Source organism: Faecalibacterium gallinarum (genome assembly GCF_022180365.1).
In the GTDB taxonomy this organism is placed as follows: domain Bacteria; phylum Bacillota; class Clostridia; order Oscillospirales; family Ruminococcaceae; genus Faecalibacterium; species Faecalibacterium gallinarum.
Genome location: NZ_BQKV01000104.1, coordinates 1 through 42,111, shown reverse-complemented (window position 1 = coordinate 42,111; position 42,111 = coordinate 1). Strand labels below are relative to the sequence as shown.

47 protein-coding genes, 2 tRNA genes, 1 pseudogene and 1 riboswitch are annotated in these 42,111 nt (G+C 56.3%); of the genes and pseudogenes, 34 read left to right on the top strand and 16 right to left on the bottom strand.

All coding sequences use genetic code 11. The annotated features are described in order from the left end of the window. The 3 genes from JCM17207_RS12245 to JCM17207_RS12235 form a co-directional block, all read left to right on the top strand. A partial coding sequence (locus tag JCM17207_RS12245; protein ID WP_238317913.1) for an IS3 family transposase occupies positions 1-103 on the top strand: 103 nt, incomplete at its 5' end. 64 nt (positions 104-167) lie between these two features. Beyond that, positions 168-1,088, top strand: a complete 921-nt coding sequence (locus JCM17207_RS12240) for a DUF6731 family protein (protein ID WP_309295417.1) — start codon at positions 168-170, stop codon at positions 1,086-1,088. After that, positions 1,081-1,638: a hypothetical protein gene (locus JCM17207_RS12235; protein ID WP_238317910.1), complete on the top strand. Its 558-nt coding sequence runs from the start codon at positions 1,081-1,083 to the stop codon at positions 1,636-1,638. The genes JCM17207_RS12240 and JCM17207_RS12235 overlap by 8 nt, the downstream gene beginning before the upstream one ends. A gap of 258 nt (positions 1,639-1,896) precedes the next feature. Here JCM17207_RS12235 and JCM17207_RS12230 read toward each other — a convergent pair whose 3' ends face one another. The 6 genes from JCM17207_RS12230 to JCM17207_RS12205 all read right to left on the bottom strand — a co-directional run bounded on the left by JCM17207_RS12230 (position 1,897) and on the right by JCM17207_RS12205 (position 4,425). Continuing rightward, the gene (locus tag JCM17207_RS12230) at positions 1,897-2,073 is read right to left on the bottom strand and encodes a TIGR04076 family protein (protein ID WP_238317909.1); all 177 of its coding nucleotides are present in this window, start codon (positions 2,071-2,073) and stop codon (positions 1,897-1,899) included. Between the two features lie 424 nt (positions 2,074-2,497). Continuing rightward, positions 2,498-2,851, bottom strand: a complete 354-nt coding sequence (locus tag JCM17207_RS12225; RefSeq protein ID WP_238317908.1) for a DUF3795 domain-containing protein — start codon at positions 2,849-2,851, stop codon at positions 2,498-2,500. Beyond that, positions 2,848-3,225: a DUF1801 domain-containing protein gene (locus tag JCM17207_RS12220; RefSeq protein WP_238317907.1), complete on the bottom strand. Its 378-nt coding sequence runs from the start codon at positions 3,223-3,225 to the stop codon at positions 2,848-2,850. Before JCM17207_RS12220 ends, JCM17207_RS12225 begins: the two co-directional genes overlap by 4 nt. A 17-nt stretch (positions 3,226-3,242) precedes the next feature. Beyond that, positions 3,243-3,815 carry a GNAT family N-acetyltransferase gene (locus tag JCM17207_RS12215; RefSeq protein ID WP_238317906.1) on the bottom strand — a complete coding sequence of 191 codons (573 nt, stop codon included), beginning with the start codon at positions 3,813-3,815 and terminating at the stop codon, positions 3,243-3,245. Between the two features lie 63 nt (positions 3,816-3,878). Beyond that, positions 3,879-4,238, bottom strand: coding sequence for a hypothetical protein (locus JCM17207_RS12210; protein WP_238317905.1), 360 nt, complete (start codon positions 4,236-4,238; stop codon positions 3,879-3,881). 111 nt (positions 4,239-4,349) lie between these two features. Then, positions 4,350-4,425: transfer RNA gene (locus tag JCM17207_RS12205), tRNA-Pro, on the bottom strand. A gap of 537 nt (positions 4,426-4,962) precedes the next feature. Between JCM17207_RS12205 and JCM17207_RS12200 the strand changes: the two genes are divergently transcribed. The 5 genes from JCM17207_RS12200 to JCM17207_RS12180 all read left to right on the top strand — a co-directional run bounded on the left by JCM17207_RS12200 (position 4,963) and on the right by JCM17207_RS12180 (position 9,553). Next, the gene (locus JCM17207_RS12200) at positions 4,963-5,280 is read left to right on the top strand and encodes a tyrosine-type recombinase/integrase (protein ID WP_238317904.1); all 318 of its coding nucleotides are present in this window, start codon (positions 4,963-4,965) and stop codon (positions 5,278-5,280) included. A 135-nt stretch (positions 5,281-5,415) separates the two neighbouring features. Then, positions 5,416-5,625, top strand: a complete 210-nt coding sequence (locus JCM17207_RS12195; RefSeq protein WP_238317903.1) for a hypothetical protein — start codon at positions 5,416-5,418, stop codon at positions 5,623-5,625. 44 nt (positions 5,626-5,669) lie between these two features. Continuing rightward, positions 5,670-6,638 (top strand): tyrosine-type recombinase/integrase, encoded by a 969-nt coding sequence (locus JCM17207_RS12190; RefSeq protein ID WP_238317902.1) that lies wholly within the window; start codon positions 5,670-5,672, stop codon positions 6,636-6,638. A 48-nt stretch (positions 6,639-6,686) separates the two neighbouring features. Then, on the top strand, positions 6,687-7,010 hold the full coding sequence (locus JCM17207_RS12185) for a DUF6809 family protein (RefSeq protein ID WP_309295415.1): 324 nt from the start codon (positions 6,687-6,689) through the stop codon (positions 7,008-7,010). 500 nt (positions 7,011-7,510) lie between these two features. Then, on the top strand, positions 7,511-9,553 hold the full coding sequence (locus JCM17207_RS12180) for a hypothetical protein (RefSeq protein ID WP_238317900.1): 2,043 nt from the start codon (positions 7,511-7,513) through the stop codon (positions 9,551-9,553). Position 9,554: 1 nt separating this feature from the next. Here the strand turns inward: JCM17207_RS12180 and JCM17207_RS12175 are convergent, their stop codons facing one another. From JCM17207_RS12175 to JCM17207_RS12165, 3 genes are read right to left on the bottom strand one after another with little or no spacing between them, the layout of a single operon-like run. Next, entirely contained in the window at positions 9,555-10,358 is an 804-nt protein-coding gene (locus tag JCM17207_RS12175) for a Dam family site-specific DNA-(adenine-N6)-methyltransferase (protein ID WP_238317899.1), read from the bottom strand. Position 10,359: 1 nt separating this feature from the next. Next, complete coding sequence (locus JCM17207_RS12170) at positions 10,360-10,590, bottom strand: helix-turn-helix domain-containing protein (RefSeq protein ID WP_238317898.1); 231 nt, start codon at positions 10,588-10,590, stop codon at positions 10,360-10,362. Beyond that, positions 10,587-11,444, bottom strand: coding sequence for a DNA-methyltransferase (locus JCM17207_RS12165; protein WP_238317897.1), 858 nt, complete (start codon positions 11,442-11,444; stop codon positions 10,587-10,589). The genes JCM17207_RS12170 and JCM17207_RS12165 overlap by 4 nt, the downstream gene beginning before the upstream one ends. 365 nt (positions 11,445-11,809) lie before the next feature. Here JCM17207_RS12165 and JCM17207_RS12160 point away from each other — a divergent pair, with 365 nt between their 5' ends. The 7 genes from JCM17207_RS12160 (at position 11,810) to JCM17207_RS12125 (ending at position 17,554) form a co-directional block, all read left to right on the top strand. After that, positions 11,810-12,517 (top strand): hypothetical protein, encoded by a 708-nt coding sequence (locus JCM17207_RS12160; protein ID WP_238317896.1) that lies wholly within the window; start codon positions 11,810-11,812, stop codon positions 12,515-12,517. Positions 12,518-12,717: 200 nt separating this feature from the next. Next, the gene (locus JCM17207_RS12155; RefSeq protein WP_238317895.1) at positions 12,718-12,897 is read left to right on the top strand and encodes a MerR family transcriptional regulator; all 180 of its coding nucleotides are present in this window, start codon (positions 12,718-12,720) and stop codon (positions 12,895-12,897) included. A gap of 68 nt (positions 12,898-12,965) precedes the next feature. Further along, positions 12,966-13,439: a helix-turn-helix domain-containing protein gene (locus JCM17207_RS12145; RefSeq protein ID WP_309295416.1), complete on the top strand. Its 474-nt coding sequence runs from the start codon at positions 12,966-12,968 to the stop codon at positions 13,437-13,439. A gap of 187 nt (positions 13,440-13,626) precedes the next feature. Further along, on the top strand, positions 13,627-14,046 hold the full coding sequence (locus JCM17207_RS12140) for a hypothetical protein (protein WP_238317893.1): 420 nt from the start codon (positions 13,627-13,629) through the stop codon (positions 14,044-14,046). Further along, entirely contained in the window at positions 14,034-15,980 is a 1,947-nt protein-coding gene (mobP3, locus tag JCM17207_RS12135) for a MobP3 family relaxase (RefSeq protein WP_238317892.1), read from the top strand. Before JCM17207_RS12140 ends, mobP3 begins: the two co-directional genes overlap by 13 nt. Before the next feature lie 69 nt (positions 15,981-16,049). After that, complete coding sequence (locus tag JCM17207_RS12130) at positions 16,050-16,268, top strand: helix-turn-helix domain-containing protein (protein ID WP_087287484.1); 219 nt, start codon at positions 16,050-16,052, stop codon at positions 16,266-16,268. Positions 16,269-16,324: 56 nt separating this feature from the next. Next, positions 16,325-17,554, top strand: coding sequence for a tyrosine-type recombinase/integrase (locus JCM17207_RS12125; RefSeq protein WP_238317891.1), 1,230 nt, complete (start codon positions 16,325-16,327; stop codon positions 17,552-17,554). A 44-nt stretch (positions 17,555-17,598) separates the two neighbouring features. Here JCM17207_RS12125 and JCM17207_RS12120 read toward each other — a convergent pair whose 3' ends face one another. From JCM17207_RS12120 to JCM17207_RS12110, 3 genes are all read right to left on the bottom strand, one after another. Beyond that, positions 17,599-19,599, bottom strand: coding sequence for an ATP synthase subunit B family protein (locus JCM17207_RS12120; RefSeq protein WP_238317890.1), 2,001 nt, complete (start codon positions 19,597-19,599; stop codon positions 17,599-17,601). Beyond that, a complete protein-coding gene (locus JCM17207_RS12115; protein WP_238317889.1) occupies positions 19,562-19,714 on the bottom strand; it encodes a hypothetical protein in 153 nt (50 codons plus the stop codon). Before JCM17207_RS12115 ends, JCM17207_RS12120 begins: the two co-directional genes overlap by 38 nt. A gap of 372 nt (positions 19,715-20,086) precedes the next feature. After that, positions 20,087-20,162: transfer RNA gene (locus JCM17207_RS12110), tRNA-Pro, on the bottom strand. 388 nt (positions 20,163-20,550) lie between these two features. Between JCM17207_RS12110 and JCM17207_RS12105 the strand changes: the two genes are divergently transcribed. The 17 genes and pseudogenes from JCM17207_RS12105 to JCM17207_RS12025 all read left to right on the top strand — a co-directional run. After that, entirely contained in the window at positions 20,551-22,041 is a 1,491-nt protein-coding gene (locus JCM17207_RS12105) for a carboxypeptidase M32 (protein ID WP_238317888.1), read from the top strand. Positions 22,042-22,057: 16 nt separating this feature from the next. Next, entirely contained in the window at positions 22,058-22,936 is an 879-nt protein-coding gene (locus tag JCM17207_RS12100) for a nucleoside-triphosphatase (RefSeq protein WP_238317887.1), read from the top strand. Between the two features lie 35 nt (positions 22,937-22,971). Continuing rightward, positions 22,972-24,045 (top strand): ABC transporter substrate-binding protein, encoded by a 1,074-nt coding sequence (locus JCM17207_RS12095; protein WP_238317886.1) that lies wholly within the window; start codon positions 22,972-22,974, stop codon positions 24,043-24,045. A gap of 48 nt (positions 24,046-24,093) precedes the next feature. Next, positions 24,094-25,098, top strand: a complete 1,005-nt coding sequence (locus tag JCM17207_RS12090; protein WP_238317885.1) for a FecCD family ABC transporter permease — start codon at positions 24,094-24,096, stop codon at positions 25,096-25,098. After that, a complete protein-coding gene (locus tag JCM17207_RS12085; protein WP_238317884.1) occupies positions 25,088-25,885 on the top strand; it encodes an ABC transporter ATP-binding protein in 798 nt (265 codons plus the stop codon). The genes JCM17207_RS12090 and JCM17207_RS12085 overlap by 11 nt, the downstream gene beginning before the upstream one ends. Positions 25,886-26,077: 192 nt before the next feature. Then, a complete protein-coding gene (locus JCM17207_RS12080; protein ID WP_238317883.1) occupies positions 26,078-27,508 on the top strand; it encodes a uracil-xanthine permease family protein in 1,431 nt (476 codons plus the stop codon). Between the two features lie 112 nt (positions 27,509-27,620). Beyond that, a complete protein-coding gene (locus tag JCM17207_RS12075; RefSeq protein ID WP_238317882.1) occupies positions 27,621-28,412 on the top strand; it encodes an FAD binding domain-containing protein in 792 nt (263 codons plus the stop codon). Further along, positions 28,412-28,888, top strand: coding sequence for a (2Fe-2S)-binding protein (locus tag JCM17207_RS12070; protein ID WP_238317881.1), 477 nt, complete (start codon positions 28,412-28,414; stop codon positions 28,886-28,888). The genes JCM17207_RS12075 and JCM17207_RS12070 overlap by 1 nt, the downstream gene beginning before the upstream one ends. Then, positions 28,881-31,178 (top strand): xanthine dehydrogenase family protein molybdopterin-binding subunit, encoded by a 2,298-nt coding sequence (locus JCM17207_RS12065; RefSeq protein ID WP_238317880.1) that lies wholly within the window; start codon positions 28,881-28,883, stop codon positions 31,176-31,178. The genes JCM17207_RS12070 and JCM17207_RS12065 overlap by 8 nt, the downstream gene beginning before the upstream one ends. Next, the gene (locus tag JCM17207_RS12060) at positions 31,175-31,762 is read left to right on the top strand and encodes a nucleotidyltransferase family protein (RefSeq protein ID WP_238317879.1); all 588 of its coding nucleotides are present in this window, start codon (positions 31,175-31,177) and stop codon (positions 31,760-31,762) included. Before JCM17207_RS12065 ends, JCM17207_RS12060 begins: the two co-directional genes overlap by 4 nt. Before the next feature lie 124 nt (positions 31,763-31,886). Further along, a riboswitch (FMN riboswitch) is annotated at positions 31,887-32,009 on the top strand. 102 nt (positions 32,010-32,111) lie between these two features. Further along, positions 32,112-32,714 carry an ECF transporter S component gene (locus tag JCM17207_RS12055; RefSeq protein ID WP_238317878.1) on the top strand — a complete coding sequence of 201 codons (603 nt, stop codon included), beginning with the start codon at positions 32,112-32,114 and terminating at the stop codon, positions 32,712-32,714. A gap of 26 nt (positions 32,715-32,740) precedes the next feature. Continuing rightward, complete coding sequence (locus JCM17207_RS12050) at positions 32,741-33,226, top strand: pyridoxamine 5'-phosphate oxidase family protein (protein ID WP_238317877.1); 486 nt, start codon at positions 32,741-32,743, stop codon at positions 33,224-33,226. Between the two features lie 285 nt (positions 33,227-33,511). Continuing rightward, on the top strand, positions 33,512-34,309 hold the full coding sequence (locus tag JCM17207_RS12045) for a DeoR/GlpR family DNA-binding transcription regulator (protein WP_238317876.1): 798 nt from the start codon (positions 33,512-33,514) through the stop codon (positions 34,307-34,309). Beyond that, positions 34,306-35,211, top strand: coding sequence for a 1-phosphofructokinase (gene pfkB / locus JCM17207_RS12040; protein ID WP_238317875.1), 906 nt, complete (start codon positions 34,306-34,308; stop codon positions 35,209-35,211). Before JCM17207_RS12045 ends, pfkB begins: the two co-directional genes overlap by 4 nt. A 58-nt stretch (positions 35,212-35,269) precedes the next feature. After that, positions 35,270-37,186: a PTS fructose transporter subunit IIABC gene (locus JCM17207_RS12035; RefSeq protein WP_238317874.1), complete on the top strand. Its 1,917-nt coding sequence runs from the start codon at positions 35,270-35,272 to the stop codon at positions 37,184-37,186. 120 nt (positions 37,187-37,306) lie between these two features. Beyond that, a complete protein-coding gene (locus JCM17207_RS12030) occupies positions 37,307-37,729 on the top strand; it encodes an FMN-binding protein (RefSeq protein WP_238317873.1) in 423 nt (140 codons plus the stop codon). A gap of 126 nt (positions 37,730-37,855) precedes the next feature. Next, positions 37,856-38,086: pseudogene (locus JCM17207_RS12025) on the top strand (transposase); the annotation flags it as partial. A gap of 56 nt (positions 38,087-38,142) precedes the next feature. Here the strand turns inward: JCM17207_RS12025 and JCM17207_RS12020 are convergent. Genes JCM17207_RS12020 through JCM17207_RS12010 form a run of 3 tightly spaced genes read right to left on the bottom strand, consistent with a single transcriptional unit; the run spans position 38,143 to position 39,786 of the window. Next, positions 38,143-39,003 carry a 4Fe-4S binding protein gene (locus JCM17207_RS12020; RefSeq protein ID WP_238317872.1) on the bottom strand — a complete coding sequence of 287 codons (861 nt, stop codon included), beginning with the start codon at positions 39,001-39,003 and terminating at the stop codon, positions 38,143-38,145. Further along, positions 38,996-39,142, bottom strand: a complete 147-nt coding sequence (locus JCM17207_RS12015; protein WP_238317871.1) for a CD1871A family CXXC motif-containing protein — start codon at positions 39,140-39,142, stop codon at positions 38,996-38,998. The genes JCM17207_RS12020 and JCM17207_RS12015 overlap by 8 nt, the downstream gene beginning before the upstream one ends. Further along, entirely contained in the window at positions 39,139-39,786 is a 648-nt protein-coding gene (locus tag JCM17207_RS12010; protein WP_238317870.1) for a TlpA family protein disulfide reductase, read from the bottom strand. The genes JCM17207_RS12015 and JCM17207_RS12010 overlap by 4 nt, the downstream gene beginning before the upstream one ends. 217 nt (positions 39,787-40,003) lie before the next feature. Between JCM17207_RS12010 and JCM17207_RS12005 the strand changes: the two genes are divergently transcribed. Both JCM17207_RS12005 and JCM17207_RS12000 read left to right on the top strand, forming a co-directional pair. Continuing rightward, positions 40,004-41,296 carry an L-cysteine desulfidase family protein gene (locus JCM17207_RS12005; protein WP_373871969.1) on the top strand — a complete coding sequence of 431 codons (1,293 nt, stop codon included), beginning with the start codon at positions 40,004-40,006 and terminating at the stop codon, positions 41,294-41,296. Positions 41,297-41,305: 9 nt separating this feature from the next. Further along, a complete protein-coding gene (locus JCM17207_RS12000) occupies positions 41,306-41,929 on the top strand; it encodes a GntR family transcriptional regulator (RefSeq protein WP_238317868.1) in 624 nt (207 codons plus the stop codon). An 81-nt stretch (positions 41,930-42,010) separates the two neighbouring features. On the opposite strand, the gene JCM17207_RS11995 is transcribed toward JCM17207_RS12000, so the two are convergent. Continuing rightward, on the bottom strand, positions 42,011-42,111 hold a 101-nt coding region (locus tag JCM17207_RS11995; RefSeq protein WP_238317912.1), incomplete at its 5' end, for an IS3 family transposase.

Genomic DNA, 42,111 nt, shown 5'->3' with positions numbered 1-42,111 from the left:
ACTCATTGACTATCTGGATTACTACAATAACCGGCGTATTAAGGCAAAGCTAAAGGGCCTGCCGCCTGCAATTCACAGACAACAAGCCCTTTCGGCTGTTTGAACTATTTTTATTTCAAATTATTGTCTAACTTTTTGGGGTCACTTCACAAGTAGCATCCCGTGCCATTATTCCTTTTTTTAAAAAAATTCAAGAAATTCTGAAGGATTCTCCCCAAAATGTCATTCGGCGAATTAACGGGAAAATCATGCGTGTTCATGCGTATGAATGGAATCATATGAATGAGGATTATTTGGTTGTTCCAATTGGTAAACTCAAAGAAAAAAATAAACCATTTGGAAGTGATCCCACGACGCAAAAACTGATCGACATTCCGCAGGAAATGTTCGATGTTAATTCTGTTGCATACCATAAGCGATATCGTGTCGCCCTGTTGTCATCAAATCTTGCAGGACCTAATGATAATGACATTGAAGATTATCTTAATTCATATCTTCCCACTGATGCAGAGTATAAAATTCGTCTTCGCCCTATAATGCGCAATATAGCACTTGAGAAAATTCGTGATGCCCAGGAAGCACGGAGCGTGACAATTTCTTTAAATATAGGTCGACCACTGAACGATTTTCTTTCCGGTCAAGTGCACGGCGAAAGAAATGCTCTGGGGCATCTTAAAGCATTGATGGAATTTTCTAAAACAACATTAGAGTCTAATACTTTTACGCTAACACTTGGGCTGGGTAAAAAGAAAAAAGCAACACTTGATATAGGAGCACTTATTGAACTTTTAGAATCTATCAACTTGGATGCAAACTGTATTGACGAGATAGCTGTTAATTATCGCAATAAACCGGACGAGAAAATTGATATTGCAAAACTAAAAGACAGCACTGCGGTTTTGAAGATATTCTTTCCCATCAAGGGAACACAGTTAGGAACCGAGTATATTTTGAATAATATGGACGAAATCTTGAGGAACGAACGACAAAAATATTACTCGCAGGTGAAAGAACACTTTTTGAACGCAACTGACATTGGTGATGATTATGAAATTAACAAAGTCTGGGAAGAGATGCCTGTTGTCTAAACTTACCGCTATAATCTCTTTAGTATTGAAAAATTGCAAATTAGAATTGCTGATAATTGTGCTTGGAATCCTATGCATTAATTTGCCTTGGGATTTGTCTGGAATAGCAAAAATATTATCGGGTTATTTTGAAGAATCCCGGTGTTCTGGAATAGCTGGTGTTGCATCGGTTATTATTGGAATATATGTGACAGTATGGTCGATTTTCGCAACATCTGCGTCAAAAATAAATGCAGAACTACTAAAAAATAGAGTAGAGGGCCAACTGTTTTTCTTGATTGCAATAGGCTTAGGCGAAGCATTTATAACGACAGTACTGTGTGTGTTTATTCCACAGGAAATCCCACACTATCCCGAATTGATAGCATTACTTACCACACTTACGTCCGCTTCGTTTCTTAAGTTTGTAATACTTATAATGATGATTACAAAACTTAATATAAAGTATATTGTTCAGGAGATTGATATACAAAATGCAATCTGTACAGAGACACAAATCAAGCTGGATGAAATTTACCAACGAACAGTAGATGGAAAAAGTAAATTTTAAGTATTGTGCTATCAGGATGGTCAAGCATAACACTTTCTGAACCCAACAGATTTCAAAAGGCGATTCTTCGGCTTATTCTGCAATTTGATACTTGATGTGATTTCCGTATTTTACCGACCGTAGTAGCCACAGCTTCTCGAACTTGAGTACAAATCCGCAAGTGGTTGCGTAGGCCGCGTTGCCAAAAGCTTTCTCCAACTGTTGGGTGGAAAATTGGTTATTCCCATAAGCGGTGAAGACAAGTTGCCGCAGAGCCTGCTAATGGACATGTTCGTTTCTCAGCCGTGTTCGTGAAATTCTGCTTTGCCAGCCATTCCCTTTCCTTTCCTCTTCGGTTTCGGGAATGTCTATCCGCTCGATCTTGAAGATCACTGGCCGGGTCCCGTCGTCGCAGCAGGTGATCATCATCTGCTTATCATTGGTCCATTTGTGCATGATGGACCTGCCCTGGAGGGCTGTGAGACATACCGGCTGATAGCGTCCCACGTTTCCCCGTAGAATTGCCCGTTTATCAGGTGGTAAAAATCGTCCCGCGCTGGGGTTCGCTTGAGCAAAAGGTATCTCCCTTCCCAAAGCAGGGGCAGGGACCTGACTCGGAATCCGCAAGATACTTCTCCTGGTACTCCGGGAACACCTTGGTCTCCTTCTGCATTCGTGCTGCATGGTTTCACCCTCCCTGGTATTTTACATTCCGTCCGGCAGGATGTGGCAGACTATCTTTTGATCCCGTTGTATCTGGGGAAGACTCTGCTGACAAAGAAGATCAGATTGGGACATTAGGCGTATCAGTATTTAACAAGCTATAGACAAAGAATAGCGCCCGCTGAAATCTGTGGATGTTCAGCGGGCGGTGTTTCGTTCAGGGGTCCTGTTCGGGGTACCTGCCATAGGCGTTTGTCCAGTGTTTTGCCGCATTCAGGAAGGCGGCGTGGCCGTGGGCGCGGATGAACTCCAGCGCCTGCCGGTACTTGCCGTATTTGTAGCCGGGGTGGCTGAGGAAGGATTGAATGGTCTCGCAGGACTCGTACTCTCCGCAGTCCCCGCAGGTGATGTGGCCTCTGGTCAGACAGCATTTCTTCATCCTGCATTTGGCCCTGCTCTGGTCCCGGGAGCCGTCCAGGTACCCCGGCTTGCAGCCCTTGCAGGTTTTCAAATACTCGCGGCAGGTGCCGCAGTAGGCGCCGCAGCAGCCGATTTCCTCTGTACCATTCATAGGGAGGAACTCCCTTCAGAGCGATAGAGTTTCAGAAAATCGCCGACGCTCTCCTCCACCGCGCGGAGGGATGCCTCATCGCCGTATGGGATGTTGATGCATCGCTTTCCCTTTTTGCAGGCGGGCAGGCCCTCAGCCAGACGGTTCAGAAACACCTCGTCGGAAAAATGGATGGAGAAATGGTTTTTCGCGGCGGAAACCGCCACATATCCCTCATACATCTTCTTCCCCAGCAGCCACATGGGCATGGAAAAGGAGATTTTAGGAGTCAACTGCGGGTATTCTGTACTCATAAAGTCAATAAATGCGCTGACATGCTGCCGCTGCTCCTCATTCAGCGACGCCACATACTCGGAAACAGAAGCTGCGCCCATATCGTACCTCCAAGTGTTTACTGGGATTGCTGCCGGTCCCACTCTTTTTTCAGAATGGCGTACTGCACCGTGTTTTCATATCGGGGCGTGCCGTCGGGATTGTTCACGAAGGTGATGAATTCCAGGAACAGGCCCTCCCGGCGCATGCCCAGTTTTTCGCACAGGTGCTGACTGGCACGGTTATAGTCCTCGGTGTAGGCGTAGATGCGCCTTGCGCCCTTCTGGGAGAAGAGATAGTCAAAGAAGGCCTGGGCCGCCTCGAAGGCGTACCCCTTGCCCTGATAGGACTCGTTCAGCATCCAGCAGGGGCTGAAGGTGTCCCGTGGGGCGTCCTCGCCCGCGTGGGGCTCGCCCGCCTCCGGATAGGCGTCGATCTCGCCGATGACCTTGCCGCCCTCCTTCAGGGTGATGGCGAAGTAGTACTCCGTCTCGCCCAGGCGCTTTTTCATTTCCTCCCTGGCCTCGTCCAGGGAGTGCAGCTTCATGCCGGCAAAGCAGTTGACCGCGGGCTCTTTCAGATACTCATAGACATCCGCCGCGTCACCCTCCAGAAAGGGACGCAGGATCAGCCGTTTTGTCTCGATCACCATACTTCGTTACCTCAATCAAATAAAATGGAATACAGCGGCGCCTGTCTCTGCAGGCAGGTACTTTCACCAGTGCAGCTCACATTTCCCGGAGGCACTGTGAAACTTCCACTGCAGATAGTATCGGCTGGTTTGTCCATCCAGATGGATCGACTGGGTGGGATTTTGACTGCTGAGTTGCAGGAGCGGCTGCTTGTTCTGATCCAGCAGCAGGACTTCCACCTGGCCTTTGGTCAACTGGGCATCCAAGGCAAATGCGTAAATCCTGTTTTCATAAAAGCGCCCCATGTGCCTGACCCATCCGGTGCAGGCATCCAGCTTCACCTTATCTGCGGTTTTCCCGGGCAGGAATACAAACACAATCGCATTGATGCATTTCGTGGTCGCAATCGCACCCCAATAGTAGGGAAATCCCTTAAAGATCATGCACCCGTCCTCCCGCATATCAATCCCTTGCCCGTTCCGGAATTGTCTTGAACAAATAGTATCATAAAAGTTAAGAAAAATCCGCCAAAATCACAAAATTTTGACGGATTTTGGTCCGAGTGGGGAGACTCGAACTCCCGGCATCTTGCTCCCAAAGCAAGCGCGCTACCAACTGCGCTACACCCGGATATGAAATTTTCCAATTGTGGTCAAACATGTGGTCAACGCCGATTTTTGACCAGTTACCGGCGAGGGGAAAGTACCGTCAGCCCAAGTGTCCCAAGGCTTTCCGGGGTTTCTGAGGACTTTGGCTCGAACCCGGGCCTCACGCTCCCAAATGTGTGGCGCAACCTTCAGCCAGCACTTTTCCGTCCTCTTTGCCCCTTTCCTCTGCTTCGGCAATTCCTCTTTAGAACTCTTTTGCCCTGTTTGTTTCAAGAAAACCTTTCGTCTTTTGGGATTTGTATGGGAGGGGTTTCTGTGTATTAAAAGATGTTCCGCCCGGTTTGAGGGGCAACGGCAGGCTGGATCACCTCAGTGGAGGGGCGCAGGAATTGCGCCGCATAAACAAAGAATAAGGTACTTTTTTACAAGCAGCGTGGAAAGGTATTTCATTTTACCATGCCGCCGCGCAAAAGACAACAAAGGCATACACGGGGCAATAAAGTAGTGGCTATTTCTCTCTTTCTGTGGTATTGTTCGGTTGCCGAAGGGAGGCGACAATATGCAGAAAGAAACGAACCTCACGGTAGGCCAGTGGTGCGACCGCTGGTTCTGCGAGAACCGAAGCAGATGGAGCGGCAGCACTGTGGGCGGATACCGCAACCTGATCTACCGCCACATTCTCCCCGGAATCGGGGACATCCCGCTGGCGGAGCTGACCGGAGACACCGTCACCAGCTTCTATGACAGCCTACGGAGCCAGGGACTCAGCGCCAGAAGCGTCTGGTGCGTCCATCTGCTCCTGCGGCGCTGCATGGACGAGGCGGCCCGCGACCAGCGCATTCCCTACAATCCGGTGCGGCTCTGCCGGGAACCGTAGGCAGAAGTCTATCAAACAACTCCCCTGCGTCTGGGGCAGCTCCAGCGGTATCTGAACGCGGCGGAACAGCTGGGCACACTCCCTCTCATCTACACAGGACTCTCCAGCGGCCTGCGGCAATGTGAACTCATCACCTTGTCGTGGGCCGATTTTCATATCCGTTGCCGGTACATCCTCAAGGGACAGCGCCTGCTGACCCTCAACAGCAAGGCGGAACATCTGCTGGAGCGGGTACCGGAAACCGGCCGCTATGTGTTCCTCAACCCCAAGACCGGAGCGCCGTATCAGCTCCACGAGTTCTACTACCTCCACGAGCGGATTCTGAAACAGGCGGGCCTGCCGTAGGTGGCCTTCCGGAATCTGCAGCGCCAGTGCAGGGAGGTGAGGATATGATGCTGAAAGACTATATCCTCCGCTGGCAGGAGGTCTATGGCAAGAAACAGAGCAGGCCCACCACCTATGCGGCCCACGGTTATCTCTTCAAAAACCACATCCTCCCCGGATTAGGGGACATACCGCTCTCTGAATTGACGGTGGAGCAGGTGGGAGACTTTCTGGAGGAGCGACGGCGCTTTGGCGGTCACCGCCCGGAAAGCCCCGAATATCCAGGGCTGGGGGAGCATACCATGCGGCACATCCACCGCCTGCTCCAGCAATGCCTGAACCAGGCCATCCGGGACGGACTGATAGCGGAAAACCCCGCTCGAGCATTTCACTACTCCAAGCCCAAGAAGGTCAGCGCCAATGTGCTGACGCCGGCAGAAGTAGAGGACTATCTGGACGCGGCGGAGCGGTTGGGCCACCTCCCCATGTTCCTGCTGGCGCTGACGGCGGGACTTCGGCAGGGAGAGCTGATCGCCCTGAAGTGGAGCGACCTGGATGTAAAAGAGCGGACGCTGACCATCACCGAGAAACGCTCGGTGGAACGGCGGGAACTGGTAGAGTACGAGGGCGGCACCAGGACCGTCAGCCTGCCCCCGGAGGCGGTAGAACTCCTGCGCCTGGAACACGCCAAACACCCAGAAAGTCCGCTCATGTTCATGCACCCGGCCACCCAGCGGCCCTACTCACCCCAGATGGTGCGTCGACTGCACAATGAGATCATCCAAGAGGCTGGGCTGGATCACATCCGGTTCGCGGATCTCCGGCACACCTGCGCTGTCCTCTCGCTGAAAAATGGGATGGACACGAAATCGGTTTCTCAGATGCTGGGCCACTTCAGGACCGCAATGACCCGGCAGAACTATGCCCCTTACCTGGACCGCCCGACTGCCAAGAACGAGAATCGACCCGCCGAAGCGTCTCGGGAGGAGCTGCGGCAGGCGGCAGACATTCTGAATAACCTTCTGAAATTCTGATGGATATTCTGCGGAAGGTGTGGTATATGTTTGTGTCGCAAGGAGATGATGACGATGGAAAACGAACTGCTCAAGGGGCTGTATGACTGCTTCTATACCCCACCGGAACTTTCCGAGCAGGAGAACGAAGTGGAGGAGTGCCACAAGGCATTGATTGCGGCTCTGGAAAAGCCAGAGCGCAAGCTGGTGCTGCGGATCATTGACGCCCAGGACTCGATCATAGAGCTGACCTCCCTGGACAGTTTTATCGCCGGGTTTGAACTGGCGTGTAGGCTCTCAATAGAACTGCACAACGACGAAAGCGAGCGCTCATTCTCCTGGCGAACCAGGAGAGTGGGCGCTCGTTGCGTATCTGAGGAGGAACCGGAATAAAAACGAATTGCCCATTGCCGTAGCGATTGCCGCCAGTTTCGCCCTGTGGGCCGCTGTATCGCCCCAAACTGCAGTCGACAAGGATTACTACCTACACGAAGCCCAACGCCCGCAGCAATCGCGCCCCAAGCGACGATTCCGAAGTAGACAGAACCAAGACAGAACCAAGTTTGCTTCCAATTAATAAAAAGAAAGTGCTGCTTTACTCATGAATTGTGGATGGAATCAGCACTTTCTTTTCATTTGAAAAAGCAAATATGTGTTCGGATTTTAAGGGAATCAAACTGCTGGAAGGCTCTTTGTGCTCCATATGACTTGATGAGCAATAGTACGGCCTTTACGGGGTAACCCAGCAAGAAGGATCGAACAGGTGTGTAGCAGAAGTTATAGACAGGTGAGAAAAGCCAATTTTATAAAGATATTGTCTCGTATTTTTTGTCGAAATATGCTACAATTATCCAAAGCATCTATATGCAACGGTAGTTAGGGGGAGATAGATTATGCTAAGAACATTTAGAATACATGGCGATAACATTGTAGAATGTGAGCGTATCGCCAAGCTCATATTAGAAGAAACGGCTCCGACATCCGTAGAAATATCGCTGATGTCTCCGTCTACAATAGTTTATAATATATATTTTAATTATCTGGGACGCAATTTTGAGTGGCAGTTAGAATTGCTTCCCGGCTTTAACAAAGCTGGTCGCAGAAGATGGGAAGCCAATATTTTTACCATTCTTAAGAATAACGGTAGTTTCCTTGATGAAACACCAGATGCAATTGTCACCTATGTTGAAGATGGCTTGGAGACTATTCTTTATGCAATCGAGTTCTGTAGTGCACTGCAGGCTGGTAATCAGGCGTGGCAGCGAAGCGGCCGCGCATTTTCTACTGGTCGTACTGGATGTCCATATATTTATGTTGTTGATTTTGTCAACTACGAATTGAATCCTAAAACTCGTAAACGTAAATCCCTTCGTTTTCCTAATCCTGCGGTTCCATATAGTTACATAAATTTCTCGGAGGATACGGAAAATTTTGTTGCACAGGTCTATATTCGATCTTCAGAGTTTGATAAATATATTGAACCTAAACTGCGAGATTTTGATGAGAACAACTTTGCAGAAGCAGAACTTTCTCGATATATTGTCAAACGAATGTGTGGGTTTGACACAAGCAAGGAAGAATCTATTATTCTTCAGAAAAATCTAAATATTGTATTGTTCCTTGCCAGCAGTTTGCAACCGAAAACAAACTTTACCCCATCTCAATGGAGAAAGTTATATGCAAATCGACAAGGTATCATTGAATATTCATTAAAGAATTCTGGATTTAGCTTCCGCAAAAAAATCTCTGCAAAAGGACATCATGGAAACTCTGTCGATTTTCTCGATTTAGCAGAGAAACTTAGTGTTGGAATGGCATCAAAAGAGCTTCCCTTTGGTATTATTCCAGCCGAAAACAGAAGGAACTTGGCAAACGGAATACACAAATTGTATCCTACTTATGATGCCACTGTTCTTAATAAAATTGCTTCCGATCATTCGGATTTGATTCTATGCATGATTAAAGGCTTCAAGCCAAAAGGTGACGATAACCGGCCTGATAGAGGGATTCTGCCGTTAGCGGCTATGCTCGCCTCAACCGATATTGAAGTGATGACTTACATTTATGGTCCAGTTATTGAACGCAATTTTAATGCACTGATCACAAAGCCAGAACACCTTGCAGCCTCCAATGGTTTTTGGCGAGCTATCCTTGCTTTGAGCGATTTTGTTGCGCTTGATGTTCCTATAATTGCTGGTCATTCTTATGATGCAGAAGTTCTTTTGGATACTTCTACATTAAAGGAATACTATGTAGAGCAACTTCCTGATGAAAAGAGATTAACACAAGACGAATTTTCCAGCATCCCACAGTCTTTTCATGAGGATGATGTAGACACAGGAATTCATTTCTTGTTTTCACATCTGCTCCACGAAGTTTGTTTTGAGGGTATGTGTAATCCTCCTGGTGGCGATTGGAGCGGACTGTCTGTTCTTTATGATGATTATGAGGTGCGTTGGTTGTCTTTGCCTCGTGTAAGCGAAGAAGTAGACGGAAAACGTCCTGACCATGTCTTAGAAATATTTGGAGTATTTAAGCGACCTGTTCTGTTGTCTATTGAATCAAAGGAGCGTTCCGTTGATTTAGAAGCAAATGTTGGAGAAGAACTTGTAAACTACATCCAAAATCTTATGAATTATGTTCCTAATGTGGAACGATTAGTCCATCCTCGCATTGGAACATGGACACAATCAAAACATCTGGTTGATTTTAGCGCATTTGAAGTGATTTCTGCAGCAGCTTATCTTAGGGGTTATGCGCAAGCAAATCGTACTGTCTTTGAACGCAGTAACTGCGATATGCTGTTCATTATGGAGCCGGTTGAGCATGGCTGGGAGATTGAAATTGTTACAACTACTCGTGCTGCTAAAATCCTGAAAGAGTTTATCTGCGATAAGATAGATGAAATTGGATTCGATGATATAACCCTTTTCTAAATTACCAGTTCAAATACAGAGATTCTAAAACTTGGATACTTGCTTTATCCATGACCTTTTTAAAACTGGAATTGCCTGAAGGGATAAACTCATGGCGCGTATACAATTCTTTTGGTAGTTCAACAGTAAAGTTATCCTCTCCTCTGATACCGTCAAACGAAAGCATATATTTAATTCCTTTGCTATTTAAATGTTCAAGATAACCCAGAAAAGCATCAAAATCAATAGTTCCATAATAACGGCCCTTCGTATGAAAGTACGGAGGGTCTAAATATATTAGATCGCCCACTTTGGCTGTTTCAGTTGTAATCGTGTAGTCTGCGGCAATGAACTCCGCACCTTGGATATGTTTTGACCAATCCATAATAATTTTTTCCAAACTGTCAGGGGATATGCCTGGACGAGTATGATGCAGAGAATTATTGAAATCCCCGTTTACATTGAAGCGAATTAAGCCATTAACACAGGTTCTGGACAAGAATAACAAATCTTCAGGAGAACGGCTTTTATTGAAATCATCTCTAATTTCGTAATATGCCTGATAACCTTCGGTTTGCAGCCTTGTCCAACGCAGCCTGTATGCTTCAGCTAATTGAGCCGGGTTATTTTTGATTTCATTCCATAAATCAATTAGCGGTACACAAATGTCTCCGCATACAGCATTAGTTGGATTTATTGCATACAGCATTGACCCGCCACCAATGAACGGTTCATAATACCTATTGAAACTGCTGGGGAAAAATTCTTTTATTTTTGCGGATTGGCTACGTTTGCTTCCGCTCCACTTAATAACTGGCTTAAACATTTTAGTCCTCCGTGGATGTTGTATCAATCTCTATTAGGATTTCATATGGGGCCACATTTAGATATTCGCATAAACGAACAAATGCTGATGAGAGTGGAGATTTACCATTTATGTATTCATATATTGTTGGTTTAGATACACCAGCTTTTGTCGCCAGTTCATTGATAGTTTTAATATCCAAATCAATCATCCTTTTGCGAAGCTCTTTCTCGTTAAGTACCAAATTCTTCATTCGATTGCCTCGCTTTCGAACAAATTTAAGCTGAGTTGACCCAGCTGATCTTCATTTTCTTCAACATGGTTCAAACGATTGCTTGCGATTTCACAGTAAGAATTATCAAGTTCAATGCCAATATATTTTCTTCCTGTCATTTTTGCAGCAACACATTCGCTTCCGGAACCTGAAAAAGGAGTGAGCATAATATCGCCTTCCCTTGAAGCCAGTTTAATCATTCGTTTGAGGATTCTGATTGGCTTTTGAGTAGGATGCTTACCATATGCAAGTTCGCTTTTATCCTTGTTATTTGATATATCCCATACAGTACGCATCTGTTTCCCAGGTGTTTTTAAAGCATCATAAGAGAAATCACCATTTTTTGAATATTCATAATCAAAATAGTATTCTCTTTTCTTCCCGCCTTTGTTGCACCACAAAATTGTTTCGTGGCTCGCAGTCAATCTTCTTCCAGCTAAATTAGGGAAAGCGTTTCTTTTGTACCACACTACTTCGTTGATGATCTCAATTCCAATCATCTGGCAAATGACATTGATAACACCGATATTATGGTATGTACCGAAAATCCACATGGAACCAGTCGGTTTAAGTATTCTTTTAGCTTCAGTAAGCCATTCTTTAGTGAATATCATGTAGGATTCAAAAGTAAAATCATCCCATTCTTGCATGACTTTATTCCAGTTGCCACCCATACCGTGCAGTTCAATGCTGTTGTCCCATTTCCATTCTCCGCCTTTAGAAAGGTTATACGGCGGATCTGCAATAATTAAATCAATGCATGAATCAGGTAATTTCTTCATTTCAGATACACATTCACCATTGATAACAGTATTAATCGGCAATGTACTCATATACCATTCCTCCCTGCTTGATAATATATCATATAGAATCCACTTGGTCAATATTTACTAACTAAAGGTAAAATTATTTTAACCGTTTATAAAGGCGAATCTACCGGATGCAGTGCGGCTGTATGACATTGAGCAACGAGTTTATGCTACACATATCAATGGAAATTTACAAATGCAGCAATTGATTTGTTTCGGCTAATTATCCTTACAAAAGGCACTGAGGCTTTACGGTCTCAGCGCCTTCAAAGTCTACAGATTATATCCAGTGCAAATCGGCGCGTGACTCCAAGGAATAATTTCAGTTATTTACAGAGTTCCTGCGCTCTATTATACTGAGGACAGAAAAATCAATAGGAGGTGACCAGATGGCAGAAAGAAAAATCCGTGCCGGATACTACCAGCGGTATGACGGTAAAGTGGTCTATGTGGTCTCCCTGGCCACCGATGCTGACACCGGCGAGGAAAGTGTCATCTGGACCACCTACCCCTTTGCAACTGTCCCCAGATACTACACCTCCAGCAAAAAGTCCTTCTGCGCTTTCATCGAAGTGAACAGCGAGCGGAAAGCCAAGTATAAGCGACTGCTCAATATGAAGATCTCAGGGGAAGCCATAGAGCGGCTGGAGGAAGAAGGCTTTCGGGGACCGGTTCGTAAACGGCAGCGACCACAGCTGGATGAAGCATACGACTCCCGTGAGTACCAGCAGTCTCTTACCTACTACGCATACGCAAAAGATCTCAGTGAGCACTACAACTTCGACCGGAACAAATATCGCCTCTGCGTAAAGGAAAAGAGATTCGTTGCCATTACTAAAAGCGACTTCGTCAAACTGAAAGAGGACCTGCAGTTTCTCGACGATGCCCTGAAAACGGTACTGGTTACATACCAGGGCTATTTCCGGGAGCGGTTCGTGGATGGCCTGTCCATCCGCAAGTACGTGGAAGCCCATCAGCTGAACCGTGGCAGCGTGGACTATCAGCAAAAGAAATTCTTCTCTGCTCTGGCCTCTCTGCTGAAAGAGCGGGACGAGGCGGAGGGAACATGCCGACTGCTGAAACCAGCACAAAAGTAAATAATCCAACCTCAAACGGAGCGTCTGCGACAAAGCAGGCGCTCCGTTTTTCTGTCAAATGTATGTCAGTGGGATATATTTTCCCCAATACAAGTAGAGAGACAACTCGAACACCATCCAAAGGCTATGTCAAACCTATGTCACATGCAAATGTTCGCGGCTAAAGATGTAGAGGGAGTTTTGAGAAGGAGATGGTCAACATGAGAGAATCTGTCTACAAGAACTACGGTGAGGCGAAGGTGTTGGGCGTATCACCGTCCAGCGGGTATGAACTGATGCACCAACCAGATTTCCCGGTGCTGCGCGTGGGCAGCCGCATGGTGGTGTCGAAAGAAAAGTGCATTCAGTGGATGGAGGAGCATACGGGAGGTGCTATATGAAGTTCCAACAGTGACCCAAACGAGATCCCGACAAAAACTATTTCAAGGTTCCCAACGAAGTATTTCACATCGGTCTCAGTTACCCGGAGATCTCCATCTACTGCTATCTGCTGAGTATCGAGGACAGAGAAACCTACCAGTGCTACCCCAGCTACAAGACCATCGGCAAGGCGCTGGGTATGAGTGAGAACACCGTGAGCAAGTATGTGTGCAGCCTGGAGGAGAAAGGTCTCATCCGCACCGAGCCGACGATGGTGCGGAGCAAAGACGGCAGGCCCCTCAACGGAAATCTGCTCTACACCATCCGTCCGATCCAGGCGGCAATCGAATTGTTCTACGAGCGGCAGTTCCAGCAACTGGAGGAGGACACCGCCCGCCAGAGGGCGGCGGAACGCCTCGCAGAATTGGCCTGTGAAAGCCCCCAGAACGCCCTGTGTGCGCCTTTCGGAGCGGTAGCGAGTCCCTGTGCCGATCCGGGGTTGGAGGCCCAAATGGGCCCGCTTTCGGAGGAATTCTCGGGGACGAAAGAAAAAGCAGGATAAAGGCGAGGCGTCGCCAACGACGCCTTTGCCGGTCACATCTGCCCGCAGTGCGGGCAGTTTCAGGAGTTTCCGTGGGTGTTAGCAATGGGGTCAAAATCAGAGAGAAAACAGAGTTCTGCGGTCGTTATCCCCCTACGCTTACTACCACAAGGAAAAAATAGGGGTCAACCCCCGGAAAGGAGCCAACATGAGCAAAAAAGAGAAATTCCCCCTCTACCTGTCGCCGGAGAAAAAGGCCATCCTGGAGCGCCGGTATCAGGAGGACGGGAGCCGGAGCATTACCGCCTTCATTGAGCGGGCGGTGGACTTTTATCTGGACTACCTCAGCGCCAATAACGCCGGACTGTTTCTCCCCACCTCCATCAAGTCCTACCTGGACGGAAGGATGGGACAGCTGGAGGAGCGGCTGTCCTCCATCGCCTTCCGGCAGGCGGTGGAGCAGGACATGGTGGCCGGTATCCTCGCCGACGCGTATCAGTTCAGCGGCGAGGATCTGCGCCGACGGCGGGCAGAGAGCGTCCAAAATGTGCGGAAAACCAATGGCCGCATCTCGCTGGAGCAGCGGGTGCATGGTGCGTGGGAGGAGGACGATGAGTGGCAGGATTGATCGTGAAAAGCCCTTATCTCAAGTGCGGAGGCAGCAGTTCGGTCAGCGGCTATCTGAGGTACATCGGCACACGGGAGCGGGTGGAGATCATCCCAGATGACCGTCCGCCCACTCGAAAGCAGGAGCAACTCATCACCAAACTGACAAAGGATTTCCCGGAGGCCAAGGAGCTGGGTGAATATTCCGATTATAAAGACAAGCCCACCAAGGCTAATGCCTCTGTCTTTATCACCCGAGCACTGGAGGAGAACTGGTCTCAAGTTCAGCAATCAGACAGCTACATGAAGTACATTGCCACTCGGCCTCGCGTGGAACGGCTTGGTGACCACGGGCTCTTTGGTGATGAGGAGACTGTGGATTTGGAACAGGCCATGCGAGAGCTGGATCAGTACAATGGGAATGTGTGGACGCATATTCTCTCCCTGAAGCGGGAGGACGCTGCGCGTCTTGGATATGACAATGCCAAAGCGTGGCGGAACCTGCTCCGAGCCAATCGCAATGACATCGCCGCCGCCATGAACATTCAACCGAATCACTTCCGCTGGTACGCTGCCTTCCATGACGAGGGAAAGCATCCCCATGTTCACATGATGGCGTGGTCGACGGTGCCCGGTGAGGCATATCTGACACGGGACGGCATCCGCAATATCAAATCTGTGCTCACCAATCAGATCTTCAAACAGGAGATGCTCCACACCTACGAACAGAAGTCACAGTCGAGGGACGAGTTGGTGCGGGAGGCCCGTCGGGCGATCCGGCAGCTCACCCAGGAGATGACACGAAGTATCTGTACGGCTTCTGAGATCGAACAGAAGATGGAGCAACTGGCCGGACAACTGGAAACGGTCAAGGGCAAAAAATCCTATGGCTACCTTCCCAAGTCCGTGAAGAAAACCGTGGATGAGGTAGTGGACAAGCTGGAGGAACTGCCGGTGGTCCGTGCGTGCTACGACCAGTGGTGCAGGCTCCAGGGCGAGGTGGAGAGTTACTACCACGACAAACCCCGAGAACGGAAAAAGCTGTCCCAGGAGAAAGAGTTCCGGCAGATCAAAAACGCTGTCATCCAGGAGGCGGAGCACATCCGTCTTGGTGATATCTCCTTCGAGGATGATGACTTGGCTGAGCACGACGAACCAGAACTGGCGCGTCGTGAGTCCGATGCCTGCCGGGAACTGTGGCGAATCATTGGGAACGAGGACATTTCCCTGGACTACCGTGACCGGGCGGCAGAGAAGTTGGAACAGGTGGCGGAGCGTGGCGACACCTATGCACAATACCGAATGGGTCAGCTCTACCGGGACGGCCCTCTGCTGATTCCGGACAACCATAAGGCAAAGTACTGGTTCAGCCAGGCGGCAAAACAGAGTTTGCCGGAAGCACAGTACTCCCTTGGCAAGCTGCTCCTCTCTGACGATTGGGAGGTGCGGGACCCGGATGAGGGCATCCGCTGGCTGAGACAAGCGGCGGAAAACGGAAGCCACTTTGCTGCTTACCGTCTGGGCAAAGAGTATCTGGAGGGGAACGCTGTCAACAAGGACACCGCCAGAGCGGCGGATTGGTTCACCAAATCGGCGGAGGCGGGAAACCAGTACGCCCAGTACATGATGGGCAAGCTGCACCTGACGGGACAGGGCCTACCACGGGATCAGGCCCAGGCAATGGTGTGGTTCAACCGCTCCGCCGCCCAGGGAAATCAGTATGCTCAGTTCTTTTTGGATCAGAGAAACAATCTCCACCCGCCCTCTGTGATGCTGGCGGTCACACAGTTGCTCTACCACATGAGTCGGATCTTCCAGGACAACTCTGTGCCGCCCGCCGGCCCGACGGGCCAGCAGGTGGATCGAAAACTCAGGCGGAAGATCCAGGAGAAGAAGATCGCTATGGGCCATAAGCCGGATGACCATGAGGAGCAGTGGCCTGAGATGACCATGTAAGCGGCGCAGAAAATGAGTCGCAAAACAAAGAATAAAATCCCTTCCACGAGAAGGGTAGAAAGGAATCCAATGAAACGATCCAAATACAGCTCGTTCAACGAACTCCCCCTGATGCTGACCGTGCAGGATGTGGCCGATGTGCTGGGCATTGGACTGGCCCATGCCTACGAGGTGGCTCACCGGCAGGATTTCCCCACCATCACTCTGGGCAGCCGGATCATCGTCCCCCGTGACAAGTTCATGGCATGGATCGATGAGCAGGCAGCCCAAAAGACGGAAATATTTTAGTGGCTATTTCAAAGATTCTGTGGTATTTGTTTGTGTTGCAAAAGGAGGGATGAACAATGGCAAAGAAACGAGCCAACGGCGAGGGCAGCATCCGAAAGAAGCCCAACGGCCGCTGGGAGGGCAGATACACTCAGGGCATCGATCCCAACACCGGCCGCGCCATTCAGAAAAGCGTGTCCGCCCGGACGCAGGCCGAGTGCAAGGAAAAGCTGGCGAAAGCCATCCGGGACAACCGGGGCATCCCGGTGAACCACAACGAGGACTATACCGTAGCGGAGTGGTGCAGGCTGTGGTTTGAAACCTACAGCAAGCCTGTGATCCGCCCCAACACCGCAAAGACCTATGAGAACATGATCGAAAACCACATCGTACCGGCCATCGAAGGAGTAAAACTCAAACGGCTCACCGCCATCCAGATCCAGAAGATGTACAACGACTCCAAGACCAAAGGGCGGGTGCAGCGTTTCGAGAAAAAGACCGACACGGCCCTCTCTGGAAGCACAGTGCGGCGCATCCACATGGTACTCTCCTCGGCGCTGAAGCAGGCGGTCAAGGAGCGGATCATTCCCTACAACCCCTGCGACAACTGCCGCATCCCGCCCAAGGAGAAAAAGGAGATGGCCATCATCCCGCCGGAGAAGCTGGGGGTATATCTCAGCGAGGCGGAGAAGTACGGCGTCCTGCCTATATTCTTCCTGGAATTATCCAGCGGTCTGCGGCGTGGAGAACTGCTGGCGCTGCGGTGGGATGACCTGAATGTAAAGGACCGCATCCTCTCAGTGAGCAAGCAGGTCACCCGCATCGACGGGGAGCTGGTGGTGACAGAGCCAAAAACTAAGAACTCCGTACGCAAGGTAGCGTTGTCCCAGCAGGCCGTGGCCTTGCTGGTGCGGGAACATGAACAGCACCCCGACAATCCCATCCTGTTCCCGTCTCCCCGCACCGGCGGCTACTGGAGCCCGGACGCGGTGTCCAGGATCAACCGGAAACTGCTGGCGAAGGCGGGTATTGAGGAGCGTGTTCGCTTCCATGATCTGCGCCATACTTTCGCCACGATGGCCCTCTCCAGCGGCGTGGATGTAAAGACCCTGTCCAGCATGCTGGGCCACTATAGCGCCGGGTTTACCCTGGACACCTATACGCACATCACCAATGATATGCAGAGAGGCGCGGCGGAGAAGATCGGCGGCTTCATGGAAACGGCCACAGCCAAGCCGGAACCGGAGCCTCCCGACCCGTCGGAGGAGAGCCGGTGCAAGGTGATACCGTTCGAGAGGGTGGGATAAAGCTGAAATGCAGGGACCCTACTGTTAGCGGTCCCTGCATTTCTTTAGGAGATTGTAGATTTGTTTTGTTTGTAAAACCGCTCATACAAATCGTTTTCTCTATCTTCACTTCCAAGAAAAGTGATTAACTTGTTGAATGCGGTAAAAATTAGGAAGATCCCGCCAGACACAATTGTCCAAACAATTGCAAATATTTCTGCAGACTGTAACTTTTGGGGGAGAATGCTTAATAGCCATGGATAGACGGGGAATATCTCGAATATATAAATGCAAATCCCGGCCATGAGTACAATTCCTGCCAAAAGATATAGTATCCAACCAAAACCTCTCATTTTTCTGAACTTGCCTACCTTATCCGCTGCCTGTTTCTTTGATAGAGTAACCAATGTTCTTTCTCGCTCTGCTTCTGCACTGATTCGCGCACGCTCCTCGATTTGCGCTTGTGAATTACTTGCCAAATTCGATAGTTGTTGTCGCATTTCATCTCGCATCTCATTAATCTGTTGTGCAGTTTTTCCGTAAACTTCCTCCAAAACCTTATCAAAAGCGCGATCTGTGTTTGCATCATAATCTTCGGCAGTTTCAAAAGTATATTGCGCCTTGTTTTGGGTTATTTCAACAATAATTTGTTCTTTTATTTCAGTTTGATTCGTTTTGGAGTTAATATTCCTTAATAGCTGAATAGGGTCGATGGAATTTCTATCTACGATGTGTTGGCGTTGGGTTAGAAATAGACAAAATGACTTATAGTCATCATCTGTTCGGCCAGTGAAACGCAAAATAATTGAAAGCCACACACTTGGAAGGACGACAATAGGTACACCTGAAAATGCTTTGTCTGCCCAACTGATTAACAATTGGTCAGCAGATACGATGAAATCATTTGTTTGCCAAATGCTCGAGCCTGTCCCTTTTCGCCAGGCGAGGGTGTCCATTATATTCGTAATATCTGTTTCAGCAGAAGCTGGGGAAGTGTATCTCCATCTTCGCTTACTATTTTTATAATCTTTAAGGCTCGCCGTATGCTCTTCAAAATATTTAGAGGACGGACCAACTTTATAAGCACTTGACTCTTTGATCTTTAGTTGACATAAAGTATCTTGTACTATGTCAAATAAGTAGCGATTAAACGAGACATAGTCGCCATATTGATTCTCTGACGTAAGGCACCACTCATAATATATCTTATAAAAGTCATTAATCTCCATAGAGGGGTTAATAGACTCAAGCGTGTTGCTACTTACTGGCATCGACGAACCCGCAATCCCGCGGATAAACTCCACTTGGGATGTAATTACACGATAGACCTCATCTAATGTTGCACTCGTACAATAAAGTTCAATACCGGCCTTTTGACAGTGGTGTACAAAGGCCGTGGTAACAGTCCTTCTTTCTTCATTGTTGATACCGGCCATTCTAAAGATCATATTTGCATCAAGATAGAAGCGCTTTCCTTTAAACAGCTCAACTGAAAGAATGTTATCTTTTTTGATTGTCAACATACAGTACTCATAACAAGTTGCAATCAAACTATAGACCAGAGAATCTTTTTCGCTATCTTCCCATGCAACAAAAGAATTGATTATAGAAATCTCTTCTGGGCTTGCCTCAAAAGAATTTACACTATATGTAATTTTCCCTTCGAAGAGTGATAGAAGGTTGTCAACATTAGAGTTAAAACAATAGTATAGATATTTAAGCAAGAGAGCAGCTACTTCGTTGATCGGAGTGTTGATAGCAGTTGCGCTAACGAACTTAGAGATGGTGGCATCAAGCTTTCCGGCAAGTGAAGGTTGTGTGGAAAGAAATTGAATGGCAGATGTAGAGAGAGAGTATGTTCCGTCAGTGATTAAAATGCGACCTTGACCTTTCTTGGTAATGGCGGACTCAATTTCTTCTTCGGTAAATGCAAGATTAAATTGATTATTGATTGCCTGATTAAGTTCATATAAATTGAGGCCCGTGTGGCATTCCAATAATACCGCCTCAGCAAGTTTACAAATATATTTATTCAGTGTGCTCGGAGCTTGACTCTGCAGAATCATTGCAAATCGGAGTAGCATCTGTTCCGTCATTGCTTTTATCCACCTCGTTTGTATATGGTTCAATATCGATAATATCATCAATGCTGGCATAAAGCCAAAAGAAATCTTGTTTCATTTTTCCTCCTGAACTACTATGCTTATGTTGGTATTTAGTATTGCCTCTTTAAAACATAGTATATTCGGGACTGGAAAAATAAACCGTATAGAATTCCACACGGCTACCTTGGTGGCCAAAGGGTCAACCGTAGAACTATTATAAAGGATAAGTCTGGAAAACTCAAGAATTTGTCGTATCCACAACGAGAAAACGGCAGTCACGCCAATTAGGGATGGGTTAGGGATTTGGCGGTTTCAGCGGCTATCCGCGCTCACGCTCCCGCTACTTTTCTGCCCCTGAAACCACCGCTGAACAGCAATCGTCCAAACTGCAAAAGCAGAACAAAAAACGCAGGAAAACCGCCTTTTCAGGCGGTTTTCCTGCCGAAGGTGGTCGGAGTGCGGGGACTCGAACCCCGGGCCTCCTGCTCCCAAAGCAGGCGCGCTACCAACTGCGCAACACCCCGTTATAATCCTATTCACTTTTGCTTTATCTACCCCGACGCGCCGCGCTTTGCTCGCCCGGGTTGCCGTTCCCCAAATTTTCGGCGCGTGCCAAAGCACTGCTTGAAAATTTGGACGGCCGCCCCAGCAGCGGTTCGCTTTTTCTGCCGCAGGCAGCGCTCTCCGCTGCTGCCCAAAGCATCCGCGCTACCAACTGCGCAACACCCCGTTATAATCCTATTCACTTTTGCTTTATCTACCCCGACGCGCCGCGCTTTGCTCGCCCGGGTGGACGGGTATAAAATCTCACCCGCCTACGGCACTGTTAGTATAGTATACGCTTTTTCTTGTTTTTCGTCAATTGCAAAGATATAATAAGGCCAGACAAATCTACCCTGCGGGAGGTACACTATGGATCAAATCATGGAAAAAATCCGCGAGATCGAAAAACGCCTGTTCGCCTACAACTACGCCCTGGCCCTCATCGGCATCGACGACGCTACCGCCGCCCCCACCGAGAGTGCCGAGGGCCGCAGCGAGGCGGTGGGCCTTCTGAGCATGGAGCAGTACCGGCTGCTGGTGGGTCCCGAGCTGGGGGCCCTGCTGGACCAGGCCGCCGGGCTGAATCTGGACCGCCAGGCCGCCGCCGAGGTGCGGGAGCTGCGCCGGATGCGGGAGCAGTACACCAAGATCCCGCCGGAGGAGTTCGCCGCCGACAGCCGGGTCTTTACCCTCAGCCAGAACGCCTGGCAGAAAGCCAAGGCCGCCAGCGACTTCTCCCTGTTCGCCCCCTGGCTGGAAAAGGTCATCGAGATCCGCCGCCGGTGGGCCGGGTACTTCGCCCCCGAGAAGGACGTCTACGACGTCTGGCTGAACTACTATCAGGCCGGGCTCTCCATGGCCCAGGCTGACCCCTTCTTCGCCTCCCTGCGGCAGCAGATCGTCCCCCTGCTGGCCGAGATTCAGGAAAAAGGCCGCCCCATCCGCACCGACTTCCTGACCCAAGACTGGCCCCTGGATGCCCAGGCCCAGCTCTCCCACTTTGTGATGGAGGTCATGGGCCTGACCCGGGAACACTGCGTGCTGGCCGAGAGCGAGCACCCCTTTACCTCCTCCCTCTACGACGGGGATGTGCGGATCACCACCCACTACCTGCTCGACAACATGGTATCCAACCTGTACAGCGTCGTCCACGAGGGAGGCCACGCCCTCTATGAGCGGAACATCCGCCCCGCCCTGCGGTATACCGTCCTGGGAGAAGGCAGCTGCCCCGGCGTCCACGAGAGCCAGAGCCGCCTGTTCGAGAACTACATCGGCCGGAGCCGGGAGTTCCTCTCTTACCTCTGGCCGGAGCTGAACCGGCTCTTCCCCGCCCAGCTGGCGGGGGTCAGCTGCGAGGAGTTCTACCGGGCCGTCAACCTGGTGACCCCCAGCCTGATCCGCACCGATGCCGACGAGCTGACCTACCCCCTCCACATTATGATCCGCTATGAGCTGGAAAAACAGCTGCTCCACGGGGAGCTAGCCGTCCAGGACCTGCCCGCCGCCTGGAACCGGATGTACAAGGAATACCTGGGCATCGACGTACCCGACGACGCCCGGGGCGTTTTGCAGGACATCCACTGGTCGGGCGGAGATCTGGGTTACTTCCCCAGCTATGCCCTGGGCACCGCCTACGCCGCCCAGATGGTGGAGGCCATGAAGAAAGAGCTGGATTTCGAGGGCTGCTGCGCCTCGGGTAATCTGGAACCCATTCAGGAATATCTGGCCCGGCAGGTCTGGCAGTACGGCAAGGAGCTGCAGCCCGACGAGCTGATCCGATCGGGCTGCGGCGGGGAATTCGACCCCAGCTGCTTTGCCCGGTATCTTGAGACCAAATACCGCGCACTCTACGCGCTGTAAAACCGGGAGGCAGGCTATGAATTATTTCATCACCGGCCGCCCCGGCAGCGGCAAATCCACCCTGGCGGCCTGGCTGTGCAGCCGTCTGCCCCAGCCCGCCGCCGGGCTGCGCACCCTCTGCACCGGCCGGTGCGAGGCCGGGCCGGTGTTCAGCCTCCAGGACCTGCTCACCGGTGAGATGGCCCCCATCTCCCGCCCTTCCCCGGAGGGGGGCCGGATGGTGGGCATCCCCGAAACCTTTGAGGGGTTCGGGACAGAGGCTCTCCGGCGCGCTGCCGGGAGCGGGGCTGCGGTGGTGCTGGTGGACGAGGTGGGCCGGTTCGAGCGGAACTGCACCAGCTATCTTGCCCAGCTGCAAGCCCTGGTGGAGGGCCCTCAGACGGTGGTGGCTGCCCTGAAAAAGGAGGACCTGCCCCATCTGAACGCCCTGCGGGCCCGGGAAGAGGACATCCAGATCGACCTGGACCAGATTTCCCCCGCCGAGGCCCGGGCCCGACTGGCGGCCCGGCTGCCCGCCCCCCTTCACCCAGGAGTGAGCGTCCGGCTCTACCGGGAGGACAAAGTCTTCGGCCCCGGGCCCATGCAGCTTTTGGAGCTTACCGCCCGGACCGGCTCTCTCCACAGCGCGGCCGCCGCCATGGGGATGGCTTACTCCAAGGCCTGGAAGCTCTTGGCCGGGCTGGAAGAGCAGTGGGGCTTTGCCCTGCTGGAACGCCGCCCCGGCGGCGCCAAGGGCGGCGGCTCCGCCCTGACCCCCAAAGCCTGGGAACTGCTGGAGCGATACCGGGCTTTTGAGTGGGAGACCCGCCGGGCGGCCCAGCGGGCCTTCGCCGCCCATTTCAACGATTTTCCCGGATTTGTTTTCTCCTTTGACAGGGCGTTATTCTTGTGTTAGAATAGCGCCGTATTAGAACAAAGGAGGAACCCTGTATGCATCTTTTGAAACGGATGGGCGCTCTGGCTCTGGCCGCCGCCCTCTGCCTGAATCTGGCCGCCTGCGGCGCGGCCTCCAGTTCTGCGGCTTCGTCGGCCGCTGCGTCGTCCCAGGCGGTGGCCTCGTCTGCCGCTGCCTCGGAGGCCGCCGGCATCACCCTGACCGACCAGGCCGGCCGGACCGTCACCCTGGAGCAGCCCGCCGAGAGCATCGTCAGCTGCTACTACATCAGCACCTATGCCACCATTGCCCTGGGCCTCAAGGACAAGATCGTGGGCCTGGAGAACAAGGCCGACACCCGGGCCCTCTACGCCCTGGCCGCCCCCGAGCTGCCCCAGCTGACCCAGGTGGGCACCCTGAAGGAACTGAACGTGGAGGCCGTGGCTGCCCTGGAGCCTGATCTCGTCATCATGCCCCAGAAGCTGATCGACAACGCCCAGACCCTGGAAGATCTGGGGATCACGGTCATAATTGTGAACCCTGAGACCCAGGAGGGGCTGGAAACCATGCTGACCCTGATCGGCGAGGCCTGCGGCGCTTCCGACCAGGCCCAGGCCCTGATCGACTACAACCACACCCAGCTGGAGCGGGCCGCCGAGATGACCGCCGATCTGGAGAAACCCTCGGTCTGCCTGCTGGGCAACAGCAGCTACCTGAGCGTAGCCCCCGCCGCCATGTACCAGAACGACCTGATCGAGCAGGCCGGCGGCGTCAACGCAGCGGCTTCCATTGAGGAGGACTACTGGGCCGATGTCTCCTACGAGACTCTGCTGGCCCTGGCCCCCGAAGTGCTGGTGATTCCCTCGGCGGCCTCCTACACCGCAGAGGATGTGATGAAGGATCCCCAGCTGGCCGACCTGCCCGCCGTCCAGAACGGCGCGGTCTACACCATGCCCCAGGGCCTGGACGAGTGGGACAGCCCCACCCCCTCCGGCATTCTGGGCGTGCTCTGGCTGACCAGCGTGCTGCACCCCGAGGCTTATCCCTTTGAGGAGTTCACCGCCGACGCCCAGGCGTTCTACCAGACCTTCTACGGCTTTACTCCGGATAGCAGCCTCATCACCAAGTGACAAAATTCGTATAATTTAAACAAGATATTACCGAAAGGATACGCCGTTATGACCACACGCACCCGATTCTGCCTCGTTTTGGCCCTGGTTCTCTTTGCCGGGCTGGCGGCGGGGTCGGTCTGTGTGGGGGCCTATCCCCTGAGCCTTGGCCAGATCGGCCAGCTGCTTTTAGGGGGGCTCCGGGACACCATGGAATCCCGGGTCTTTTTCACCCTGCGGCTGCCCCGCACCGCCATGGCGGTACTGGCGGGGCTGGCCCTGGGGGCGGCGGGCGGCGTATACCAGACGGTCTTCCGGAACCCGCTCGCCTCGCCCGATTTAACCGGCGTGGCGGGCGGCGCTTCGTTTGGGGCGGCGGCGGCCATCGTCCTGGGGGCGGGCAGCGCCGGGCAGATCATGGGCGGGGCCTTCGCCTGCGGGCTTTTGAGCCTTGGGGCGGTGCTGGGGCTGGTGAAAGCCGCCCGGGCCGACCGCACCGCCACCTATGTTCTGGCGGGCATCCTGGTCAGCGCCCTGGCGGAAGCGGGGGTCATGCTGCTGAAAACCCTGGCCGACCCCGAAAAAGAGCTGGCCGCCATCGAATACTGGACCATGGGCAGCCTGGCGGGGATGACCCTGGCCAAGCTCGCCGCTGCGGCCCCGCCGGTGCTGGCGGGGCTGGGGTTGGTGCTGGCCTTCCGGCGGCAGGCGGCGCTGCTCTCCCTGGGGGACGAGAGCGCCCGGGCCAGCGGCCTGGAACCGGGGCGCTGGCGGGGGCTGCTGCTGGGGCTCACCGCCCTGATGGTGGCCGCCGTGGTCAGCGTGGCGGGCGGGATCGCCTTTGTGGGGTTGATCGCCCCCCACATCGCCTACGGCCTGTTGCGGCGGCGGGGCGGGGTGTTTCTGCCTCTTTGCGCCCTGGTGGGGGCGGACCTTCTGCTGGCGGCGGACCTTTTGGCCCGGAGCGCCGGAGGCGGGGCCGAGCTGCCCCTGAGCATTTTCACGGTGCTCTTCGCCGCGCCGGTGCTGGCGGGGCTGATTCTCAAAGGGAGGGGGAACCCCGATGCTGCTTGAAGTCACCCGCCTGACCGCGGGCTACCGGGCCCCGGTGGTGCGGGAGGCCTCCTTCACCCTGGCCCCCGGGGAGATGGTGGCCCTGCTGGGCCCCAACGGCTGCGGCAAATCCACCCTGCTGCGGGGGATCTCGGGCAGCGGACGGGTGTTCTCCGGGTCGGTGACCGTCTGCGGGGCGGACTGCCTGGCGATGACCGCCCGGCAGCGGGCCCGGAAGCTGGCCCTTTTGCCCCAGCGGGTGGGGGTGCTGCCCGGCTTCACCGCCCGGGAGGTGATCGGGATGGGCCGGTACGCCCACAGCGGCCTCTTCGGCGGGCCGGGGCCGGGGGACGCCGCCCGGGTGGAACAGGCCGCCAAAACCTTTGGGGTGGAGCAGTTACTGGAAAAAGACTGCGCCGCCCTCAGCGAAGGGCAGCGCCAGCTGATCCACCTGTGCCGGGTGGCGGTGCAGGACGCCCCGGTGATCCTCTTGGACGAACCCAACAGCGCCCTGGATTTTTCCAACACCCACCGGCTTTTTGCCGCCCTGCGGGGCTGGATCGCCGGGGGGCAGCGGGGGGCCCTGGTGGTGCTCCACGACCCGGCCCTGGCCCTGCGGTGGTGCGACCGGGTTCTGCTGATGCAGGGCGGGGCCATCCGGGGCGAACTGACCCCCGGCGGCGGGGCCGGGGCGGCCCAGGCGGCCCTGGCGGCCCTCTACCCGGGGCTCCGGATTTGGGAGAGCCCCGGAGGGCTGGTCTGCACCCTGGACGCCCCCGTCCCCGGGGCGGCGGAAGGCCTGCCATAACGTTCAAAAACGTGAGCTTTCTTTCACACTTTTTTAATATTTTGCCGTTTTTTCTCTCAGAGCGGCGTATTTTGTTGACAGAAAACATCCCTTTGTGTCTAAATAGGGATGTTTTCTGTTTTTTGCGGTGTTTTTTTTGCGGCACTGCATCGGGATTAAAAATCTGGTTTTTTGAGAAAGGCGGCGCAAAGTATGAACAAGGAGCATCTTAAAAAAGACGCTTCGGGCTATGTTACCCCCTACGATTTTGAAGGCCGGCTGCCCCTGCGGCAGGCCATCCCCCTGGGTTTGCAGCACGTTCTGGCCATGTTCGTGGGCAACCTGACCCCCATTCTGATCATCACCTCGGCCTGTGCGGCGGGCGGCGACGCAGAGTCCTTCGCCCAGATCCAGGTGGCTCTGCTCCAGAACGCCATGCTGGTGGCGGGCATCGTCACCCTGGTGCAGCTGTACTCGGTGGGCCCCATCGGCGGCCAGGTACCCATCATCATGGGCACCAGCTCCGGCTTTATCGGGGTGTTCCAGAGCGTCAACACCATCATGGGCGGCGGCGTGGTGAGCTACGCGGCCATGATGGGCGCCTCGATTGTGGGCGGTTTGTTTGAGACGGTGCTGGGCGCTTTCTTAAAGCCCCTGCGGCGGTTCTTCCCCGCGGTGGTCACCGGCACGGTGGTGCTCTCCATCGGTCTGTCCCTGATCAGCGTGGGCGTGGCCTCCTTCGGCGGCGGCAGCGGCGCGGCCGACTACGGCTCCCTGGAAAACCTGATGATCGCCCTGGTGGTCATGATCATCATCCTGGCCCTCAAGCACGGCACCAAGGGCCTGGCCAGCTCCTCCTGCATCCTGATCGGCATCGTCTGCGGCTACATCATCTGCGGCGTGCTGCCCTTCTTCCTCAGCCCCACCGGCGTCACCGCCGAGGGGGTGGAGTACACCAAGGCCTGGGTCCTGAACTGGAGCAAGGTGGCCGAGGCCTCCTGGTTCGCGGTGCCCCAGCTGCTGCCCGTCAAGCCCATCTTTGACCTGCGGGCCATCCTGCCGGTGGGCGTCATGTTCATCGTCACCGCCGTCGAGACCGTGGGCGACATCTCGGGCGTCACCGAGGGCGGCATGGACCGCGAGGCCACCGACAAGGAGCTGTCCGGCGGCATCATCTGCGACGGCCTGGGCTCCAGCTTCGCCGCTCTGTTCGGCGTGCTGCCCAACACCAGCTTCAGCCAGAACGTGGGTCTGGTGACCATGACCAAGATCGTCAACCGTGTAGCCCTGGCCTGCGGCGCCGTCTTCCTGGTGCTCTGCGGCCTTTTGCCGAAACTGGCGGCCATCGTCTCCATCATGCCCCAGAGCGTGCTGGGCGGCGCGGCGGTCATCATGTTCTCCTCCATCGTCATGAGCGGTATCCAGCTCATCACCAGCGAGAAGCTGACCCCCCGCAGCATGACCATCGTCTCGGTGGCTCTGGGTCTCGGCTACGGCCTGGGCTCCAACACCGCCGTTCTGAACGGCCTGCCCCAGCTGGTGCAGCTGATCTTCGGCGGTTCCGGCATCGTGCCCGCCGCCCTGGTGGCCATCCTGCTGAACGTGCTGCTGCCCAAAGAGCAGCCCGAAGCGGCCAAAAACTGATAAAACAGCGCAAATTTCGGCCCCGCCCGCCCGGCGGGGCTTTTTCTTGCCCGGATTCCATGATATACTAGAATTAAAGAAACTATTTTGGGGAAAAGGGAGGAAGACAACCTTGCTGACCTTCAAACAATACGTTCGGGCCCAAAGCCTGGACGAAGCCTACGCCCTCTGCCAGAAGCGGTCGAACCTGGTTTTGGGCGGCATGCTCTGGCTCAAGATGCAGGACCGGACGGTGAACACCGTCATCGACCTGTCGGGCCTGGGCCTCGACCAGATCGAGCAGACCCCCGAGGGCTGGCGGATCGGGGCCATGGTGCCCCTGCGGGCTCTGGAAAAACACTCGGGCCTTGCCGCCCTCACCAATGGGGCCATGGCCGAGAGCGTCCGCCACATTGTGGGCGTCCAGTTCCGCAACCTGGCCACTGTGGGGGGCAGCCTCTATGGCCGGTTCGGCTTCTCGGACGTGCTGACCCTCTTCTTGGCCCTGGGGGCGGTGGTCCATCTGCACCACGGCGGGGATATCCCCCTGGCGGAATACGTGAACCAGCCCTATGAACGGGACATCCTGACCCATGTGTTTGTTCCGAACCAGACCGGGCGGATGGCGTACATCGCCCAGCGGAATCAAGCCACCGACTTCCCGGTTTTGACCTGCGCGGTGGCGGTGGGGCCCGAGGGAGTCCGCTGCGCCATCGGCGCCCGGCCCATGAAGGCCGCTCTGCTCACCGACGAGGCGGGGATTCTGGCCGGAGGCATCACCCCCGAGAGCGCCGCGGCCTATGGAGAATACGCCGCCGAACACACCGCCTTTGGCTCGAACCTCCGGGGCAGCGCCGACTACCGCCGGGCGCTGTGCAAGGTTCTGGTGCGGCGCGCTTTACTGGCCTGTAAGGAGGATGCGTAATGGAAATCCAGCTCACACTCAACGGCCGGCCGGTGCGCGCCAGCATCGAGCCGGACACCCTTTTGATTGATTTTGTCCGGGCTCACGGCTGCCCCAGCGTCAAGCGGGGGTGCGAGACCGCCAACTGCGGCCTGTGCACCGTCCTGATGGACGGGGTGCCCGTCCTCTCCTGCTCGGTGCTGGCCGCCCGGGCCGACGGCCACAGCGTCCAGACCCTGGAGGGCTTGCAGGCCGAGGCCGAGGAGTTCGTCTCCTTCATCGCCGACCAGGGCGCGGAACAGTGCGGCTTCTGCAACCCGGGGTATGTGATGAACACCATCGCCCTGCTGCGGGAGAACCCCGACCCCACCGACGACGAGATCCGCGCCTATCTTGCGGGCAATCTCTGCCGGTGCTCGGGCTACGAGGGCCAGCTGCGGGGCATCCGGGCGTTCCTCAACGCCAAAAAAGCAAAGGAGGCCGAACCCAATGCCTGAACTGAAAACCGTCGGCAAACCTGCCCGGAAAAAGGACGCCATGAACCTGCTCTTGGGCAAGCCCGCCTTTGTATCGGACGTCACTCCCCGGGACTGCCTGGTGGTCAAGATCCTGCGCAGCCCCCACGCCCACGCCCTGATCCGCTCCATCGACACCACCCTGGCCATGAAGGTGCCGGGGATGGTGGCCGTCTATACCTATAAAGACGTACCCAACCACCGCTACACCAACGCGGGCCAGACCTACCCCGAGCCCTCCCCCCACGACCGGCTGATCCTGGACCAGCGGCTCCGCTTTGTGGGGGACGCGGTGGCCATTCTGGCGGGCGAGACCGAGCAGGCCGTCGCCAAGGCCCTGAAGCTGGTGAAGGTGGACTATGAAGTCCTGACCCCGGTGCTGGACCCCCACACCGCGAAAGACAACCCGATTCTCGTCCACCCCGAGGACAACTGGGAATCCCTCTGCCCGGTGGGGGCCGACAACAAGCGGAACCTCTGCGCCAGCGAGACCACCTCGGACGGAGACGTGGAGGCGGTGCTGGCGGACTGCGACATCGTCATCGACCATGTCTGGCACACCAAGCCCTGCCAGCAGGCCATGATGGAGACCTTCCGCACCTACACCGAGATCGATCCCTTCGGGCGGCTCCACGTCATCAGCTCCACCCAGATCGTTTTCCATCTGCGGCGGATCCTCTCCATCGCTCTGGGCATCCCCAAATCCAAGATCCATGTGGAGAAGCCCCGGATCGGCGGCGGCTTCGGCGCAAAACAGACCATGGTGGCCGAGATCTACCCCGCTTTCGTCACCTGGAAAACCGGCCGGGCCGCCCGGCTGGTCTATACCCGGCAGGAGTGCCAGACCGCCGGCAGCCCCCGCCACGAGATGGAGCTCCACGTCCGGCTGGGCGCCAATAAGGACGGCAAGATCCGGGCGCTGGACGTCTACACCCTCTCCAACACCGGCGCATACAGCGAGCACGGCCCCACCACCGTGGGCCTGTCGGGGCATAAGTCGATCCCCCTCTACACCGGCGGGCTGGAAGCCTTCCGGTTCGCGTACGACGTCGTCTATACCAACGTCCAGGCCGCGGGCGCCTACCGCGGCTACGGCGCCACCCAGGGCATCTTCGCCGTGGAGAGCGCCGTAAACGAGCTGGCCGAGCGGCTGGGTGTGGACCCGGTGGCCCTGCGGGAGCAGAACATGGTCCGGGAAGGGATGACCATGCCCGCCTACTACAACGAGGTGGCCAACGCCTGCGCCCTGGACCGCTGCATGGCCCGCTGCAAAGAGCTCTTCGACTGGGACGCACGGTTCCCGGTGCGGGACATGGGCAACGGCAAAGTCCGGGCCGCCGGTGTGGCCATGGCCATGCAGGGCTCGGGCATCTCGGGGGTGGACGTGGGTTCCGCCACCATCAAGCTGAGCGACGACGGGTTCTACAATCTGAGCATCGGCGCGGCGGACATGGGCACCGGCTGCGACACCATTCTGGCCCAGATGGTGGCCGAGTGCATGGACTGCGACCTGGACAACGTAGCCGTGTCCGGCGCAGACTCGGATACCTCCCCCTATGATTCCGGCTCCTACGCTTCCTCCACCACCTACGTCACCGGCAAGGCGGTGGAGCAGGCCTGCGAGAAGCTGAAAAATCAGCTCTGCACCCTGGCCGCCGAGGCCCTGGGCTGCCAGCCGGAGGAACTGGAGTTCACCGGCAAGGCGGTCCGCCGGCTGGACGGCACTGCTGAAATCAGCCTGGCGGACCTCGCCACCCGCTCCATGTGCAGCAACACCACCGCCGTCCAGGCCACCGCCACCCATTCCTCCCCGGTCTCGCCCCCGCCTTTTATGGTGGGCATGGTGGAGATCGAGCTGGACAAGGAGACCGGCGCCGTCACCGTCCTGGACTACAAGGCGGTGGTGGACTGCGGCACCCCCATCAACCCCAATCTGGCCAGGGTCCAGACCGAGGGCGGCATCGTCCAGGGCATCGGCATGGCCCTGTTTGAAGATGTCCACTACACCCCCGAGGGGAAGATTCTCGAGGACTCTCTGATGCAGTATAAGATCCCCACCCGGCTGGACATGGGCCACTTGCAGGTGGAGTTCGAGTCCAGCTACGAGCCCACCGGGCCCTTCGGCGCCAAATCCATCGGCGAAATCGTTATTAACACTCCCTCCCCCGCCATCGCCCATGCGGTGGCCCGGGCCTCCGGCGTCTGGGTGCGGGAGCTGCCCATCACCCCCGAAAAGGTCCTGATGGGGATGCTGGAAAAGGCCGAGGGATGATTTATCTCATCTGTCTAGCCGCCGGGCGGGGCCGCCGGTTCGGCGCGGACAAGCTGCTGGCCCCCTGGCAGGGCCGCCCCCTCTATTCCTGGGGGCTGGAAACCCTGGCGGCGGCCTGCGCAGGGCAAACGGATGCCCGGCTGATCGTCGTCACCAACACCCCCGCCATTGCCGAAAGCGCCCGGGCCCTGGGGGCGGAAGCCGTCCCCAGCCCCGAAAGCGAAAAGGGCCAGAGCTTTAGCATCCGGGCCGGGCTGGACGCCCTGCCGCCTTTACAGGAGAACGATTTTCTCCTCTTTGGGGCGGCGGACCAGCCCCTGCTCCGGGTGGAGACGGTCCGGCGTCTCTTGGACACCGCCGCCCCCGGCGTCTTTGGGGCGACCGTCGCCGCCGGGGACCGGGTGGGCAGCCCGGCCCTTTTCTCCGCCGCGCTGGCCCGCGCTCTCTATGCTCTCGAGGGGGACCGGGGCGGCCGGGGGGTGCTGAACACCCACCCCGAACGGGTGCTCCGGGTGGAGTGTGACCCCGAGGAACTGCGGGACATCGACCGCCCGGAAGATCTGGCCCGCCTCTCACCAAACTAACCCCCACGCCGCCCCGGCAGAGCTCTGCCGGGGCGGCTTTTTGATGCCGGGGGAGAAATCTTTTGTGAAAGGCTTGACAAACCCTCGGCGAGGGGCTATCATAAAGCCGAAGCTGAACTGAATAAAAGGTCTTTGGGGCAGGGTGAAAATCCCGACCGATGGTATAGTCCATGACCCGCCTATATAGGCGGCTGATCTGGTGTGATTCCAGAACCGACGGTTAGAGTCCGGATGGGAAAAGACGTTTTCCGGCTGGCAGGGCGCCGTTGTTACGGCTGCGCTGCCCCGGATTTGTTTCCTGAGGCCATATAGGTTGGCTTCAGGAAATTTTTTTAGGAGGTTTCAGTTTATGAAACGTGGTAATGTCCGCCGCCTCACCGTGGCCGCCCTGATGGGGGCCGTCGCCTTTGTGCTGCAATACTTCAGTTTTTCCATCCCGGTGCTGTCCGCCTTCGCCGAGCTGGATCTCTCGGCCCTGCCCGAGCTAATCGGCGGGTTCATCCTGGGGCCGGTGGGGGCGGTGATGATCGTCACCGTCAAACTGCTGCTCTACATGATCTTTAAGGGCACCAGCTCCATGTACACCGGCGAGATCCAGAACTTTCTGCTTAGCTGCGCCTATGTGCTGCCGGCGGTGCTCTACTACCGCAAACACCGCACCAAGCAGGGCGCGCTGGTGGGCATCGTCCTGGGCAGCATCGTCAGCGTGGTGGCTTCCATCTTCACCAACCTGTACCTGATCTTCCCCGCCTACATGTTCCTCTACGGCATGAGCTGGGACTCCATCCTGGAGATCTGCGCCGTGGCCAGCCCCTGGATCAAGGATATCCCCACCTTTGTGGCCTTCTCGGTGGTGCCTTTCAACCTGGTATCCCGGGCGGTAACCTCGGTGCTGACCATGCTGCTCTATAAGCGAATCAGCGTCCCCCTCAAAAAGATGATTCAGGATTGACCGAACGAGAAAGGAGACACCCCCTTATGAAATTCAGCGTTGACAAACACCTCACCTTCGACCAGGCTGTGGAACTCATGTTCGAGAAGCTGGGCGACTGGAAAATTATGGCCCTGGCCAGCTCGGTGAACGATTATGTCATGGTCCGGAACGTCAGCTGCCTGTTCTACGACCACAAAATCTGGTTCAAGACCGACAAGAACTTCCGCAAGACCCAGCAGCTCTACCAGAACCCCCATGTAGCCCTCTGCTGGAGCGGCGTTCAGGTAGAGGGTCTGGCCGCCAACAAGGGCCTGGTGATCGACGAACCGGACCGCCGGTTTGAAAAGCTCTACAAAGAGTTCCTCTGGGGCAGCTACAACAAGTACTCCCACGAGAAGGACGAGATCATCATCGAGGTGACCCCCAAGTTCGTGGAAGTCTGGGACACCAGTTCGGACAACTACGCCTACCAGATCTTCATCGACTTCGACAAAGAGGAAGTCACTGTCAAACCCTACGACAAAGAGTAACCCTCCCTGACCGCTCCCGCTGGATGACCGGCGCGGGGCGGTCTTTTTTTGCCCGGGCGCGGGCGTGATTGATTGGTTTTGACTGTTTTTGGATGTTTTGACCCCAGAAGGCCCCCAGCTTTGTGAATTATTTCGGTTGAATTTGATTGACTTTGATTGTTTTTGGTGGTATACTCAGGCCAAACAAGAGAAAAACTCCATCATCCGGGGGCCGGATTACAAAAATCAGTCAAAACCCTCCACGGGAGGGTGCCGGATGGGAGTCAGGAAAGGAGCATCTCCCCCATGCTTGCGGAAGAACGGTTCGACAACATCCTCAAACTGCTGGCACAGCGGCGATCGGTGACGGTCCAGGAGCTGTGCGACGCGCTGGACGCCAGCGAATCCACCATCCGGCGGGATCTGGTTCTGCTCCACCAGCAGGGGCGGCTGAACCGGGTCCACGGCGGGGCCACCCTGCCGGACAGCGCCTTCCTCACCGAGGAGCCCACCATGACCGCCAAGGAACAGCAGGCCGTGGCCCAGAAGCAGAGTATCGGCCGGATGGCCGCCGGGTTTGTGCAGGCCAGCGACTTCGTCTTTGTGGACGCGGGCAGCACCACCTTGCAGCTAGTACAGGCCCTACAAGGGCCGGCCCTCCAGGCGACCTTCGTGACCAACGGCATCGCCCACGCCCGGCTGCTGGCCCAGAAGGGCTGCCGGGTCTATGTGCTGGGGGGCGAGATCCGCCCCAACACCGAGGCCATTGTGGGGGCTGCCGCCATGTCCAGCGTCCGGCACTACAATTTCACCAAAGCCTTTATGGGCGCCAACGGCGTCTCCCTGGACAGGGGGTTCACCACCCCCGACGTGGAAGAGGCCGCCCTCAAAGAGCTGGTGATCAGCCGCACCCGGGAAAGCTGGTTCCTGGTAGACGATTCCAAGTTCGGCAAGCTCTACCCCGCGGTGATCTGCGAGCTGACCGACGCCGCCATCGTCACCAACCAGCTGACCAATGAAAAATACCGCCGCCACGTCCTGATCAAAGAGAGCAGCCCGGAGGGCGAAGACGCCCGGGCACCGGAAAAGGAGAATGAGCTATGATTTACACCGTCACCTTTAACCCCGCCATCGACTATGTGGTCCACCTGCCCGGCAGCCTCCAGCTGGACGCCGTCAACCGCACCACCCAGGAGGAATACCAGTTCGGCGGCAAGGGGATCAATGTCTCCAGCGTGCTGAACGCCCTGGGCTGCGAGAACACCGCCCTGGGCTTTGTGGCCGGGCCCACCGGCCGCTGGCTGGAAGATGGGCTCCGGGCCCAGGGGGTGCACACCGACTTCATCCACCTGGACGAGGGGGTCACCCGGATCAACGTCAAGATCAAGGCCGGAGAGGAGACCGAGATCAACGGCCTGGGCCCCCGGATCGGCGAGGCCGACATGGCCCAGCTCACCGCCCAGCTGGACCGGCTGGGCCCCGGGGACGCCCTGGTGCTGGCGGGCAGCATCCCCGCCTGTCTGGCCGGAGACACCTACGAGAAAATCCTGGTCCGGCTGGAGGGCCGGGGGGTCCAGGTGGTGGTGGACGCCACTCGGGACCTGCTGGTGAACGTGCTGCAATACCGGCCCTTCCTCATCAAGCCCAACAACCACGAGCTGGGGGAGATCTTCGGCCGGGTGCTGACCACCGACGCCGAGATTACCGCCTGCGCCGCCATGCTCCAGGCCCGGGGCGCCCGGAACGTCCTGGTGAGCATGGCCGGGGACGGCGCCCTGCTGCTGGATGAGCACGGGGTCACCCACCGGATGGGGGTACCCAAAGGCAAGGTGCTGAACAGCGTGGGCGCCGGAGACAGCATGGTGGCCGGCTTCCTGGCGGGATACCTGCAAAAGGGCGACTACGACTGGGCCCTGAAACTGGGCACCGCCGCAGGCAGCGCCACCGCCTTCTCCCTGGGTCTGGCAACCCGGGAGAAGATCGACGAGCTGCTGGCCACCCTCTGATCCCGCGTAATAAAAAACGTATTTTATAGAGGCATCTATACAAAAAGGAGAGGATCTTATGCGCATTACCGAACTGTTTTCCGTCAATGCCATCGCGCTGGACGGAACGGCCGCCGATCAGGCCGCGGTGATTGACACCCTGGTGGATTTGCAGTGCAACCACGGCAACATCACCGACAAGGCCGCCTATAAGGCCGCCATCTACGCCCGGGAGAAGGAAGCTTCCACCTATGTGGACAACGGCATCACCGTCCCCCACGCCAAAGCCGCCTGCGTCACCCGGCCCAGCCTGGCGGTGCTGCGGCTGGCCCAGCCGGTCCAGTATAACCCCGAGGACGACAGCAAGAGCGACCTGTTCTTTATGATCGCCGCCCCCGAGAATGGCAGTCTGCACGTGGATATGCTGGCCCGGATGATGCAGATGCTGATGCACGAGGACTTTGTGGAAAAGCTCCGGGCGGCCAAGTCCCCCCGGGAATTCCTGGATTTGATCGACGTCCAGGAGCAGCAGCAGTTCGGGGCCGAGAGCTTCACCGACCAGGAGATCGCCCCCCAGGGCTACCGGATCCTGGCGGTGACCGCCTGCCCCACCGGCATCGCCCACACCTACATGGCCGCCGAGGCCCTGGCCAAAGCGGGCACCAAGCTGGGCCTGCCCTGCAAGGTAGAGACCAACGGCTCGGGCGGCGCCAAGAACATCCTGACCGCCGAGGAGATCGCCGCCTGCGACGGCATCATCGTGGCCGCCGACAAGAACGTAGAGACCGCCCGCTTTGACGGCAAACCGGTCCTCTTCACCCGGGTGGACGATGGCATCCACAAGCCGGAAGAGCTGCTCCAGAAGATCGAGAGCGGCACGGTGCCCGTCTTCCACGCCAAGGGCGGCAAGCCCGCCGCCGAGGACGCGGGCAAGGACAGCCTGGGCCACACCGTCTACAAGCACCTGATGAACGGCGTCTCCCACATGCTGCCCTTCGTGGTGGGCGGCGGCATCCTCATCGCCCTGGCTTTCCTCTTCGATGACTTCTCCATCAACCCCGCCAACTTTGGCATGAACACCCCTCTGGCGGCCTTCTTTAAGACGGTGGGCAACGCGGCCTTCAGCTACATGCTGCCCATCCTCTCGGCCTACATCGCCATGTCCATCGCCGACCGGCCGGGCCTGGCCGTGGGCTTTGTGGGCGGCGTGCTGGCCATGAACGGCACCAGCTTCTCGGGGCTGGCCGCGGGCAGCACCACCGGCGTTTCGGGCGGTTTCCTGGCGGCCCTGCTGGCAGGCTTCGCAGCGGGCTATCTGGTCAAGTTCCTTGAGAATATCACCGAAAAACTCCCCAGCAGCGTGGACGGCATCCGGCCCATGCTGATCTATCCCCTGGGCGGCATGCTGGTGATGGGCCTGGTCATGTGCGCCATCAACCCCGTCATGGGCCTGATCAACGAGGGGATCGCCGCCTGGCTGAACACCATGGGCGGCACCTCCAAGGTGCTGCTGGGCGCCATCTGCGGCGGTATGATGAGCGTGGACATGGGCGGCCCCTTCAACAAAGCGGCCTATGTCTTCGGCACCGCGGCTCTGGCCTCCGGCACCTACGATGTGATGGCCGCCGTCATGGTGGGCGGCATGGTTCCCCCCATTGCCATCGCCCTCTCCACCACCTTCTGCCCCAAGAAGTGGACCCGGGAGGAGCGGAAGAACGGTTTCGTCAACTACATCATGGGCCTGTGCTTCATCTCGGAGGGCGCCATCCCCTTCGCCGCCACCGATCCTCTGCGGGTTCTGCCCAGCTGCGTGATCGGCTCGGCTGTGGCGGGCGCGCTGTCCATGGCTTTTGGCTGCACCCTGCGGGCACCCCACGGCGGCATCTTCGTCTTCCCTGTGGTGGGCAACGCTCTGCTGTATGTGGTGGCCCTGGTAGTGGGCAGCGTGGTGGGCGCCGCCCTGCTCAGCCTGGTGAAAAAGCCGGCACAGGAGTGATTCTCCTCTAAAAATCTTTTAAAAATTGGATTTTCCTATAAAAAACACTTGAAAAATTTGTGCAATCGATGTAAAATACTCAATCGCAAGCAACCCATTTAGGAAAGAAGGATTATTACGATGAAATATCTTGCAAAGATTGCTGCCGTCTGCGCCCTGGCTCTGTGCATGGTCGCCTGCGGCGATTCCGCTTCCAGCACCGCTGCTTCCAGCACTGCCGCATCCAGCACCGCCGCTTCCAGCGAGGCTGGCTCTGAGGCTTCTGCCGAGGGCGGCTACACCGGCACCCAGACCGCTTCTGCTACCGGCATGGGCGACCTGAGCGTCACCCTGACCTTCGAGAACGGTGTGGTCACCGACTGCGAGATCGACGCTTCCAACGAGACCCCCGACATCGGCCAGGTCGCCGCTGAGGATCTGGCTCAGGCCATCGTGGACGGCAACACCCCCAACGTGGACGCTGTTGCCAGCGCCACCATCACCTCTGACGCTGTGGTCGAGGCCGCTCAGGCTTGCTTCGACGCCGCTGAGGTTGCATACTAATTCATCGGTACATGAAAAAACCGCCGCAGGCTCCCAAGTGAACTGCACCCCATTTGCTAGACAGTATGGTATACTGGATAACAAGTGGGGTGCTTTATTATGCCAAAAGGAATACCGAACAAAGGTATTCGGCAGAGTATGAGCCGCAAAGGGAACTGTCTGGACAATGCGGTGGCAGAAAACTTCTTCGGCCTACTCAAGAGTGAACTGCTTTATCTGCAAGAATTTGAGTCTATGGAGCACTTCAAGCAGGAACTTGTGAATTATCTTGAGTATTACAACAACCGCAGAATTAAGACAAAACTAAAGGGCTTGCCGCCTGCTATTCACAGACACCAAGCCCTTTCGGCTGCTTAAACAATGTTTGCTTTCAAATATTGTCTAACTTTTTGGGGTCACTTCATTTTTTTGTTTTATTCCGGCTTTTTCGGAGCAGCGCCGGTGCAGATGGCCCCGTGGGGGCAGGCGGCTTTGCAGCGGCCGCAGCGGATGCATTCGGGGCTGTTGGGGGTCTTGTGGACCGGGATATCCAGGGGGCAGGCCTTTTGGCAGGCGGTACACCCGGTGCATTTGGCCGGGTCGATGGAATACCGGTAAAGGGCCACCGGGTTAAACAGGCCGTACACCGCCCCCAAGGGGCAGAGGTACCGGCAGAAGGGCCGGTAGACCACCACCGACAAAAGCAGCAAGAACACCAGCAGCCCCACCTTCCAGGCAAAGAGCCAGGAGAGGGCCGACTGAAGGGCGGGGTTGGCAGAGACCAACGGCAGCCCCCCGAAGAGGGTGCCCGAGGGACAGATGTATTTGCAGAACCAAGGCTGGCCCTGGCCCACCACATCCAGCACCGTCAGGGGCAGCAGGATCACAAACCCCACCAGGATCAGGTATTTCAGCCACCGGAGGTATTTGTCCCCCGGGAGCTTTTTCCATTTTTTGGGGAAAGGGATCTTGTGGACTAGGTCCTGCACCAGCCCGAAGGGGCAGAGCCAGCCGCAGACAAACCGGCCCAACAGCCCCCCGAATATGAGCAGAAAGCCCACCACATAAAAGGAGAAGGAGCGGTCCCGGCTGGTGACCACGGCCTGGAAGGACCCGATGGGGCAGGCCCCCAGGGCTCCCGGGCAGGAATAGCAGTTGAGCCCCGGCACACAGACCTGTTTGGTGGGGCCCTTGTAGATTTTGCCCTGAATGAAACCGGCGGCGTAACCGTTGGTCAGGGCTGCGGTGCAGAGCTGAACCGCCGTCCGCAGATGGTTGATTTTCTTCTTACCCAAGGCCGATACACTCCATGCAGATATTCACCGCTTTGCGGTAGACCAGCTCGATCTCCCCCCGGCCCGCGCCAAGCACCAGGAAGACCAGCCCCAGCCCGATCAGCGCAAGGCCGGCGCGATTTTGCCGCAGAAATCTCATGCGCCCACCTCTTGCAGCATCTGGTCGAGAATCTCCTGCCAGGTTTCTTTGTTCCGGGCGCCCAGGTAGGCGCTGCCCACCTGACGGCCCGCCTCATCCACAAAGAAGGTGGTGGGCACGGTGTTGATCTGGACCAGCAGGCCATAGAGGTCCTCGCCGGGGATGATGTGGAGGTAATCCGCCCCGGTGGTGTCGGCGATCTCCTGGGCCAGGGCCACCTGGTCGGGGTCGATGACGCCGTCCGCCGTCCAGACGTCGGACACCATGCCGATGATCTGCACCCCACGGTCGGCGTACTCCGCCGAGAGCTCGCCCAGCTCGGGCATCTCTTTGATGCAGGGCCCGCAGAAGGTGGCCCAGACGTTCACCATGGTCAGGGTGTGCCCCTCCAGAACCTCCTGGGTGACGGTGTTGCCCGCCAGATCCTGGGCGGTGAAGGCCGAGAGGATGCCGGGGGCGGTGTTGGCCGCGCCGGACGACGCCTCAGAGGCCGGGGTCGACTGGGCCGCCGAGGCCGCCGGGCTGGTGGAACCGGTGGAAAAAGAACCGGCCTCTCCCCCGCAGGACGCCAGGCCCAACACCAGACAAACCGCCGCCGCCAGGCCCAGGGCCCGGTTCCAGTTTCGGTTACAGAATCGTTTCATGCAGATACCCTCCGTTGGATGACAATTTTTCAGGGTAACTTTACTATAAGCCGGGCGGTTTTTCTGTGATTGAATCACCAACCGGGGGCGGAGGGGCTTTTCTCCCCCACGAATTGACATTTTCCGCCGGGGCTGATAATATTAGTGTGCATATTAGAGAATCGGGCAGGGCTGGAGCCCCTGCCCCCTCGTGGAAAAAGGGAGAGAAGGATCAGAAATGGCGATGGATGGATTTCTTTACAGCACCTATGTTCAGATTTTGAAGGATGAGCTGCTGCCGGCCATGGGCTGCACCGAGCCCATCGCGGTGGCCTATGCGGGGGCCATCGCCCGCCGGGCCCTGGGGGCCCTGCCCGACCGGGTGGTGATCGAGGTCAGCCGGAACATCATTAAAAATGTCAAGAGCGTCATCGTCCCCCACACCGGCGGGATGCGGGGGCTGGAAGCCGCCTGCGCTGTGGGCATTGTGGCGGGCAAGGCCGACCGGGAGCTGGAGGTCATCTCGGAGGTGACCCCCGAGCAGATCGAAGCCACCCAGAAGTACGTCCAGGACACCCCCATGACGGTGGATTTTGCAAAGTCGGACCTGATCTTCGACATCTGCATCACCGTCTACCGGGGGTCCGACTCCGCCTTTGTCCGGATCGTGGACTACCACACCAACGTGGTCTGTGTCCGCCGGGGCGAGGAGGTGCTGCTCTCCCGGGAGATCACCGGCAAGACCGAGAGCGCCATGGCGGACAAGAGCCTTTTGACCATTGAGAACATCTACAACTTCGCCAACGAGGTGAAGATCGAGGACGTGAAAGAGGTCCTGGACCGGCAGATCGCCTACAACATGGCCATCGCCGAGGAGGGCATCCGGGGCAACTACGGCGCCAACATCGGCAAGGTGCTGCTGAAAACCTACGGCGAGGAGGACATCAAGATCCGGGCCCGGGCCATGGCCGCCGCCGGGTCGGACGCCCGGATGAACGGCTGCGAGCTGCCGGTGGTCATCAACTCGGGCAGCGGCAACCAGGGCATCACTGCCTCGGTGCCGGTGATCGTCTACGCCCGCCACCTGGGGGTCAGCGACGAGAAGCTCTATCGGGCGCTGGTGGTGTCCAACCTTTCCACCCTCCACATCAAGGAGGGCATCGGCCGCCTGTCCGCCTACTGCGGCGCGGTGGGGGCCGGTTCCGGCGCTGGGGCGGGCATCGCCTATCTGATGGGCGGGGACTTCACCACCCTGGCCCACACCCTGGTGAACAGTCTGGCCATCATCTCGGGCACCATCTGCGACGGCGCCAAGGCCTCCTGCGCGGCCAAGATCGCCTCGGCGGTGGACGCGGGCATCCTGGGCTATTACATGTACCAGAACGGCCAGGAATTTTTGGGCGGCGACGGCATCGTCAAGCGGGGGGTAGAGAACACCATCCGCTGCATCGGTCTGCTGGCCTCGGTGGGGATGCAGGAGACCGACAAGGAGATCGTCAAACTGATGATCCAAAATAACTTTATGGCCTGAGGCAATACCATGAAGCAGACCGAAACCCTGAAAGAAAAAGTCTATAACCAAATCTTAGAGGACATCGTCCAGGGGCAGTTTAAAGCCGGGCAGATCCTCACCGAACAGGAACTGGTGGGGCGGTACGCCGTGAGCAAATCCCCGGTACGGGAGGCGCTGACCGTTCTTTCCAGCGAGGGAATCCTGACCAACATCCCCCGGTACGGCTACGAGGTGTACAGCTTTACCCTGGAGCGGGTGGCCAATATCATGGAATTCCGCTCGGTTTTGGAGGATCACCTGCTCTGCCGGACAGCCCAGACCATCCAGCCCCAGGACATCGCCCAGCTGCGGGCCCTGATCCGGCAGGAGGAGCCGGGCTGCGGCGTCTGGGAGCACTGGCAGATCAACGAGAATTTTCATCTGGCGCTGGCGGCTCTGGCCCGGAACGAATACTGCTACCAGGAACTGCGCCGCTCCATGCGGCTTTTGAAACTGGCCTACGCCCAGTTTTACTGGTCTCAGTGGAACCGGGCGGCCCTGCCCAACGACCTGAAAAACCACAGCTCCATCCTGGACGAGCTGGAACAGGGCAACCTGAGCGCCGCCCGGATCTGCCTGAAAAACGACCTGGCGGACTTCTGCATGCAGTGATCCGCCGATAAAACCACAAAAGGACCAGCCATCAATGAAGTGACCCCAAAAAGTTAGACAATAATTTGAAATAAAAATAGTTCAAACAGCCGAAAGGGCTTGTTGTCTGTGAATTGCAGGCGGCAGGCCCTTTAGCTTTGCCTTAATACGCCGGTTATTGTAGTAATCCAGATAGTCAATGA

Bases quoted from the DNA above. Each gene is read 5' to 3' on its own strand.
- JCM17207_RS12065 (WP_238317880.1), top strand. From the start codon at position 28,881: ATGCCTGAACTGAAAACCGTCGGCAAACCTGCCCGGAAAAAGGACGCC.
- JCM17207_RS12175 (WP_238317899.1), bottom strand. From the start codon at position 10,358: ATGTTTAAGCCAGTTATTAAGTGGAGCGGAAGCAAACGTAGCCAATCC.
- JCM17207_RS12190 (WP_238317902.1), top strand. From the start codon at position 5,670: ATGATGCTGAAAGACTATATCCTCCGCTGGCAGGAGGTCTATGGCAAG.
- JCM17207_RS12180 (WP_238317900.1), top strand. From the start codon at position 7,511: ATGCTAAGAACATTTAGAATACATGGCGATAACATTGTAGAATGTGAG.
- JCM17207_RS12185 (WP_309295415.1), top strand. From the start codon at position 6,687: ATGACGATGGAAAACGAACTGCTCAAGGGGCTGTATGACTGCTTCTAT.
- JCM17207_RS12090 (WP_238317885.1), top strand. From the start codon at position 24,094: ATGACCACACGCACCCGATTCTGCCTCGTTTTGGCCCTGGTTCTCTTT.
- JCM17207_RS12050 (WP_238317877.1), top strand. From the start codon at position 32,741: ATGAAATTCAGCGTTGACAAACACCTCACCTTCGACCAGGCTGTGGAA.
- JCM17207_RS12130 (WP_087287484.1), top strand. From the start codon at position 16,050: ATGAAACGATCCAAATACAGCTCGTTCAACGAACTCCCCCTGATGCTG.
- JCM17207_RS12215 (WP_238317906.1), bottom strand. From the start codon at position 3,815: ATGGTGATCGAGACAAAACGGCTGATCCTGCGTCCCTTTCTGGAGGGT.
- JCM17207_RS12230 (WP_238317909.1), bottom strand. From the start codon at position 2,073: ATGCACAAATGGACCAATGATAAGCAGATGATGATCACCTGCTGCGAC.
- JCM17207_RS12015 (WP_238317871.1), bottom strand. From the start codon at position 39,142: ATGAGATTTCTGCGGCAAAATCGCGCCGGCCTTGCGCTGATCGGGCTG.
- JCM17207_RS12035 (WP_238317874.1), top strand. From the start codon at position 35,270: ATGCGCATTACCGAACTGTTTTCCGTCAATGCCATCGCGCTGGACGGA.
- JCM17207_RS12100 (WP_238317887.1), top strand. From the start codon at position 22,058: ATGAATTATTTCATCACCGGCCGCCCCGGCAGCGGCAAATCCACCCTG.
- JCM17207_RS12055 (WP_238317878.1), top strand. From the start codon at position 32,112: ATGAAACGTGGTAATGTCCGCCGCCTCACCGTGGCCGCCCTGATGGGG.
- JCM17207_RS12165 (WP_238317897.1), bottom strand. From the start codon at position 11,444: ATGAGTACATTGCCGATTAATACTGTTATCAATGGTGAATGTGTATCT.
- JCM17207_RS12200 (WP_238317904.1), top strand. From the start codon at position 4,963: ATGCAGAAAGAAACGAACCTCACGGTAGGCCAGTGGTGCGACCGCTGG.
- JCM17207_RS12115 (WP_238317889.1), bottom strand. From the start codon at position 19,714: ATGAAACAAGATTTCTTTTGGCTTTATGCCAGCATTGATGATATTATC.
- JCM17207_RS12085 (WP_238317884.1), top strand. From the start codon at position 25,088: ATGCTGCTTGAAGTCACCCGCCTGACCGCGGGCTACCGGGCCCCGGTG.
- pfkB (WP_238317875.1), top strand. From the start codon at position 34,306: ATGATTTACACCGTCACCTTTAACCCCGCCATCGACTATGTGGTCCAC.
- JCM17207_RS12170 (WP_238317898.1), bottom strand. From the start codon at position 10,590: ATGAAGAATTTGGTACTTAACGAGAAAGAGCTTCGCAAAAGGATGATT.
- JCM17207_RS12160 (WP_238317896.1), top strand. From the start codon at position 11,810: ATGGCAGAAAGAAAAATCCGTGCCGGATACTACCAGCGGTATGACGGT.
- JCM17207_RS12010 (WP_238317870.1), bottom strand. From the start codon at position 39,786: ATGAAACGATTCTGTAACCGAAACTGGAACCGGGCCCTGGGCCTGGCG.
- JCM17207_RS12080 (WP_238317883.1), top strand. From the start codon at position 26,078: ATGAACAAGGAGCATCTTAAAAAAGACGCTTCGGGCTATGTTACCCCC.
- JCM17207_RS12220 (WP_238317907.1), bottom strand. From the start codon at position 3,225: ATGGGCGCAGCTTCTGTTTCCGAGTATGTGGCGTCGCTGAATGAGGAG.
- JCM17207_RS12210 (WP_238317905.1), bottom strand. From the start codon at position 4,238: ATGATCTTTAAGGGATTTCCCTACTATTGGGGTGCGATTGCGACCACG.
- JCM17207_RS12070 (WP_238317881.1), top strand. From the start codon at position 28,412: ATGGAAATCCAGCTCACACTCAACGGCCGGCCGGTGCGCGCCAGCATC.
- JCM17207_RS12155 (WP_238317895.1), top strand. From the start codon at position 12,718: ATGAGAGAATCTGTCTACAAGAACTACGGTGAGGCGAAGGTGTTGGGC.
- JCM17207_RS12125 (WP_238317891.1), top strand. From the start codon at position 16,325: ATGGCAAAGAAACGAGCCAACGGCGAGGGCAGCATCCGAAAGAAGCCC.
- JCM17207_RS12095 (WP_238317886.1), top strand. From the start codon at position 22,972: ATGCATCTTTTGAAACGGATGGGCGCTCTGGCTCTGGCCGCCGCCCTC.
- JCM17207_RS12005 (WP_373871969.1), top strand. From the start codon at position 40,004: ATGGCGATGGATGGATTTCTTTACAGCACCTATGTTCAGATTTTGAAG.
- JCM17207_RS12030 (WP_238317873.1), top strand. From the start codon at position 37,307: ATGAAATATCTTGCAAAGATTGCTGCCGTCTGCGCCCTGGCTCTGTGC.
- JCM17207_RS12140 (WP_238317893.1), top strand. From the start codon at position 13,627: ATGAGCAAAAAAGAGAAATTCCCCCTCTACCTGTCGCCGGAGAAAAAG.
- JCM17207_RS12060 (WP_238317879.1), top strand. From the start codon at position 31,175: ATGATTTATCTCATCTGTCTAGCCGCCGGGCGGGGCCGCCGGTTCGGC.
- JCM17207_RS12000 (WP_238317868.1), top strand. From the start codon at position 41,306: ATGAAGCAGACCGAAACCCTGAAAGAAAAAGTCTATAACCAAATCTTA.
- JCM17207_RS12120 (WP_238317890.1), bottom strand. From the start codon at position 19,599: ATGATTCTGCAGAGTCAAGCTCCGAGCACACTGAATAAATATATTTGT.
- JCM17207_RS12225 (WP_238317908.1), bottom strand. From the start codon at position 2,851: ATGAATGGTACAGAGGAAATCGGCTGCTGCGGCGCCTACTGCGGCACC.
- JCM17207_RS12045 (WP_238317876.1), top strand. From the start codon at position 33,512: ATGCTTGCGGAAGAACGGTTCGACAACATCCTCAAACTGCTGGCACAG.
- JCM17207_RS12105 (WP_238317888.1), top strand. From the start codon at position 20,551: ATGGATCAAATCATGGAAAAAATCCGCGAGATCGAAAAACGCCTGTTC.